A 57,671-nucleotide genomic window follows, 5' to 3' on the forward strand; every position below is an offset into this window, starting at 1 on the left:
CCGACCGCTCATGCCTTGCCTCCGGCTGCGCGCGACGTGCGCGAGGCGTGACCCGTGCGATCGCCGCGCGAATCCGAGGCCGGCAGATCGAGCCCGGCTTCGAGATGTTGCGCGTGTTCGTCGTACGCTTCGACGATGCGCGCGACCAGCGGGTGACGCACCACGTCCACGCTGGTGAAGCGCGTCATGGCGATGCCGCGAACGTTCTTCAGGATCACCTGCGCTTCCATCAGGCCGCTCTTTTGACCGCGCGGCAGGTCGACCTGCGTGGTATCGCCGGTCACCACGGCTTTGCTGCCGAAACCGATACGCGTGAGGAACATCTTCATCTGCTCGGGCGTGGTGTTCTGCGCCTCGTCGAGAATGATGAACGCGTGATTGAGCGTACGGCCGCGCATGTAAGCCAGCGGCGCGATCTCGATCATCTGCTTCTCGAAATACTTCTGCGTCTTGTCGAAGCCGAGCAGGTCATACAGCGCGTCGTACAGCGGGCGCAGATACGGATCGACCTTCTGTGCCAGATCGCCGGGCAGGAAGCCCAGGCGCTCGCCCGCTTCCACGGCCGGGCGCGTGAGCACGATGCGCTTGACGGCGTCGCGCTCCAGGGCGTCGACGGCGCAGGCCACGGCGAGATACGTCTTGCCGGTACCGGCCGGGCCGATACCGAACGTCACGTCGTGCGACAGGATCTGCTTGAGGTAATCGCGCTGGGCGGGCGTGCGGCCGTGCAGGTCGCTGCGACGCGTGTGCAGCACCGGCGAGCCGTCTTCCGTCTCACCAGCGGCGAACGGGTTGTCGTCGCCATGGCGCACGCTCGGCGCGAGGCCCTGACGCGTTTCCACGAGGCCGAGCTGAATGTCGTCGACGGAGAGCGCTTCGGTTGCGCGGTTGTAGAAACTCTCGAGCGCCTGCGTGGCGACGGCGGCACTCTTGCCGCGAATGGAGAAACGATGGCCGCGACGGGTGATCGAGACGTCGAGCGCCTGTTCGATCTGACGCAGATTCTCGTCGAGCGGGCCGCAGAGATTGGCCAGACGGCGATTGTCGTCGCGCGGAGCGGTGAATTCTTGGACGGGTGCTTTCAAGATGATCCGGTCGTTTGCCTGTTCAGGTCGTTCGATGGCTTGGCGGTGACGGGGGCAGCGATGCCACCTGTGGCTTGTGGTGCTCGATACGCCCCGCCGGTCCCATATTCAATGCGTGACGACCAGTTCGCCGCGCAGCGAGTGCGGATAGGCGAAGGTGATCACGACGTCGGTCATCTGGCCGATCAAGCCCGCGCGTTGTGCCTCGGGCGCCGGGAAGTTGACCACGCGGTTGTTTTCGGTGCGGCCTTGCAGCTCGTTCGGGTCTTTGCGCGAAACGCCTTCGACCAGAATACGCTGACGCGAGCCGACCATGCGCTGGCTGATGCGTGCCGCGTTCTCTTCGATCACGGCCTGCAAGTGCTGCAGACGGCGCAGCTTCACTTCGCGCGGCGTATCGTCTTGCAGGTTCGCGGCGGGCGTGCCGGGGCGCGGGCTGTAGATGAACGAGAAGCTGGTGTCGTAGCCGATGTCGTGGATCATCGCCATGAGCTTGTCGAAATCCTCTTCCGTCTCGCCGGGGAAGCCGACGATGAAGTCCGACGACATCGACATGTCCGGACGCACCTGACGCAGGCGACGGATGATCGACTTGTACTCCAGCACCGTGTAACCGCGCTTCATGGCCGAGAGCACACGGTCCGCGCCGTGCTGCACGGGCAGATGCAGATGGCTCACGAGCTTGGGCACCTTGGCGTAGGTGTCGATCAGACGCTGCGTGAATTCCTTCGGGTGGCTGGTCGTGTAGCGAATGCGCTCGATACCCGGCACTTCGGCCACGTATTCGATGAGCAGCGCGAAGTCGGCGATCTCGCCGTCGGCCATCAGACCGCGATAGGCGTTCACGTTCTGGCCCAGCAGCGTGATTTCACGCACGCCCTGTTCGGCCAGTCCGGCAATCTCGGTGAGCACGTCTTCGAACGGACGCGAGACTTCATCGCCGCGCGTGTAAGGCACCACGCAGTAGCTGCAATACTTCGAGCAACCTTCCATGATCGAGACGAACGCCGTGGCGCCTTCGACCTTGGCCGGCGGCAGGTGGTCGAACTTTTCGATTTCGGGGAAGGAGATGTCGACCTGCGAGCGGCCGGTCGAGCGGCGCGCTTCGAGCATCTGCGGCAGACGGTGCAGCGTTTGCGGGCCGAACACCACGTCCACGTAAGGGGCGCGTTGCACGATGGCCGCGCCTTCCTGACTGGCGACGCAGCCGCCGACGCCGATCACCAGATCCGGCTTGATTTCCTTGAGGGCGCGCATGCGGCCCAGATCCGAGAACACCTTTTCCTGCGCCTTTTCGCGCACGGAGCAGGTGTTGAACAGGATGACGTCGGCGTCTTCGGGGGTGTCGGTCTTTTCGAGGCCTTCAGCCGCGCCGAGCACGTCCGCCATCTTGTCGGAGTCGTACTCGTTCATCTGACAGCCGAACGTCTTGATGTAAATCTTTTTTGCCATGGAGTGTGCGCCGTTCGCAGTGGTTGACCTGGGGGCGTCGGTAATAATGAAATTCGAGCGAAATTCAAACGCAACCAAACGCAAAAGCCGGCATAGCCGGCCTGTCCGGACCTCCGTCGTGGGGCCGGTGTGTGGTGCACGCATTATACCGCGTGCACCGAAGGGGAGCGGGGGAGGGCGCGCCCGTCAGGGCTCAGCGGTTGTCCTTCATCGCCGTGGCGAGCGCCCGGATGTTGTACTGGAACAACTGGAGGTAGGTCGTCGCTTCCGGATTCTTCGACAGGGCGTCGGAGTACAGCTTGCCGTCGACCGTCACCTTGGCGTCGTGCGCAATGCGTTCGACCAGCCGCGGATTGGAGATGTTCTCCATGAATACCGCCTTGATGCCCGTCTTGCGGATCACGCGGATCAGGTTGGCGACGTCGCGGGCGCTGGCTTCGCTTTCCGTCGACACGCCTTCCGGGGCGAGGAACTTGATCTCGAAGGCCATGCCGAGGTAGCCGAAGGCATCGTGCGAAGTCAGCACCACACGGCGTGACGGCGGAATCGGCGCCAGTTGCTTCTTGGCCCAGGCGATCACCTCGTCGAGCGCGACACGGTAGTTTTGGGCGCGCGCGGCATAGTAGGTCGCGCCGGCCGGATCGGCTTGCGAGAGGGCGGCCGCGATGTTGTCCACCATGGTCTTCACGCGCTCGGGATCCTGAAACATGTGCGGATCCGTGATCGTCTTGCCGTCGTCGACCATCGTGCGGGGCTTGAGGCCCTTCGTGACCGTGACGAGCTGGCCGGTATAGTGGCTCGACTTCATCAGACGGGGCAGCCAGCCTTCGAAACCCAGGCCGTTCACGAAGAACAGCTTGGTGCCGGCAAGCTTGGCGACGTCCGCCGGGGTCGGCTCGTAGGTGTGGGTGTCCTGATCCGGGCCGACGAGTGTGGTGACGTCGATCCGGTCGCCGCCGACGGCTTTGACGATGTCCGACAGAATGCTGAAGCTCACGCCGACCGGCAGGCGCGTGTCCTGCGCCCGTGCCGGGCCGGCGAATGCCAGGGTCAGCGCGAACAGGGTGGCGAAGAGGCCTGCGCCGAACCACGATTTGCTACGGAGACTGCTGCTAACGCCGCTGGTGCGGCGGGTGCCGCTAAAGCGTTTGGCGCCCTTACCCAATCCAAACATGTTTCCCTCTCTCAAAGCGCCGGCGCTTTGGCAGTACTTGCACCGCCCGGCGAAACAAGCAGCGCGCCCAGATAGGCGACACCTGCCGTCAATACGATGGCCGGCCCGGATGGGCAAGCCAGGTAATACGAAATCAGCAGCCCGATCACGCTCGACGCGCTGGCCACCAGCCACGCGCTCAGCAACATGCCGGGCAGGGTTCGGGAGATGAGGCGGGCCGTGGCGGCCGGCAACATCATCAGCCCCACGGCCATGAGCGTGCCCATCGCCTGAAAGCCCGCAACGAGGTTCATTACCGTCAGCACCGTGAAGCCGAGGTGATAGCGCATCACGCCGCGCCCGTTGCTCTGGCCGAGGAAGGTCGGGTCGGCGCTGTCGAGCACGAGCCCGCGATAGTGCCAACCGAACCAGAGCAGCGTCACGGTCGTGATGGCGGCCACCAATATGAGTGACGGGTCGTCGACCGCCAGCACCGAACCGAACAGCAGGTTCATCAGATCGACGCTGTTGCCCCATTTGGAGACGATCACCACGCCGCCCGCGAGCGCCAGCAGGTAGAAGCCGGCGAACGACGCCCCTTCGTCCAGCCGTGTGCGACGGCTCGACAGCCCCGCGAGCAGTGCGACGAGCAGACCCGCCACCATGCCGCCACCGGCCATCCACGGCAGCGACAGACCGCCGATCAGATAGCCCACGGCGGCACCAGGCAACACGGCGTGCGAGAGCGAGTCGCCCATCAGGCTCATGCGGCGCAGCAGCAAAAACACGCCCACGGGCGTGCAACCGAGCGACAGCGCCAGACTCCCGACGAGGGCGTGCCGCATGAAGTCGAATTCCGCGAACGGTCCGACGATGAGGTTCAGCAAGGCGCTCACCGACGACCTCCCGGTGCAGAGAGGTTGGCGGACGCCGCCGGGCGCGCCTGCGCCCCTTGATTTGCAGCGAACGCGGTGTAACCGCCCGCGCCCGACAATCCGACGTGCGTGCCACCGCTGGTACCGCTGGCCGCGTCGGCCGACGGAAATCCGGCGTGCAGGCAGTCGGCCGGCGCGCCCGAGGCGACCAGCCGACCGGCCATCACGGCGACGTGCGCGAAACGCTCCAGCACGAGCGGCAGATCGTGGAGGACGGTCACGACGGTGCGTCCCTCGTTGCGCCATTGGTCCAGCAGGGCCAGCAACAGTTCCGCCGAGGGCACGTCGATGCCGGTGAGGGGTTCGTCCAGCAAAACGATCGGCGCGTCTTCCACGATCAGGCGCGCGAAGCGGGCACGCTGCCATTGCCCGCCGGACAAGGCTTCGAGCGCCTGCGCCCGCTTGTCGGCGAGGCCGACGCGGGCCAGTGCGTCCAGCGCACGCTCGAACTCGTCGCGTCCCAGGCGACGGGCGTCGCCGGTGCGGCGCCATGTGCCCGTCAGCACATATTCTTCTACGCACATCGGGAACCGATGGTCCGTTTCGGGCCGCTGCGACAGGTAGGCCACGGGGCCATCGCTGACGACGCTGCCGCGGGACGCCTTTTGCAGCCCCGCAAGCGCGCGCAGCAGGGTGGTCTTGCCGCCGCCGTTCGGGCCGACGACGGCCGAGAGCACGCCGGGCGCGAAGGTGGCGCTCACGCCTGTGAGCGCGACGTTCGGGCCGAACTGGACGGAGAGATCCTGGCAGCCGATCACGAGGCGACCCCTCTCAGCGCCCAGAAAACGAGCGCCCAAAGGGGGATGAGCACGAGCAGCGTAAGTGCCGTGCGCTCCCAGCCAGCGAGACGGTAGAGCCAAACGGAGAAGCGAATCATGGATAAGGGGATGGGCGAGGCCCGGACACAGTCTGCAACTGTGTATCAAATAGGACGCAAATGCAACAAAGTTGCATTATTGCATGAAACCGTCCGGGGCATGCGGACGCCCGTCGGCGGCGTTGCGGGACGCGCGCGAGGGCATCGCGGGCAGGATCACATCACGTTACATATCCGCGCAGCAGATTTCGGCGAACCGGCGTAACATGGTTTCAAACTCGGTCGTCTGGCACGTTGTTCGCTTCATTCCAGAGATCGGCGATTTGCAAGGAGGAGGTGAGCCCGCTCAGACATCCATCCGCTTTTGACTTTCCGCTTGCGACGAACATGCCGTTGCAGATGCATTGGCGCATGTCGATCGCACGACCGTCGCGACTTCGCGCAGCCGCGACGCTTCGACAGGAAAGCAGGCCTCTCGCGCCCACGTCTTCGGCTTCGTCGACGTCGATGGGCCACCCACTTTTTTTCCCGAAAGCATTGCACGTCAATCATCGTGTCGTAGTAAGAAATTCTATCGAATAAATAGGATTCCTTAATAAGTGACGAAGGTGCGCGATCATGATCGAATGCAGACAAACCCGAGTGCGCAATGCGTGGGTGAAGACGCGAAAAGTCGCTCGAATTTTGACCTATCCGGCGTGACGTGCGCAATGCGTAGAGGTCGTGGAAACCCTTGCTGCATGCGGGTTATCGAGAATGCTTAGCGCTGCGGAAAATATCTAGCGACAGTTTTTTTGTTTGTGCATATGATGAGTTAACGGTTGCAATTTTCAGTGACAAGTTTAAAGTCAACCTAAACCGATTTTGAGTCGTTCATGTGAGGGAGGGGACAGTGCGAAAGGTTTCGCGTAAGTCGCTCCGGCATGCAGTGAGCCAGGTCGAAACCATTGCGCAGTCATCCGGGTCTTAGGCAACAGAGCGGGCATCGCATCGCGATGTTTTCCGATGAAGCGGGGGGTGAGGCATATGGATATTTTCAGCCACTACACGACACGTTTCGAAGCACGCAGGGAAGAGGAATACAGCATCCAGGAATATCTGGAGATCTGTAAGAAGGACTCGACTGCGTATGCGACGGCAGCCGAGCGCATGTTGCGCGCCATCGGTGAGCCGGAGCTGATCGATACGCATCACGACCCGCGACTCTCGCGGCTGTTCTCCAACAAGATCATCAAGATCTATCCTGCCTTCCGTGACTTCTACGGCATGGAAGACACGATCGAGCAAATCGTCTCGTTCTTCAAACACGCGGCGCAAGGGCTCGAAGAACGCAAACAGATTCTGTATCTGCTCGGGCCCCCGGGCGGCGGCAAGTCGTCGCTGGCCGAGAAGCTCAAGGTATTGATGGAAGACGTCCCCATCTATTGCCTGAAGGGATCGCCAGTGCACGAGTCGCCTCTGGGCCTGTTCTCCTCAGAGGAAGACGGCAAGATTCTGGAAGAGGACTTCGGCATTCCGCTGCGATATCTCAATACGATTCCGTCGCCGTGGGCCACCAAGCGTCTTAACGAATTCAACGGCGACATCACGAAGTTCCGTGTGGTGAAGGTGCGCCCGTCGGTGCTCCAGCAGATCGCGATTGCCAAGACCGAACCGGGGGACGAAAACAACCAGGACATCTCGTCGCTGGTCGGCAAGGTCGACATCCGCAAGCTCGAGGAGTACCCGCAGGACGATCCGGACGCCTATTCCTACTCAGGCGGTTTGTGCCTGGCCAACCGTGGCCTGCTCGAATTCGTCGAAATGTTCAAGGCGCCGATCAAGGTGCTTCACCCGTTGCTGACTGCGACACAGGAAGGCAACTACAAGGGTACGGAAGGGTTCGGTGCGATTCCGTTCGACGGTATCGTGCTCGCCCACTCGAACGAAGCGGAATGGCAGAGCTTCAAGGGCAACCGCAACAACGAGGCTTTCCTCGATCGTATCTACATCGTGAAGGTGCCGTACTGCCTGCGCGTGACCGACGAGGTGAAGATCTACGAGAAGCTGGTGAAAAACAGTTCGCTCGCCAACGCCCCGCGCGCGCCGAACGTGCTCAAGATGCTCGCCCAGTTCGCGGTGCTCACTCGCCTGAAAGAGCCCGAGAATTCCAACATCTTCTCCAAGGTGCGTGTCTACGACGGTGAAAACCTCAAGGACATCGATCCCAAGGCCAAGTCGTATCAGGAGTATCGCGACTACGCCGGGGTGGACGAAGGGATGACGGGCATGTCCACGCGTTTCGCCTTCAAGGTGCTCTCGAAGGTCTTCAACTTCGATAACACCGAAGTCGCGGCCAACCCGGTGCACATGCTGTATGTGCTCGAACAGCAAATCGAGCGCGAGCAGTATGCGGGCGAAGTCGAGAAGCGCTATCTCTCCTACATCAAGGAGTACCTGACCGCGCCGTTCGTGGAGTTCATCGGCAAGGAGATTCAGACCGCTTATCTGGAATCGTATTCCGAGTACGGTCAGAACATCTTCGATCGCTATGTGAACTTTGCGGACCTGTGGATTCAGGATCAGGAATATCGCGACCCGAACACCGGGGAAATTCTCGACCGCACCGCGCTCAACGACGAACTGGAGAAAGTCGAAAAGCCGGCCGGGATCACCAACCCGAAGGACTTCCGCAACGAGATCGTCAACTTCGTACTGCGCGCACGCGCCAACAACGCGGGCAAGAATCCGCTCTGGACGAGTTACGAGAAGCTGCGGGCAGTCATCGAGAAGCGCATGTTCTCGACCACCGAGGATCTGCTGCCGGTGATTTCGTTCAATGCGAAGTCGTCCAAGGAGGATCAGGAAAAGCACGCCAACTTCGTCAACCGTATGGTGGAAAAGGGCTATACCCCGAAGCAGGTTCGCCTGCTTGTGGAATGGTATCTGCGCGTGCGCAAATCCTCGTAGCAACCAATCGGGGCCACTATGTCAGCAATCATCGACAGACGGCAAAACGGCAAGAACAAAAGCGCCATCAACCAGCAGCGCTTTATCAAACGCTACCGCGATCAGATTCGCCGCGCGGTAGCGAAGGCGGTGTCTGGGCGCAAGATCACCGATATCGATGGCAGCGGACAGGTCTCGATCCCGGTCAAGGACATTTCGGAACCGTTGTTCCACCACGGGCCCGGCGGGCGACGGGAGATGGTGCATCCCGGCAATCGCGAGTTCGTGGTGGGCGACAACTTCGAGCGTCCGCCATCGGGCGCAGGGGGCGGCGGCAGCCGCGCCAGCGACTCGGGAGAGGGCGAGGACGATTTCGTCTTCAATCTCTCGCGCGAGGAGTTCCTGAAATTCTTCTTCGAGGACATGGCGCTGCCGGACCTCGCGAAACGCCGGCTCGCGCAAATTCCGGAGTTCCGCAAGGTCCGTGCGGGCTATTCCATCGACGGCACGCCGTCGAACCTCAACGTCATTCGCACGATGCGCAGCTCGCTGGGCCGCCGCATCGCGCTTACCGCCCCGTATCGCAAGCAGTTGCGCGAGCTTGAGGCCGAGTACGCGGACATCGTCTCGCGCGAGGGCGACACGTCGCCCCGCGCTCTGGCGCTGGCCCACGAGATTACGCATCTGCGCACGCGGGTCGAGGCGATCCCGTACATCGAAAAGCTCGATCTGCGGTATTCGAACCGGATCATGCAGCCGCGTCCGCAAGCGCAGGCCGTCATGTTCTGCCTGATGGACGTCTCGGGCTCCATGGATCAGAGCCGCAAGGATCTGGCCAAGCGCTTCTTCATGCTGCTCTATCTGTTCCTGCGGCATAACTACGAGCGCATCGATCTGGTGCTCATCCGTCACCACACCACGGCCAAGGAAGTCAACGAAGACGACTTCTTCTACGCGCGGGAGTCGGGCGGCACGGTGGTCTCCAGCGCGCTCAAGCTGATGAACGAGATCATTGCGGACCGGTACTCGCCGAGCGACTGGAACATCTATGGCGCGCAGGTTTCCGACGGCGACAACTGGGACGGGGATTCGCCCATCTGCCGCGACATTCTGATGCAGTCGATCATGCCGGCCGTGCAGTACTTCGCCTACGTGGAGGTGGCGAGCGCGGAGCCGCAGAACCTGTGGAACGAATACCTGTCGGTCAAGCAGCAGCACCCGAATTTCGCGATGCAACGCATCATGGAAGCCGCTGAAATCTATCCGGTGCTGCACGACCTGTTCAAGAAGAAGGCGGCCTGAAAGCCGTCCCGCCGGTACTACAACGAGGACGCATCATGGCGTATATCTCCACCGGATCGGAATGGACGTTCGAACTGATTCAGCGATACGAGCATGAGATCGCGCGTATCGCGTCGAACTTCAAGCTCGACACGTATCCGAATCAAATCGAGATCATCACCGCCGAGCAGATGCTCGACGCCTACGCGACCGTCGGTCTGCCCATCGGCTATCACCACTGGTCGTACGGCAAGCACTTCCTGTCGTCCGAGCGCGGATACAAGCGCGGGCAGATGGGGCTCGCGTACGAGATCGTCATCAACTCGAATCCCTGCATCGCGTATCTGATGGAGGAGAACAGCATGACCATGCAGGCGCTGACCATCGCGCATGCCAGCTACGGTCATAACTCGTTCTTCAAGGGCAATTACCTTTTCCGCACGTGGACCAGTGCCGACGCCATCGTCGACTACCTGCTGTTCGCGCGCAACTACATTACCGAGTGCGAGCAACGCTACGGCGAGCAGTCCGTGGAGCTGCTGCTCGATTCCTGCCATGCGCTGATGAACTACGGCGTGGATCGCTACAAGCGACCCAAGCGGTTGTCGCTCGCGCAGGAACAGGCCCGGCAGAAGGAGCGCGAGAACTATTTGCAGATGCAGATCAACGATCTGTGGCGCACGCTGCCGAATCACGCGCTGCACGACGACGATGAAGATGACGGCCTCGATCCGACCGATTCCGACGAGCCGCCATTCCCGGGCGAACCGCAGGAGAACCTGCTGTACTTCTTCGAGAAGAACGCCCCGAAGCTCGCGCCGTGGCAGCGCGAGATCGTGCGCATCGTGCGCAAGCTCGCCCAATACTTCTATCCGCAGCGTCAGACGAAGGTCATGAACGAAGGCTGGGCGACGTTCTGGCACTACACGATTCTCCAGCAGCTCTACAAGGAGAAGCTCGTCAATGACGCCTTCATGATGGAGTTCCTGCACGCGCATACGAACGTGGTCTATCAACCGTCGTTCGATAGTCCGTACTACAGCGGTCTGAATCCGTATGCGCTGGGCTTCGCGATGTTCCAGGACATTCGCCGCATGTGCGAGGAACCGACGGAAGAGGATCGTCAATGGGCGCCGGATATCGCGGGCTCGGACTGGCTGAAGACGCTCGACTTTGCGATGCGCAACTTCAAGGACGAGAGCTTCATTCAGCAGTTCCTCTCGCCCAAGGTCATTCGCGACCTCAAGCTGTTCTCGGTTCTCGATGACGATCGCGACAGCCGGCTGCGCGTGACCGCCATCCACAACGATACCGGCTATCGCGAGATTCGCGAGATGCTCGCGCAGCAGTACAACCTCAGTCAGCTCGAACCGAACATTCAGGTCGCGCACGTCGATCTGCATGGGGACCGGTCGCTCACGCTGCGTCACGTGCAGAGCGAGCGCAAGCCACTGGACGACAGCTTCGAGGAGGTGCTCAAGCACGTGGCGCGTTTGTGGGGATTCACGGTGCGGCTGGAGACTGTCTTTGAGGACGGTCGCAACGAGATGACGCACGAGACCAAGGTCGAGAAGCGGCGGCGCTATGCGCTGAGTGCCTGACGCTCGAATGATGTCGTTGCGAGACAAGGGATGAAGATACCGTTCGTCGCCCTCGATCACGTGGTGCTGCGCACGGCCGACGTCGCCCGGCTCCAGCATTTCTACATCGACGTGCTCGGCTGCACGCTGGAGAAGGTGCAGGCCGATCTCGGGCTGGTGCAACTGCGGGCGGGCGATTCGCTGATCGACCTGGTGGATGTGGCCGGAACCATCGGTCGTCAGGGCGGTGCGGCGCCCGGTCCCGAAGGGCGTAATCTCGATCACTTCTGCTTGCGGGTCGAACCGTTCGACGACGACGCCATGCGCAAGGGGCTGGCATCTCACGGTGTGACGTTGGGCGAGGCGGTGCAGCGCTACGGCGCGCACGGCGAAGGGCCGTCGTGCTATCTCAATGACCCGGACGGCAATACCGTCGAGCTGAAAGGCCCGCCGTCTTCATCACGCTGAACCCTACGCGGCCATCTGCCCCAGCACGCTCTGGTCGCGCCCCTTGTGCTTCGCCTGATACAGCGCCTTGTCTGCACGGTCGAGCATGGCGCTGATGACGAGCGGCTCGCCCGGCTGCCATGACGCAATTCCCACACTGATCGTGATCGCCTCACCTTCGTCGCGCGCCGCTTGCGGCAGAAGATCGGAGCTCGCGCGTTTGACCGATTCGCGAATCCGGTCGGCCACGCGCAACGCCGCATGCTGATCGATTTCCGGCAGCACGACGGCGAACTCCTCGCCACCGAGACGCACGGCAAAGTCGCTCGGCAACCGGATGCAATGCTGGATCGTGGTGGCAATGCGCTGGAGCACGGCGTCGCCGAACGGATGACCGTAGCGGTCGTTCACCTGCTTGAAATAGTCGATGTCGATGAGCAGCACCGACAGCGGAATCGCGCGCTGCTGCACGCGCTCGGCCACAAGGCGGATGCGGTTGTCGAAGTAGCGGCGGTTATAGATGTGCGTGAGCGGATCGATGAACACCTTCTCGACCAGATCGGTGTTGGTGAGTGCGAGCGACTGGTACTGCCGCGTGATTTCCCAGACGAGTGCGAGCGTCGCGACACCGGGCGACGCCAGCGCAAGCAGCCGCGCCGCGTACCACTGATATGACGCTTCGCTCGGGGCGGTGAGCGAGAGCAGCAACTGACACAGCGAGATCGTGACGACGACCCACACGAGCAGGAACAGCTTGTGAGACAAACGCGTGACCGCTGCAATGCGCCACCACAGCGCAACGTAAGCGACGAACAGCGCGCCCAGCGCTAGCGTCTCGATGTCGACGCCCCCCGCGAGGTGCGGTGTGACGAGCGTGCGTCCTGCGCCGACGAGCGAGAGCGACACCGTCACCCAGATGATGAGCACGGTAGCGCCATAGCGTGCGGCTTCCGAATAGCCGGGACGTGTGTGCGGGTCCATGCGCGTGCGCGAATAACTGCGCACGCTCAGCATCACGTATGCCGCGAAGCTGGCCTCGGCCACCAGCCATAGCCAGAAGGGTGCGCGCGTGATGTGCGTCGAGATGCCGGCGAGCTGATTCGCGAGCAGCACCCCTTCGGTGAACATGAAGAGTCCGCGTAGCAAAAACGCACAGCCGAACTGCGCGAAGTAACGCTTACCGTTGTAGAGATACTGAACGCCGAGCAGGCACGCCGTCGATAGATTGAGAATGCCGCCTGCGGAGACGAGAAAGAAGGTGAGCAACGGATTCACTGCACCTTCGAAGGCGCGTGCAAGGAATCCTGCGAGCGTGAGCGCGGCGCACGCGGCCAAAATGGTGGTCGCGGCAACGCGATTGCCCTGTTCGGTACGGCTGATGGTACTTTTCATAGTTGTTATTCGCCATTCAACGACCTCGTGCCCGCGCACGATCGCTTTCATACCGTTCAATCATCGCGCCCGCAGATCGCCGCAAGGTCATGGCCTCGCGTTACGCTCGCGTTTCCCCGATTTTGCGCTAAATGATTGAAAACTAAGATAAACCTCCGAGAATACACGAGTTTTTCCGGGTTGGCATCCGTTTCCGGAGAAGGACTCTAATTTCCTTTTCGACGCTAGAAAACATGCGGATTCCGGCCCGCTGACGCACCGGATTTGCACCGGTTTGGGGCGGGGAAAATGCACGAACGGCGTCCCGGAAAATAAATCGATGCGGCACACCGATCCGCAGTGCGAAACACCGAAATGCAAGATTTCGGGACATCGCGATTCGGTCGGCCGATGCGCAATCACTGACGGCTGCAACGCCAGCGATGACGGGCGATTCCAGCGCGCGCAATTAATTAGTCATCCTATTGATATGAAGAATGTTGCGTGTAATTACGTGTAAATACACCGGATTCTTCACTAAAAACGTGCTACGGGTTGGCATCGACGCACTATCTGTACTAGAATAAAAAAAGCCAATCGCTGCGGTTGGCCCATAGAAACAAAAGCGTTGCCGGTGTTCCTCGTTGCGCCGGCGTCCTTACCATCACGCAATGAGTTTGTGCAGTAAAACTTTCGCGCGCTTTCAATAAGCGTGCACCGAGAGGCCCAGGCGCCCACGGCGTCGAAAGCTCGTCTCTCATGTCGCATTCCGCGACGCCTTGTTCGTCACCGTCGTCTTCCACAGACCTTCGGATCGAACACATCACAATTCGCAAGGCAGCTAACAGTTGTCATGCTTGATTGACCGCGTTGTCACGCGGGGCGATGGCTATTGCTATTGCCTCGCGCGCAGCGCTGCCAACCCATTCAAAGGGAGCATGAACGTGGCGAAGCAGTATCGCATTCTCTATCTGGCCGGCTTCGGACTGCTCGGTGTCGCCGCCGCAGTCACCGGTCTGGTGTATTGGCTGGGCGTTGATTCGCTCGTCAAATACCGGGGCGACCTGGTGTACTACACCCAACAGCATCTCAAGCTGGTGGCAGTTTCGATGACATTGGCCATTCTGGTCGGCGTGCCTGCGGGCGTACTGATCTCGCGTCCGATGTTCGAGAAGCACGCCGAGCGCGCGGTGCAAGTGTTCAACATCGGTAATACGCTGCCCTCGCTCGCCGTGCTGGCGCTGTCGATGGCAGTGCTCGGCATCGGCGACCGCCCGGCCATTCTGGCGCTGTGGCTTGCATCGCTGCTGCCGATCGTGCGCAACGCCTACGAAGGCTTGCGTCAGGTGCCGCCCGCGCTGCGGGAGTCGGCACGCGGCATGGGCATGACGCCGGCGCAGGTGCTGTTTCGCGTCGACCTGCCCAACGCCATGCCGGTCATCGTCGGCGGTATTCGTACAGCGCTCGCGATCAACGTCGGCACGGCGCCGCTCGCGTTTCTGATCGGCGCGGACAGTCTGGGGCAGTTGATCTTCCCCGGCATCTATCTCAACGATCCGACCAAGCTGCTGCTCGGGGCCGGTGGCACGGCGCTGCTCGCGCTCGTGCTCGACGGCATCGTCGCCGTCGCGAGCGGCCTCTGGTTCGCGCGTCACGGCGCCGCCGCGCGCTAAGACTTCAGGAGATCCACACGTATGCAAGTTTCATTTTCTCGCTTCGTTGCGTCCTGCGCACGCCTGCTGAGTGCCATGGCGCTCGCGCTGGGCATGATGGCGACGAGCGTCTCAGCACAGGCCGCCACGCTCACCATCGGCGGCAAGAACTTCACCGAACAACTGATCCTCTCCGAGATGACGGCGCAGTACCTGCGCAGCAAAGGGTATGACGTCGAACTCAAGAACGGGCTGGGCAGCGTGGTGATGCGCCAGGGCATGGAGAGCAATCAGCTCGATGTCGTCTGGGAGTACACGGGCACTTCGCTCATCGTCTACAACAAGGTCACGGAGAAGCTCGACCCGCAGCAGACCTATGACCGCGTGAAGGAACTCGACGGCAAAGTCGGCCTCGTCTGGCTGAATCCCGCCGCGTTGAACAACACGTACGCGTTCGCCATGCCGGGCAAGATCGCGCGTGAAGAGGGCATCGAGACGGTGTCGCAACTCATCGAGAAATTCCGCACGCAGCCCAAGATGCAGTTCGCGTTCGACATGGAGTTCGTCGGTCGTTCGGACGGTCTCGACCCGATGGAACAGCTCTACGACTTCCACCTTGAGCGCAGCAACATCAAGCAGATGGATCCGGGCCTCGTCTACACGGCGCTGCGCAACGAGCAGATCGATGCCGGTCTCGTCTACACGAGCGACGGCCGTAACAAGGGCTTCGATCTGAAGGTGCTGGCCGACGACAAGGGCTTTTTCCCGGCCTATGCGGCGACGCCTGTCGTTCGCAAGGAAGTCCTCGACGCCAACCCGAAACTCGCCGATGAACTCAACGCGCTGTCCGCGAAGATCAACGACGACAACATGCGTGACATGAACGCGAAGGTCGATATCGATCATCGCGCGGTGTCGCGCGTGGCAAGCGACTTCCTCAAGCAGGAAGGACTGGTGCAGTGACGGCGCGCGTTCGCTGTCGCACCCTGTTACTGATTGAGGAGTCCCATGATTGAATTTTTGACGCATAACTGGCATCGCATCCTGACCCTTACCGGTCAGCATGCGTGGCTGGTGGCCGCCTCGGTCGGGGCGGCCATCGTGGTCGGCGTGCCGCTGGGCGTGCTGGTCACGCGTTTTCGCTGGTTGTCGGGCGCCGTGCTGGGTCTGGCGACGGTCGTGCTCACGATTCCGTCGATTGCCCTGTTCGGCCTGATGATCCCGGCCCTGTCCGTCTATGGCATGGGCATTGGCCCTGCGCCTGCCGTGGCCGCCGTCTTCCTGTACTCGCTGCTGCCGATCATGCGCAACACGAGCCTCGCGTTGCAGCAGATCGACCCGAGCATCCGTGAAGCGGGCATCGGCATCGGCATGACGTTCTGGCAGCGATTGCGCCTCGTGGAACTGCCGCTGGCCGTGCCGGTGGTATTGGGCGGTGTGCGCACCGCTGTCGTGATGAATATTGGCGTGATGGCCATTGGCGCCATCGTCGGGGCCGGCGGTCTCGGGGTGTTGATCACCCAGGGGATCAGCCAGAGCGATACCCGACAGCTTGTCGTGGGTGCGGTCATGGTGAGTCTGCTCGCCATCGTCGCCGACACCCTGTTGCACCGCCTTCAGCGCGTGCTGACACCGAAAGGAATCCGAACCGTATGATCAAACTCGACAATCTCACCAAAAGCTTCGTCCAGAAGGACGGCACCCGCGTAACCGCCGTGAACTCGGTCAGCCTTGAAGTGCCGCCGGGCGAAATCTGCGTCTTCCTCGGTCCGTCGGGCTGCGGCAAGACGACCACGCTCAAGATGATCAACCGGCTGATCAAGCCGACGTCCGGGCACATTCTGCTCAACGGCGAAGACACCGGAAAGATCAATGAAATCGAACTGCGCCGCCACATCGGCTATGTAATCCAGCAGATCGGTCTGTTCCCGAACATGACCATCGAGGAAAACATCACCGTGGTGCCGCGTCTGTTGGGCTGGGACAAGAAGCGTTGCCGCGAGCGCGCGACGGAACTCATGGGCATGGTGGCGCTCGATCCGAAGCGCTATCTGTCGCGCTATCCGCGTGAGCTCTCCGGCGGTCAGCAACAACGTATCGGCGTGATTCGTGCGCTGGCGGCCGATCCGCCGGTGCTGCTGATGGACGAACCCTTCGGCGCCGTCGATCCGATCAACCGCGAATCGATCCAGAACGAATTCCTGCAAATGCAGCGTCAGTTGGGCAAGACCGTCATCATGGTCAGCCACGATATCGACGAGGCGATCAAGCTGGCGGACCGCATCGCGATCTTCCGTCAGGGCAGTTTGGTGCAGTACGCACAGCCGGACGCCTTGCTGGCCCGCCCGGTCGACGAATTCGTCGCGAGCTTCGTGGGACATGACCGAATTCTCAAGCGTCTGCTGCTGGTGCGAGCGGAAGATGCGGCGACCCCGCAACCGACCGTCAAACCGCAGACTTCGCTTGCGGAAGCCTACGGCATGATGGATGAGCTCGATACGCGTTCGCTGGTCGTCGTCGACGAAAACGCGCGCGCGTTGGGGTACATTGCACGTCGCGATACGCGTCACGCGCAAGGGAGTTGCGGCGAGCGGGTGCGGGACTTCAAGGCGTCGGCCGTCGCCGGCGACAACCTGCGGGTGCTGCTCTCGCGCATGTACGAGCACAATCTGGCGTCGTTGCCTGTGTTGGGGGACGACAATCAGTACCTCGGCGAGGTCACGCAGGATTCCATCGCCGACTACCTGAGTTCGGGCAAGTCGCGTGGCAATGGCGGTGGCACGATCATCGCGCCGTCGCTGCCGGGCACGCCGAGCGTCGTGGCGAGCGTGCCGTTCGGGGCGCCGGTGTAACCAGCACCCGTGGCACCCGCGCGGTCGGCGTCGATGCGTTCAGGGCGTGAGGGCGGGTGAGCGTCCCTGACAATGCGTGACGTCGTGTGAGTTTCAATGGCCGGATGGGAACGACGTCCGGTCGGCGGATCATAAGATGACGGCCCATCGTGGTCGTCATTTTTGCGTTTGTGGTTGAGATTTGGCGACGCTGGGTGCGGATGATCCTGCGGTGGCGTCGGTGGGGCACAAGTGAATCAAGGAGTGGCGGGATGACGTGGGAAGTGGTGACGGCGTGGTTCGATAACACGCCCTGGGCGCGAATGGCGGTAGCGTTGGCGATCTTGGTGGCGGCAGCGTTGCTGGTGCAGGCCCTGGCGCAGTTCGTGGTTGTCCGGGTGGTACGCATCGTGGTGCAGCGCACAGCCAATCGCTGGGACGATGCGTTGCTCGCTCATCGGGTCTTTCATCGGGCCGCGCGCATTCTGCCGTATCTGGTGGTGCAGTTCGGTATCGATCTGGTGCCGGATCTGCCGGCGAAGGTGTTGCTCGTCGTGAGCAATGTCGCACTCGCCACGACACTGCTTTATGCCACGCTTGCCATTGCGGGGATTCTGGACGCGGCGCAGACCGTCTACGCGATGTCCGAACATGCGCGCACGCGGTCGATCAAGGGCTACGTCCAGTTAGGGAAAATCGCGCTCTACGTGGTCGCGGCCATCGCCATCGTCGCCACCATCATCGACCGCTCGCCGTGGCTGCTGCTCTCCGGGCTGGGGGCGATGTCGGCGGTACTGTTGCTGGTGTTCAAGGACACGATCATGTCGTTCGTCGCAAGCGTGCAGTTGACGTCGAACGACATGCTGCGCGTGGGCGACTGGATCGAGATGCCGCAGGTCGGCGCCGATGGCGACGTGGTGGACATCGCGTTGCATACCGTGAAGGTTCAGAACTGGGACAAGACGATCACGACGATTCCGACGTGGCGTCTGATCTCCGAGAGTTTCCGCAACTGGCGCGGCATGCAGCAGTCGGGCGGACGTCGCATCAAGCGCACGCTGTGCATTGACGCGGGCAGCGTCGGCTTTCTCGACGAGGCGGAGATTGCCCGTCTGTCGAAGCTGCATTTGCTCGGGGATTATCTGTCCGAGAAGCAGCGTTCGCTGGCGGACGCGAATGCCGCATTGGGCCACGCGGCGGGCGTGCCGGCAAATACGCGGCGCCTGACGAACATCGGCACTTTCCGCGCGTATGCGCTGGCTTATCTGAAAGCGCATCCGAACATTCACGAAGGCATGACATGCATGGTGCGTTCGCTGCAACCGACGGCGACCGGCATTCCCGTGGAACTTTATTGCTTCACGAACACGACCGTATGGGCGGAATACGAACGCGTGCAGGGCGACGTCTTCGATCACTTGCTGGCCATCCTGCCGGAGTTCGGGTTGCGCATGTATCAGAACCCGGCAGGGGCGGATCTGGTGAGGTGGCAAGGCAAGGTCGCGGCGTGAGCATGTCAGACCAGCGTACGGGCGAAAGCCGTTAGCGAGATCGACGACGTATCATTTCTGTGTCGACCAGCCGGCGATGCGATCTCCATCGTACGCGGCTTCGCTGAAGGCATACCCGCCTCCCTTTTCGTAAATGCGAGTCATCGTTTGCTTGTGGTTGGGGCTCAGATAAGTGTTTGCGAAACCGCAGATGACAAAGAACATTGCCCACTGAGGGAAGTATTCCTTCTGCACCGTCGCCCAATAGGCCTCGCAGCTCTGGACTGCGTCTGTAAATTCCTTCCAGTACATCTGAAGCACAGGTTCTTCCGATGTCACGTTCTCGTATTCGATGTGACGGGCGCAAACTGACGCCAGCGCCGTTCGCATCCCATTGCGCTTTTCTTCCGGGATCGCGCGCATGAGAGACGCGAAATCCGTGACGGGGGCGTGTGCCGTTCGTAATGTTGAGGCTCGCGTCGAGATGGCGTGTGGAGTGGTGATGTTGTCCGGCGGCAAATGATGAGCACTCTCGAACGATCCTGCCCATTCACCCGTCTCGGCCGGTGAGGTTTCGTGACTCGTCGGAGTCAAAGATCTTGTGTTGACTGTGTGAGTGCGATCGATATCCATGATTTATCTCCATTGGTTGAAGGAGATTCCAATATGGAACTTATCGAGCGGTGGATTTTGCGTAACGTGCTGCTGCGTTCTGGTTTCCGACCGCAGATGGGACTTCTCGTGTGACGTCGGTGGGGTGTTGCCCCATGCGTCGAGTTCTTCTGTGATACGCAAATATCGCCTGACTGCTTCAGGAAAATTCCGGAATGCTTTCGGTTCTGTTTACTTCGATGCGTCGCGCTGCGAACATGTCTCGGAATCCACGGAAGAGGGAGGACGGGGTGACGTATTGGAGTACAGAATGAATGACTTGTGGACAGTGGATGTGGTGTGGTATCCCGACGGGGACGCATCGGCTCCGGACGTGTGTGTCAACGACACGGAGGAGGAAATGATTGAGTTATGGAGTTTCCCCAACGATGCTGACGAGGAGGAATGGACGTGGTGAAGCGAGGCGAAGTCTGGGTCGCATCCTTCGATCCCGCAATTGGGAGTGAAATCAGGAAAACGCGGCCATGCGTCATTGTTTCGCCTACGGCGATGCACAAGCATTTGCAGACGGTGATCGTGGCGCCGCTGACGTCGTCTGCCGCGTCCCGATACGGCGTGTCTACGACGTATGCCGGGCGTCAGGGTTCGATGCAATTGAGTCATCTGCGATCGATGGATCGGAGACGGTTGATTCGACGTTCGGGGAGATTGGATCGAGAGGTATTGCAAGACGCCATGGCGCGTTTGCGAGACGTTTTCTCGGAAGAGACGGATGAGGTGAGCGATTGATTCGGCGGCGGGAATCAAGCCCAGCGAGCAAATGTAGAAGGGCTCCCGCAGGAGCCCTTCCGAGGATTACGTCATCGCGAGGCGCATCAATTCGATGACATTTTCCGTGTCTGACGCCCCTGACACATCAGCGGCATCGTGCCGGACGGACGTTACGCCGCCGACTCGTCCAGCGTCGGGTAGTCGACGTAGCCGCGGGCATCGCCGCCGTACAGCGTGTCGCGGTCCAGTTCGTTGAACGGGCCGCCGCGCTTGAGGCGCTCCACCAGATCCGGGTTCGCGATGAACGGCTTGCCGAACGCAATCAGGTCCGCGAGGTTTTCTTTGCGAGCCTTGAGCGCCAGTGCGAGGTCATAGCCGTTGTTGGCCATGAACGTGCCCTTGAAGATCTTGCGCAGCTTCTGAAGATCGAAGCCGCCTTCCACTTCACGCGGGCCGCCCGTCGCGCCTTCGACCACGTGCAGATACACGAGACCGAAACGGTTCAGTTGCTCGACGGCATAAGTGAACACCGGTTCCGGGTTGCTGTCGCCGCAATCGTTGGCCGGGCTGATCGGCGACAAACGAATGCCCACGCGATCGGCACCCCAGACATCGACGACGGCTTGCGTTACTTCAAGTACCAGACGCACGCGATTTTCGATGCTGCCGCCGTACTGGTCCGTACGGTGGTTGGTCTTGTCGCGCATGAACTGGTCGAGCAGGTAGCCGTTCGCCGCATGGATTTCCACGCCGTCGAAACCGGCACGCTTCGCGCATTCGGCTGCGTGACGATACTGGTCGATGATGCCCGGAATCTCGGACGTTTCCAGCGCGCGCGGCACCGGATGCGGCTCGAAGCCGTGTTCCGTGAACGCCTGACCCGCGGGCTGGATCGCCGACGGCGCGACCGGCAGCGCACCGCCGGGTTGCAGCGACGGATGCGAGATGCGGCCTACGTGCCACAACTGGCAGAAAATCTTGCCGCCCTTGGCGTGGAGCGCGTCCGTGACCTGCTTCCAGCCGGCGACCTGTTCGTCGGTGTAGATGCCGGGCGTGAATGCGTAGCCTTTGCCTTGCTGCGAGATGTTGGTGGCTTCACTGATGATGAGCCCGGCCGATGCACGTTGCGCGTAGTACTCGGCGACCATCGGGCCCGGCACGTCGCCCTTGCCCGCGCGGCTGCGGGTCAGCGGTGCCATGACGATGCGGTTGCTCAGTTCGAGCGGGCCAAGCGCGTACGACGAAAACAGGTCGGTATCGAGCGTGGCCAGTTGGGAATGTTGCGAGTCCGTCATTGCTGAAGGTCCTGTGAAAGTGGGGGTTGCTGTGCTGCACAAAACTTGCACAGGTTACGGCAATTCTCATGGCCTTGCTGAGCACCGCGACGTCCTTCCGGCCATCGACGCTGGAAACGAAAACTCGCCGGACACCCTGCACCGGAACAGGGCGTCGCGACGAGTGATCGCGAAACGTAGCGGAAACTGGATTTATGACCGAATTCGCCTGGAAACCGGTCGAAATCCGTGATTTCAGGCGTTTGCAGCAATCGGACGCTTCGGCGCGTGCGGCGCAATACGCAGCACCATGATCGCGCCGATGATGCACACACCGCCCGAGAGCATCGAGGCCATCGTGTAATTGCCGAGCGTTGCACGCAGCGAACCGGCCACGAGCGCCGCCGTTGCCGCGCCAAGCTGGTGACCTGCCACGATCCAGCCGAACACGATCGGGGCCATCGTCTTGCCGAACACGTCCGTCGTCAGGCGCACCGTCGGCGGCACCGTCGCAATCCAGTCGAGCCCGTAGAACAGCGCGAAGAGCGGAAGGCCGAAGAAATCGAGGCCGAAGGCATACGGCAGATAGATGAGCGACAGCCCGCGCAGGCCGTAGTACCAGAACAGCAGCACACGGCTGTTGTAGCGGTCGGACAACCAGCCCGACGCCGTGGTGCCCACGAGATCGAGGATGCCCATCGCCGCCAGAATGCCCGCACCCTTGACTTCGGAGAGGCCGTAATCGCCGCACATCGCGATGAAGTGCGTGCCGATGTAGCCGTTGGTGCTCGCGCCGCAGATGAAGAAGCTGAAGAACAGCAGCCAGAAGTCGCGCTTGCCGGCTGCCATGCGCAAGGCCGACAGCGCGGCGGTGAGCGGATTGCCTTGCGTGAGCTGGACATCGGGGGCGTCTTCGGGCGCGCCGACAGGACGCAGACCGACCGAACCCGGCCGCTCCGGCACCAGCAATGCCACGAGCGGCAGCACGATCGCCGCGACGACCGCCACGATCAGCACCACCGGCCGCCAGCCATAGTTTTCCGTGATCGCTGCCATGAGCGGCAGGAACACCATCTGGCCCGTTGCCGAGCTGGCGGTGAGAATCCCCATCGCCAGGCCGCGATGCGTGTGGAACCAGCGGTTCGACACCGTGGCCGCGAGCGTCACGGCGGCCACGCCCGTGCCGCCACCGACCATCACGCCCCAGATCAGGACCATCTGCCAGGGCGCCGTCATGAGCGACGACAGGGCGGTCCCGGAGGCCAGCAGCAACAGCGCCACCATAACGGTCGGACGAATGCCGAAGCGCTGCATGGCGGCCGCCGCGAACGGGCCGGTCAGGCCGTACAGCGCCAGATTGACGGAGATCGCCAGCGAGATCGTCGCGCGGCTCCAGCCGAAGTCGTGTTCGAGCGGCACCATCATCACGCTCGGTGTCGCGCGAATGCCCGCCGAGGCGAGCAGGACCAGGAAAATGACGCCGACGACGATCCACCCGTAGTGGAAGCGTCCGTCGATGCGCTTGGCAAGTGCAGCCTTCATGGCGGAAATCCTTGCTGGGATTCGGTTTTCTTTGCCGAACCGGGAACGTTTGCGAGAACCGCGCAGTCTACCGGGATCGATAGCTTGTGACTGCTCGGTAACATGAGGTTGCCATGTTATGAACCGATCGGTAACATGTCAAGTATTCCTTTGTGACGGCAGGGCTTTACCCGTTACGCCGGTGTGCGCACCGGACACAGCGCTTCGATGAGGCGAGGGCAGAACCACCGTCCAGATTCAGTTTCAGGGAGGGCCGGAAATGGCCAAAGCGACAACGCCTGCCACGCGTGCGGGTAAGCCGACGCGGCACGTCACGCCCGCGCCGATCGCTCAACAGCATCTGCTCGATGCTGCCGTCGAGTTGTTTCATTCGGAGGGCGTGCGTGCGGTGGGTGTGGATGCGGTCGTCAAGCGCGCCGGCGTCAACAAGATGAGCCTGTATCGCCAGTATGCGTCGAAAGACGAACTGATTCTGGCGTACCTCGATTGCATGCAGACAGCGAGTCTGGGGCGCATCGACGAGAGCATCGCCAAACGGCCGGGCGAACCGCGTGCGCAGATGCTGCAAATCTTCGTGGATCTGGCCGAGCGGGCCAGCAAGCCCGGCTATCGCGGGTGCCCGTTTGTGAACGTCGCGGCGGAATTTCCTGACCCGACGCATGCCGCGCGGATCTCGGTGGTGAACTACAAAGCGGAAGTGGTGAAGCGCTTTACCGCGCTCGTCACAGCGGCGGGGCTGGCGGAGCCCGCGCCGCTGGTCGACGCACTGTGCCTGATTCTGGAAGGTGCCTACGCGGCGAGCCAGACCTTCGGGCCCGGCACGCCGCCGCTACGCATCCTGCCGACGGTCGCGCGTCAGATCATCGAAGCGGGCCTCGCGGGCGAATTGACAGCCGCGGCCTGAAGATTTCCGCTCAGGCTCGGCAGCTTGAATCAGCCGCATGCCTCGGCGGCATGAGTTGGCTGCGTAAGCGGGCCGCAAGAGTCCGTCGCTTGAGTCCGCCGCATGAGTTCGCCGTATGAGTCAGCGGCAGGAATCGATGCCTCGCGTCAGGCCGCCAGCCGCTGCAGTGCGACGGCAGCCGTCCCACGCGTAACCGGCGTCTCGGCCATCGTCCCATTCATCCGGAACGCCGCCACCGCCTGATCGAGCAAGCGTGCCTGATCTTCCATCGACGCCGCTGCGGCGGCAGCTTGCTCCACGAGCGCAGCGTTCTGCTGAGTGACTTCATCCATCTGCGTCACGGCCCGGCCGACTTGCTCGATGCCGTGGCTCTGCTCGCTCGATGCCGCCGAAATTTCGCCCATGATGTCGGTCACGCGTCGCACCGCCTGCACCACGTCGTGCATCGTCTGACCGGCTTGCGCGACGAGCACCGAACCGTCCTGCACCCGGCCGTTCGACGATTCGATCAGTTCCTTGATTTCCTTGGCCGCCGCCGCGCTGCGTTGCGCCAGCGTGCGGACCTCACCGGCGACGACCGCGAAGCCGCGTCCCTGCTCGCCGGCCCGCGCGGCTTCCACGGCGGCGTTGAGCGCAAGAATGTTGGTCTGGAACGCAATGCCGTCGATCACGGCGATGATGTCGACCACCTTGCCCGAGCTTTGCGAGATGCCTTCCATCGTCTCGACGACCTGATCCACCACTTGCCCGCCGCGAACCGCAATGGCCGAGGCGTTCTCGGCCAACTGGCTGGCCTGACGGGCGTTGTCCGCGTTCTGGCGGACCGTCGACGTCAGTTGCTCCATCGACGACGCCGTCTCTTCCAGCGCCGCTGCCTGCTGTTCGGTGCGCGCCGACAGATCGGTGTTGCCCTCGGCGATCTCGCGCGAGGCCAGCGTGATGGCGCCCGTGCCGCTGCGAATGCGTCCGATCATTTGCTGGAGGTTGCCCTGCATACGCTGCATCGCGAAAAGCAGGCTGGTGCTGTCGCCCTGGCGCAGACGTACCTGCGTGAGGAGGTCGCCGTCCGCAATACGCGTTGCAATGTCGGCCGCGTATTCGGGTTCACCGCCCAGACTCTGCTGGACGTTGCGAATGATGAGCAGCATGACGCCCGACACCGCAAGGCCGACCACGGCGAGCATTGCGCCCCAGCGCAGCAGCGCGCCGAGGAAGGCGGCGTTGATGTCGTCGACGTAGACGCCGGTCGTCAGGTACCAGTCCCACGGCGAGAACACGCCCACGCGGCTGATCTTTTCGACGGGCTTGTCCGAGCCGGGCTTCGGCCAGAGATACGTGACAAACGGATCGTTGGTGCGTGCTGCGGCCACGATGTCCGAAAACATGAGCTTGCCCGACGGGTCGCGGAACTGGCTCATGTCTTTGCCTTCGAGCTTCGGATTGACCGAGTTCAGCACGATGACGCGCTGTGAGTTCAAGATACCGAAATAGTTGTCGCCGTCGTACCGGATCGCGCCGATCTGCTCACGAGCGAGCTTTTGGGCGTCGGCTACGCTGATTTCGCCTCGTTCGGCGCGTGCCGCGTAGTGCTTGGCCAGACTCAGTCCTGATTCGACGACGTGGGTCAGACCCACGCGTCGCTCGGCCAGCATGGTGTCGCGCTGGGCCCAGGCACCCCAGATCGCCATCGCCAGCAGGCTCACCCACATCAGTGCGACCGCCGACCACAATTTCGCTTTCAGACTCAAACGCTGCATTCCTTCGTCATCCCCACTGATTCCGCGCTGGTGTTGCGCTGGCGGCCGCGCGTGACGTGGTGGCACGTCCGGGCGGTCCGGTTATTGATCGGCTATGGACCGGCTATGGGCCGGCTGTCCATGCCCTCGGTGAAGGCACAGACCGAACGTGTGGTAACGGCAGTTTGGAGAGGGACTTGAGCTTTGGCTGCGGTCCGGCCTGGCTTTGGCGGGATATCTCGGGCGTGGCGAGTGAACAAACAGGCAAGCGGACGAACGCGTGAACAAGTGCCCGACGACGGTGCGTCATCGGGCGCTGGCTGGCGCCAGCGAGCGACTTACCCGTGGATCACGACCATCAGCCCGCGCGCGACCGACTTGCCGGCATTGCGGATGGCGTGGGCGCGGTCCGCCGGATAGCGGGCCGTCTCACCCGATTTGGCGCGTCGCGCGATGTGATCGACTTCGACGTCGACCTGCCCGTCGAACACGGTGAAGTGCTCGCGGGTGCCCGGATCGTGAGGCTCGGAGACGAGGGCGGCCCCCGGTTGCAGCGTCAGTTCGTACCACTCGAACTTCCCGGCCAGCTCCATCGGTCCGAGGATTTTCAACTGATAAGCCTGCTCGGCACCGGCCAGCGTGGGGGTTTCGTGCTTGCCGAAGATCCGCACCGGCTCGGGATCGCCCGCCGGGGCACCCAACAACTGGTCGAGGCGCACGCCCAGTGCGTTGGCAAGCCGCCACGCCACGGCGATGGTCGGATTGGCCTTGTCGCGTTCGATCTGCGAGAGCATCGACTTCGAGACGCCGGACGCGCGAGAGAGCGTCTCCAGCGTCATGCCGCGCTCCTTGCGCAACTGCTGAATCATGTCGCCGACCGGCGGCGGCGCGACGGGCGTCACCGCGGAAGTTGCGGGAGTACTTGCCATATGAATTCCGGGATATTAGAATTTTTCAATATATTGAAACTAGTTCAATATAAAGTATAGTTTCCGATAAGCTGTATGCCGTGATGGTAGCAGAGCGTGCTCGCGGGCATGCGGGGTTCCGGCCCATACCTCACGATTTCCACGATATCGAACCCGGCCGGCGCCCGAAAGCGCCGGCGGCATTCCCGGGCGGCGCCTCACGATGGTGCCGCTCGACGTATGAATGGCATAAATGAGGAGATGCGCCCGATGACCGCACATACCCCGGAGGCCCGCGAGGGCTTCTACCGTCAACTGACCGAACGACTTGAAGACACGCGCCGTCAGGGCCTTTTCAAGCAGGAACGCGTGCTCATGTCGCGGCAGGGACCGGAGGTCATGTGCGACGACGGACAAACGCGCATCAACCTGTGCGCCAACAACTACCTCGGCCTGTCCGGCAGCGAGTCGCTCGTCAAGGCGGGGCAGAAGGCGTTGGAAGACTTCGGCTTCGGTCTGTCGTCAGTGCGTTTCATCTGCGGCACGCAAGGCCCGCATAAGGAACTCGAAGCCCGCATCGCGGCGTTTCTCGGCACGGAAGACGCCATCCTGTACGCCGCCGCGTTCGACGCCAACGGCGGTGTGTTCGAGCCGCTGTTCGACGAGCAGGACGCCATCATCTCCGACGCGCTGAACCACGCCTCGATCATCGACGGCGTACGGCTGTGCAAGGCGCAACGTCTGCGCTACGCCCACAACGACATGGAAGACCTGGAGCGCCAGTTGCAGGCGGCGGCCGGGGCGCGTCATCGCATCATCGTGACCGACGGCGTGTTTTCGATGGACGGCACGATCGCTCAGCTCGACCGCATCGTGGCGCTCGCCGAGCAATACGGTGCGTTGATCATGATCGACGAATGTCACGCGTCCGGCTTCATGGGCCCGACGGGGCGCGGTACCCACGAACATCACGGTGTGCTCGGCAAGATCGACATCATCACGGGCACGCTGGGCAAGGCGCTTGGCGGGGCGATGGGCGGCTTCACGGCAGGGCGTCGCGAAGTGATCGAAACGCTGCGTCAGCGCTCGCGTCCGTATCTGTTCTCGAACAGCCTGGCACCGGCCATCGTGGGCACGTCGCTGGCCGTGTTCGACGAACTCGAACATTCGTCGGCGCGACGCGAGCAGCTCCATGCGAACACCGCGTTCTTCCGTCAGGAAGTGGCGGCGCTCGGCTTCACGATCAAACCGGGCACGCACCCGATCGTGCCGGTCATGTTGTTCGACGCCACGCTCGCCCAGCGCTTCGCGCAGCGGCTCTACGAACTCGGCGTGATCGCCACCGGCTTCTTCTATCCCGTGGTCCCGCAAGGTCAGGCGCGCGTGCGCGTGCAACTCTCGGCGGCGCATACCCGCGAACATCTCACCCGTGCGCTGGCCGCGTTTGCCCAGGCCGGTAACGAACTCGGCATTCTCAAGCAAGGTTGATCATGGAACGAATTCTCATCATCGGCGCCAACGGGCAGATCGGCAGCGAACTCGTCGAAGCGCTCGCGGCGCAATACGGCAACGAGAATGTCGTCGCCACGGACATCGCGCCGGGGCCGTCGCGTCACGCGGTGCATTACGAGACGCTGGACGTGCTCGATGCGGCGCGTCTGGCCGCACTGGTCGAGCGCTTCGGCATCACGCAGATTTTCCATCTGGCGGCGCTGCTCTCGGCCACGGGCGAGACCCGTCCGCTGCAAGCGTGGACGCTCAACATGAACGGCCTGCTCAACGTGCTCGAACTGGCACGCGAGCATCAGGGCAAGGGGCGTGGGCTGCGTGTGTTCTGGCCGTCGTCGATTGCCGCGTTCGGACCGCATACCCCGGCCGTCGAGACACCGCAGCTCGCCATCATGGACCCCACCACGATGTACGGCATCAGCAAGCAGGCGGGTGAGCGGCTGTGCGAGTACTACTTCACGAAGTTCGGTGTGGACGTGCGCAGCCTGCGCTATCCGGGCGTGATCAGCTTCAAGACGCCGCCCGGCGGCGGCACCACGGACTACGCGATCGAGATTTTCCAGGCAGCGCGTCGCGGCGAGATCTACACGTGCTTCCTGAAGGACGACGCCACGCTGCCGATGATCCACATGCCCGATGCCGTGCGCGCCACGCTCGAACTGATGAATGCCGATGCCGCGAAGCTGCGCGTGCGTTCGTCGTACAACGTGGCCGGTGTGAGTTTCGATCCGAAGACGCTGGCCGAGGCGATTGCCCGCCGGGTGCCGGGCTTCACCGTCAAGTACGCGCCGGACTTCCGTCAGGCGATCGCCGAGACGTGGCCGCATACGCTCGACGACACGCATGCCCGCTACGACTGGGGTTGGAAGCCCGCGTTCGATCTGGACGCAATGGTGGACGACATGCTCGCCAACGTACCGCTGGACTGGCATGCGCCCGTGCTGGGAAACGCGGCCTGAAAGACTGGGGAGGCCGCGGGGACCGCAGAGACTGAAGTTTTGCGCTGACGCTTACTTCGGGTGGTGGACCGCGTAGTAAGCCAGCGCGGCCACGACCGCACATGTGACGGCGAATGCCCGACGGCGCCAACGGTAGGCCGGCGTGAGGCTGATGGCGCGTGCGCGGCCTTCCTCTTTCGAATGGTAGTAGCTCATATTGCACCTTCCGGATCTGGTACACGGTCTTCGCCGCGGAAAGAACCTGCTGACGTTTCTGCCGATGCGCCCCCCGGCACATGGCAGATCCCCGAACGGCTTCGGTTTGCGGCAGGTTCTGAGTCGATTATGCGACCGCACAAAAACGACCGCTAATCAGTATCTATACCGATAGGTGTCGCCTTTTTGACACGCTCCCTCAACGGGCGAATCGTTTCGACGAACGCCTCGAAAGCGGCCTGCCGTCTCCCACCCCACCTTGCTCGCCCGTTGCCACGGCCCGTGCGCGGGCGTTCCCCATTTCGGTGCCTCGCCGCGCAGAAATCTCGATCGTCGAGGCATGCGAAGAATCCACATTTCTCCGCTTGCGCGGCGTCGTACGCACTGAAACAATGCCTGAAAACGGTGGCCACGCCGATGGTCGCTGCCAAGTCGTCGTTGAGATCACGCCTGGGGAGGGACGTGCCATGACGCCCGATACACGCCGCACCATCGCTTGCGGCCATCGCGGAACTGCCTTCGGGCGCACCGCGCGACTCGCTATCGCTACCGTCGTCACCGTCGGCCTGTGTGGGCTATCGACGGCCCATGCGCAGGAAGCCATGCTGCGCGCCAACAATCAGGTCTGGCTCGGTGTCGGTGCCCAGCAGTTGAACTACTGGGAGACGATCGGACCGGGCAAGAGCGATTCCGAGAGCGGCACCACGGCGGCGTTCGCGCTGACCGCGTCCACGCAACGCCAGTTGTTCGGCATCTCCAATCTCTATTTCAGTGGTTCGGTGCGCGTGGCGCATGGCAACGTGAACTATGGCGGCTATTTGCAGGACACCGCCGGTCGCGTGATCCAGTCCGACTATCAGATGTCGACGCGCTCCACGGCCACGGACGTCACGCTCAAGGCCGGTAAAGCCATTCCGTTCCACCTCGGCACTTGGAATGCGCAGGTGATTCCGTATATCAGCTACAGCTATCGCGACTGGATTCGCGACAGCAGCCGGGATCCCTATGGCTTCTACGAGCGATACCGCCACCACGTGGTCGGTGGCGGGTTGATGGGGCAACTGGAACTCACTTCGAAGCTTGTAGCGACGGCCGACATTCGTGCCGGTGCCATGCTCGGCGCATCGATGACGCTGGCGGGCTCGCAGAACAACTTCAGCCTCGGTAACAAACCGGTCGTCGTGGCGGGCTTCGGGCTCGACTATGCGATCGCCCGCAACTTCCACATCAACGCTACGTATGAGTGGTCGCGGTTCCAGTACGGCCGTTCGGCGGCCACGCAGGTCGGCCCCGGCGTGAGCGCCTACGAGCCCGACTCGAAGACCATCAATCAGACGTGGATGATCGGCGCGGGATACGCCTTCTAGTCTTCCATGGGGGAGGGCGACGAAGCCGACCGCGACGCCTTCGCTCAACCGATCCACAAACGACAACGCCGCGCGGCCGGATGGCTCGCGCGGCGTTGCTCTTTCAGCCGGCGCTCATGCGTTCGTACTGACGCGCATCAGGTCGCGCCTTCCACGTCTTCCAGACTGAACGTCTCCGTGTGGTCGTTGTACGAGAAGATCTCGGCGTAACGTCCCCAGTTGATGGCAGTGTCGAGCGTTTCCTGTGCGAGATCATCCGACATCGAATCTTCCAGCTCCTGTTCGAAACGCACGCGCGGCGCGCGTTGCCCGCGACGCTCCTGCAAGACGGCCCGGATCTTCGCGGCCAGCGGCACGTGACGCAGCAGATGCTCGGCGAACAGCACCTTGCGCTCCTGCGTGCTGACGTCCACGAAGCGCTTGCCCGCAGCGGTCAGCAGAATGTCGCCTTCCTTGAGTTCCGCGAAGCCCAACTGATCGAGAATTTCGGCCACGGGGAAGAGGTCGTCGACCTCAAGCAGCAGCGTTTGCGCGATGTCAGGCAAGTCGGCGCGCCCGTTGTAAGGCGGCACGGCGAGCGCTTCGAGCAGACCGGCCATCAGGTTGGTCGACACTTCGTGCAGCGGACTGGAGAGTTCCAGCGGCATCTTCTGCGTGGTGTGGGCGTTGCGGCGCGAGGTCATCAGCGCGTAGATATCGTCGACCATCTTGCGGAAGGCCGGGTCGAGACGGTTGCGGCGATGCGCGAACGGCACCTTGATTTCGGCGACCACGCGGCCCGGATTCGACGACAGCACGAGAATCCGGTCGCACATGAACACGGCTTCCTCGATGTTGTGCGTGACGATCAGGATCGACTTGATCGGCAACTGACGCTGGCTCCACAAATCGAGCAGGTCAGTACGGAGCGTTTCGGCCGTAAGCACGTCGAGTGCGGAGAACGGCTCGTCCATGAGCAGCAACGTCGGGTTCACGACGAGCGCGCGGGCGAACCCCACCCGTTGCCGCATGCCGCCCGAGAGTTCGCGCGGATAGGCGTTCTCGAAGCCGTCCAGACCGATCAGGTCGATCGCGGCGAGCGCGCGCTTGCGGCGCTCCTTCGGCTCGACGCCGAGGGCTTCGAGCCCGGCTTCCACGTTCTGCAACACGGTCAGCCACGGGAACAGCGCGAACGTCTGGAAGACCATCGCCACGCCTTCGGGCGGCCCTTCGAGCGGCTGGCCCATGTAGCGGATGTCGCCCGAGCTTGGCTGAATCAGCCCGGCGATGATGCGCAGCAGCGTCGACTTGCCCGAGCCCGAGCGGCCCAGCAGACCGACGATCTCGCCTTCATGCAGTTGCAGGTTCACCCCGTCGAGCACCTGACGCTCGTCGCTGCCCTTGCGAAAGCCACGGCTGACGTTGGCAAGCGAGAAGATCTCTTTTCCGGCGATCGGTTGGCCAGCGTAAGTATCGTTCGGCATCACGGTCCCTTCAATTCAGACGAAGCTTGTTTTCAGCGATGGCGTACATGGGGCGCCACAGCAAACGGTTGAACAGTACGACGAACAGCGCCATCACCGCGATGCCGAGCAGAATGCGCGGATAGTCGCCGGCGGCCGTCATTTGCGCGATGTAGGCGCCCAGCCCGTGCGCAGCGACCTTGTCGTCGCCCCATTGCACGTATTCCGAGACGATGGACGCGTTCCACGCGCCACCGGACGCCGTGATCGCTCCCGTCACGTAATAGGGGAAGATGCCCGGCAGCATGACCTGACGCCACCATTGCCAGCCGCGAATGCGGAAGTTGGTGGCGGCTTCCTTGAAATCGTTCGGGAAGGCCGTGGCTCCGGCAATCACGTTGAACAGGATGTACCACTGCGTGCCCAGCACGATCAGCGGCGAGAGCCAGATGTCCGCGTTGAGGCGGAAGTGGACGATCAGCACCACGAAGATCGGGAACAGCAGGTTGGCCGGGAAGGCGGCGAGGAACTGCGCCAGCGGCTGGATGCGCTCGGCGAGCTTCGGCCGCAGCCCGATCAACACGCCCAGCGGTATCCAGATGACCGAGGCAATGGCGATCAGCACGATCACGCGAACCAGCGTGATCAGACCGAGGCCGAACACGCGCAGGATCTCGGGGCCACCGACTTCGGCCAGCACGAACGAGCAGATCTTCCACGCGGCGAACACGCCCAGCACCACGAGCACTGCGGCCCACAGCCAGTCGATCACGCGCGAGAGCGGCGATTTCGACTCGGAGTGGATGGCGGCAGGCAGCGAGACCGGCATGCGCATGCGCGCGATCGTGCGCAGCAGCTTGCCCAGCGGACGCAGCAGCAACTGGATCGCGCGCGTACGCTGAATGACGTTAAGCACCCACGACTCCGGCGCGGCCTGCGAGACCGTGTCTTCCAGCCGGAACTTGTCCGACCACGCGACCATCGGGCGGAACAGGAACTGGTCGTAAATGACGATGACGACGACCATCGCCAGAATCACCCAGCCCACGGCGCCCAGATCGCGCTGGAGGATGGCGGTGGCGAGGTAAGCGCCGATGCCCGGCAGCGTCACAGTCTTGTCGCCCACGGTGATCGCCTCGGAGGCCACCACGAAGAACCAGCCGCCCGACATGCTCATCATCATGTTCCAGATGAGGCCCGGCATCGAGTAGGGCACGTCGAGCTTCCAGAACCGCTGCCACGGCGAGAGGCGCAGGTTCACGGCGACCTCGGAGAGGTCGCGCGGCTGGGTGCGCATCGACTGGTAGAACGAGAACGTCATGTTCCACGCCTGACTCGTGAAGATCGCGAAGATGGCGGCGCATTCGGCGCCGAGCACGCGACCCGGGAACAGGGCGAGGAAGAACGTGACGGTAAACGAGATGTAGCCCAGCACCGGCACCGACTGGAGGATGTCCAGCATCGGCACCAGCAGCTTTTCGGCGCGACGGCTCTTGGCGGCAAGCGTGCCGTAGACCAGCGTGAAGATCAGCGACGCCACCATCGCGGCCAGCATGCGCAGCGTAGTGCGTAACGCGTACTCAGGCAGGTTGGCCGGGTCCAGCGAGATGACTTCGGTATGCAGGTCGGCCAGCGGGGCCCAGGTCTGGCGAATGCCCATCGAGCTGACCATCAGGAAACCGATGATGATCGGAAACGCAATGAAGTCCCAGCGGTTGGGCAGCAGGCGTCGCGCGGTGGCGGGGATGAACGGACGGGCTACGCGCGTCATCAAGACCTCGTTTGGATGAGGGTTCGGACGGACAACAGGACTGAAACGTCGGTGTGCGGCACGGCAGCACGGCAGCAACAAGCGACCAGCGACGTGATGCACGTGCAGCGACGGCAGCGGATGCTACCAGATTGCCCCGTAAAAAGATGTTAAAGCCGGTGTCATACGTTGGCAAACCTCGCCGCCGACAGGCGACTGTGGTTTTTATGCTGCACTGCGGGAAGAGGTGGTTTCATCGAGCGATACCGAATCGGCGATCTGGACCCTATGGGCGATACCGAGGATATGGGCGACGTGGGCTATTCGTGCCCGTGCTTCCGGAAAACGCTTCGAACAATGCCGCTTTCCCGCTCGGGTAACGCGGGGGAAATTCGCGGTTCCGGACACCCGTAAATGGAACGTTGACGATGTGAACTTTATTAGCGTTGCACGGACCAATTCCCGCGGCTTGCTTCGCGCCGTGCGGTCGTGTAGTGTGCACCGCTTGCTCGGGCTACGGCGCCTGTTGCCGAGGGGGATCACGCCCCGGCGTTCGAATGGCTTGCCGGCCCGTCTCCCTCCAATTCCCAGACAAGCAAGGATGCGCCGCATGACGACGCCATTAGACGCGCGTTGCGAGCGTGCACGACAACTGAGTGCCGCCGGCCGGCTCGACGAGGCGATCGCCGAGTTACGTCAAGTTCTGAAGCAATCCCCCGAATTTCTGCCCGCGCTCGAAGGGCTCGCCTATGTCTCGCTGCGCATGAGCGCCTTCGAGTCGGCGGCAGACGCCTTCGATCGGCTGCTGGCACTCGTGCCGCGTCCCGGAGCGCAGGCCACGTTCGACGCTGCCATGGCCAGCCTCCAGGCCGGTCGCCCGATGCGAGCCGAGGCGCTGTTCGAAGCCACGGTGCAGCAATCGCCGGACGTCATCGGCACGCTGCACACCATCGGCCTGACGTGGGCGCAGGCGGGCGACAACGCCCGTGCGCTCGTCTGGTTCGAGCGCACGGCGGCCAAGGCGCCTGCCCTGTGGCAAGCGCATTTCAACCGTGGCCGGGCGCTGGGCGCGCTGGGTCGCTTCGACGAAGAAATCGCCGCCTACCGGCTCGCCAATGCCATCGCGCCGGCGCAGCCCGATCCGCTGGTCAATCTCGGCGTGGCGCTGCGCGAGCAGCATGCGTTCGACGACGCCCTGCAATGCCTGCATCAGGCCGTGAAGCTCGCCCCCGATCATGCTGGCGCGCGCACCAACCGCGCACAGACGAATCTCCTGCTGGGCGAGTTCGAACACGGCTGGCACGATTACGAATGGCGCTGGCAGGATGGCGCTCAGCAACGGCGTTTCAACGACCGTTTGTGGGACGGCAAGGCGCCGCTGGCCGGCAAGACCCTGTTCGTCTATAGCGAACAGGGGTTCGGCGATACGTTGCAGTTCGTGCGTTTCGTGCCGCGTCTGGTCGCGATGGGGGCGACGGTCGTGCTGTCGGTGCAGGCGCCGCTGGTGACGCTGCTGGGTGGCTTCGCGCGCGGCGTGACGGTGCTCGGCGAGCATATGCCGGTGCCGTCGTTCGACTGGCAGATGCCACTGCTCAGCCTGCCGCACCTGCTCAAGGTGGGGGGCAACGTGGCAGCGCATTCGCCTGCGCATGCATCCCCGCACGCGTCTTATCTGCGCGCCAGCGCCGGGCGCGAGATGATCTGGCGCTCGATGCTCGGTCACAAGCCGGAAGGCGCATTGCGCATCGGTTTCGTGTGGCGTACGCGCCCGTTCCCGCCGGGCCGCGATATTCCCCTCAAGCACTGGGCGCCGTTGTTCGCAACGAATGCGCAGTGGTATTCGTTGCAGGTCGACGCCACGGACGAGGAGCGCGCCGAACTGGCGAGCTATCGCAATGCCCGCGCCAACGTGCATGACATCGGCGCGAAGCTCAGCGACTTTGCCGAGACGGCGGCCGTCATTGCGCAGATGGATCTGGTGATCACGGCCGATACCGCCGTGGCGCATCTGGCTGGCGCGCTGGGCAAGCCGGTGTGGGTGCTGTTGAATTTCACGCCGGACTGGCGCTGGCAACTGTCGCGGCGCGACAGCGACTGGTATCCGTCCGTCTCGCTCTATCGTCAGCCGGCGCGCGGCGATTGGGATGCGGTGATGGCGCAGGTCGGTCAGGACGTCGCCGCGATTGCCTCGCGGGAGTCCGACGTGGTTGCCGCGCCGTAAGGGAATCTCGCAAGGCTGACATCAGCCGGAAACGACGGCGCGGTTCGATCCCGAACGGCGTCGTCCAGTTTCAGGCCCGATGCAGCCAGTGAGGTATGACGTCGACTCAACCCGCGTCGGCGCCGTCGTCGTCATCTCGCAGTCGTGTGTAGATGTTCCAGCTGGCGATGAACAGGGCGGCGATGAGCGGTCCGATCACGAAGCCGGTCAGGCCGATGAGCGACATGCCGCCGAGGGTGGAGATCAGTACGACCCAGTCGGGCAGCTTGGTGTCCTTGCCCACGAGAATCGGGCGCAGCACGTTGTCCACCAGACTCACGATGGTGCCGCAGAAGGCGAACAGAATGACTGCCTTCCAGATCTCTCCCGAGACCAGCAGCCAGATGCCCACGGGCACCCAGACCACTGCCGCGCCCACGGCGGGCAGCAGCGACAGAAAGGCCATCACGACGGCTGCCAGCACGAAGCCCTGAATGCCGAGCACCGCGAAGATGAAGCCACCGAGCACCCCTTGCGCCACGGCCACGGCGATGTTGCCCTTGACCGTCGCGCGCACGACCGTGGTGAACTGGCGGATCAACTGACTCTTGTGACGCTCGTCGAGCGGTAGTGCGCGACGCACCATCGCGCCGAGTGCGGTGCCGTCTCGCAACAGGAAAAACAGCAGATAGAGCATCACGCCGAAGCTCACGAGCAACTGCGCCGTATTCTGGCCGATGCTCACGAGGTAGACGGCGACGAGGCGTCCGATCTGCGCGGCGCCGTCGGCGAGCTTCTGCTGAATCGCGTTGACGTCCTGTACGCCGGCCAGGTCCATGATCCGGTGAACGCCGGCGGGCAGGCGGTCGAGCAATTGCTGGAAGTCGACCGTCAGTTGCGGCAGATCGGTGCGAAAGCGCAAGAGTGCGGTGCTGATTTCCTGCGTCATCATGCCCACGACCAGCGTGAGCGGCAGAATCACGATCACCAGAATCAGGGCAAGCGTGGTGAGTGCGGCGAGGTTGGGGCGTCCGCGCATGCGCGCCAGCATGCGGCGCTGCACCGGCTGGAACAGCACGGCGAGGATCGTCCCCCAGAAGACGGCGCCGAACAGGGGAAACAGAATCCAGCCGAACGCGACTGTCACGACGAACAACATCAGGTGGAAAAACTTGCGTTGGTCGCTACGACTCGACATGAGGCTTCCTTGCAGATGACGACGGCCCGGGTGGCACGTCACTCGTTCCTATAGCAGAACCGGACGTCGGTTCCCCGACGGTGCCCTGAGCGTGATGGATGATGCGCGCCACGAGCGGGTGGCCTTCGCCACGTCGCGAGCGAATGGCGTGGATGTCTTCGTGTACGCCGTCGGGGCGTCCCAGCCAGCGCAGCCCGCGCAGCACCGAGACATCTCCCGCACCGGCTTCACTGAGTGGAAACACGCCCAGACCGCGGGTGGCGAACACGGCCATCAACGCGCTGTCTTCGAATTCGCCGACGATATTCGGGCGAATGCCCTGCACCTCGAACCACTGATCGAGCCGGGCGCGCAGGGCGGAGTGTCCCGTCGGCAATAATACGGGCAGGGCCGTCAGGCATTGCGGAAAGGTGTCGCGCGAGGTGTTGCGCACGATCGACGCCGGCCCATACCAGTCGACGGGCGAATCAACCAGCCGTTCGCTCGCCAGTCGCAGGGTCGGGTTGTATGGCGCCGGCTGGCTCGCCAGGACGAGGTCGAGTTTGTGCAGAGCGAGTTCGGCGAGTAGTTGCTCGTGCTCGCCTTCGTGGCAAACGAGTCGCAGCGAGGGCGTGTCGAGCACCGGTGCGAGAATGGCGTGAGCGGCGAGTTTCGAGATGCCGTCGGCGAGACCTACCGACAGGCGCGCCACCCGGCCGCTTGCCGCTTCGCGGACTTCGTCGGGAATCGACTGACCGAGACGGAAGATTTCTTCGGCGCGGCGAAAGGCCGCTTGACCGGGCTCGGTCATGGTCACACCGCGTCCGAGGGGCTTGAGCAGTTGGTGGCCGAGCGACTTTTCCAGTTCGCGGACTTGCGCGCTGATCGTCTGTACGGCCATGTCGAGGCGCTCGGCGGCGCGGGCGAAGCCGCCTTCCTTGACGACCACCCAGAAGTAGTAAAGATGGCGGTAATTGAGCATAGTTGGGGTGCTTCGGAAAAACCGAACTAAAGCGAAGTATATAGCTGGTTTTTGCGAAGCATGAGTTCGACGATGATGCTGTCCTGAGCCCGCACCCTGGATGCACGTCAGTGCGGGATAGGAAGGGAGATCCGCAGCCCGACGAGTGGCGAGGCTGGCGGATGCACCAATAACCATACGGAAAACTCTGGCGCATATATGGACTATCTACTTGCTTTGGCGGCTGACCCGGCGGTGTGGGCGGCGCTTGTCACGCTGGTGGTCATGGAGGTCGTGCTCGGCATCGACAACCTGATCTTCATCTCGATCCTCACGAACAAACTGCCGTTGTCGATGCGTGCGCGCACGCAGAAGATGGGGATTGCGCTGGCATTGATCATGCGACTGGCTCTGCTGGGCACGGTGGCCTGGATCGCCAAGCTCACGGCGCCGCTGTTCGAGATGTTCGGGCACGGATTCTCGTGGCGCGACCTCATCCTGATCGCGGGCGGCCTATTCCTTGTCTGGAAAGCGACGAAGGAGATGCATCACCACGTGGCGCTGGGCAGCGGCGACGACGACGCACATGCCGAGGGCGGCTCGGGGGCGGGAACGCTCGCTACGATCACGGCGCGTGCGGCCGTGCTGCAAATCATCATGCTGGATATCGTGTTCTCGATCGACAGTATCGTGACGGCCGTGGGCATGACCGAACACATCCCGATCATGTTCATTGCGGTGATTGCGGCAGTCACAGCGATGCTGTTCATGGCGGGTCCGCTCTCTCGCTTCATCGCGGCGAACCCGACGGTGGTCATGCTCGCGCTAGGCTTCCTGCTGGTGATCGGTATGACGCTGATCGCAGAAGGCTTCGGCTCGCACATCCCGAAGGGTTACATCTATGCGGCCATGGCGTTCTCGGCCTTCGTCGAAGGACTGAACATGCTTACGCGTCGGGCCAAGGCACGTCGCGACGCGGAGAAGGCGCGGGTGGTGCACTAACTCATGAGCCAAGTCCGGTGCCTCCGGGCACCGGATCGCAGTTCGCCGTCGATGGGGTGCAGTCAGTGAATGATCGGGCAGGGAATCAGCGGTGCCGGCAAACGTCGGCACCGCTTTTTTACGTCTAGAGAAAAGACGCGCTCAGTGCCACACTCGCGGCATTCGGGAGGTTTGTGCACGCACGTTGTGCGCCCGGTCTCACGCCAGCAACGGCGCAGCCGGCGCATGTCGTCCGATAGAAGGAAGTTCGAAATTCTCGAAGTTAAGTGAATGAAAATACAGGTTTTTCCGTTGCCACGTGCCCGATACATTGAAGGCGTTGTCTTTTACGTGACGGAGCAAAACGATGAAATGTCCTGTGTGCGGTACCCCGGATCTGCTGATGACGGAGCGTCAGGGAGTGGAGATCGATTACTGTCCGAGCTGTCGCGGCGTGTGGCTGGATCGGGGTGAGCTGGACAAGTTGATCGAGCGCACGGATGGCGGGGCGGGAGCATCGGCCCAGGCGGTGCGCGGTGCGCATGACCGGAGCCGCCGCGAGTCCGACGGGCGTTCGAACGGCCATGCGAGCGCGCAGGAGTATCGCGATGACGATCGCGAGTATCGGGAGAGTCGCGACAATCGCGAACGTCAACATGGCTACGACGACCGCCGTCGCTATCACGACCGCCCACGCAAAAAGAAATCGCTGTTCGAGATGTTCGACTTCGATTGATCGGTCGACGACTTCAACGAAGAACGGCTTCCGATGCGCGAAGCCGTAAGCGCCAAAGGCGGGACGAAAAAAAACGGCTTCCATTGCTGGAAGCCGTTCTTAAATTTGGTGGCGAATCAGGGACTCGAACCCCGGACCTGCGGATTATGATTCCGTCGCATAGACCAGCATTGGTCCTGCGTTTTCATGCAAATCAAAGGCTTGCAGTGCCGTCTTCCCGCATTGGCCCCGCAGTCTACCGCAATGCCGTTGACACTTCGTCGACGATCAGATTGCCTAAGTCGTCCTCAAAAAATGCGCTGACGAACGGCAAACCCATTCCTCGCAACGCAACAATCAAGAACTGTCCTGCGAGAGATCCCTATATGCTACTGGATAGGAAGATGTGGTGGACAAGTCACAATGATTTGACCGGATCGCGCATCGGCCATAGTGCACAGAAGATTTTGCCGAGACTACGAGAATGATTACAAATCTACCGACGTCGACGGACTACTACACCTCGGGGAAAGAACTTTTCAATTTCGCGTGGGAAACAACCGCGAGTCTCCTTGTCGAGATAGACGAATCCTATTGCGGCGATGACGAACAACTGAAATCCGAAATATCCGAGGCATATTGGGCAGCCGCCAAGCGCACGTTGACCACGGCTTTGACCGTTATGCAACAGGGCGTGGAGTTGATCATCAAAGGGCGCATCGCTGAAGTATCACCATACCTTCTAATATCTGACGCTCCGTCGCAATGGCCATCACCATACAGTGGTCCGATTGATTTCGAGCGTTTCAGGACTATTGACGCGCAAGACCTTATAAGAGTGCACGACACTTTTTCGGAAACGAAATTTGGAGCCAAGTTCGTCGAAAAATTTCACGATTTGCGAGTGCAACGAAACACAGTTCTACACTCGGCTGCAAAGAGTGTTTCGGTGACGGTGGCGGAGGTCATAGACAGCGTGCTTTACATGCACAAATCGCTATTCCCTGATGAGAGCTGGTTCAAGGTTCGTCGAGAATTTCTGCGCAATGCGCCGAGTGCTCAACTGGGGTCCGATGAATTCGTAACGAACACAACCTGCTGGGAAGCGTCGTTTGCCTTGAAACTACTCGGGCGCTCGCAGGTCGAGTCGTACCTTCGCGTCGACAAAAAGCAGCACCTGTACCTTTGCCCAGAATGCCTTTCTGATGCCAACATGGACGGCGGCTTCGAGCATAAGTTAGCTGCATTGCAGCCAAAGGGGCCCCAAACGACCAGCCTATACTGCCCCGTATGCGATAAATCGCATAGCGTGACACGGAAGGACTGCGTTGATCCCGAGTGCCTTGGGAACGTGGTCACATCTGATGGAAATCAATGCCTGACGTGCGCGGCGTGGCAGCCCTACGATGAGGAGTAGGTGACCAGGGAATCGGTCCACTGATGAGAGCGTGCTTGGTGACTCGTGTGTTCGATCTGCACTAGGTAGTCGCCCCAGTGAGGAAGTTCTCGCATGCGAGATCGTCGCATTAACAGGTTAGGCTATCCAAATCAGGCCGCAAATACTCGATGCAGTATCCAATCGCCTCTCTTATCGCAGGATGATGGGCGTGATCGGACGCCATCAGCGCCTCCATCATTTCCTTGACGCTTTCGCGCGTGGGCCAATTCTCCGGCGACGAGAAGCCCCATATGCACATGTCCACTACGTCACGAACCGTTTCAGGCGTTGCGTCCTCAATGTCCATGAACCTCATTGGGAAACTCCTTGCGCGAATGGCCGGAAAATCTTATCTCGACCCAATTCAGAGTGTACCTACCGCAACCAATACGGAATACCGATTCTCGCATGCGAGAATACGTGCGCTGCCCACCGCAATGTGAATACGCTCATTGGATTTTAACGACCTGCAGCACGAGAACGAGATCTGACCGCGCGGACGTTGCTGACCGACTATTGAGGAAGGAAGGCAGGAACGAGAGCCCGCTCTCAACCTCACTGCCTTTGGTCTGGCCCAGTCCTCCCATAACGACCACATCCCCATCACTCAGGGACGTTGCAGTTTCAAATTTCCTGGTGTTCTTCGTCGGCGTGTTGTTTACGCCGGTGCTTGTCTTCTGAAAGTCTGAGATCTCGACGGTCACCTCGATGTCCGTCACCGCGCCGCGCACTGTCGGTAGTACATCGAAGATGACACCGGCGTCTTGATACGCGACGGATTGAACAGGCGCTGCCGTTGAGCTGGGGTAAGACACAGAAGAAATCACCGGAACCGATTGACCTACGTTCATCCGTCCATGTTTCCCCGAGTATGCGCGCATGTTTGGTGAAGTCACAACTCGGAACCGAGAGTCTGAATCAAGCGCGGCAATGGCAACATCCAAACTTCCAGAACTCAATCTCAACGCGTTCGCATTCGGATCGATTGTGCCTGCCCCAATCGAAAGCTTGCTATTGAGAACGTTGAGCGCAATGGAGAAGCCACTAGACCGATCATTCCCGGATGAGACTTCATAAACCCAGGCTCGTATCGAGACCTCTCCCTGACGAAGATCGACTTGCGGTAGCACCTTCTTCAACAGTTCGATTTCTTTTGCGCTCCCCATAAAGACCATCGTGTCGGACGATTGATCGACTCGGCCAGCAGCCGATGTAATCGGCGCATTGGTTTGGGTACGTGATTCGGGAGGTGCGTGAATAGTCCGGTTGGTCGTGAAACTCCCGGAGAAAAGCGGTGCCACAAGGCTTGAGAGATAGTCGGCGCTCCGATACTTGGGCGAGTAAACGAACACATCCTTGTCCGTGCTTCCCTGATTACCGGCACCTCGCTTGAACACGTAATCAACACCCTGCTTTGTCAAAACGCCAAAGCCAAGGGAATCGAGGAAGTTGGCTAACGTCGTTCGAATATCTCCTGCTCCACGGTCTAACCTAAACGACACCGTTCTCGTATCCGCGACTACCTCCGGGGCAAGGACATAGGGCGTTTGAAGCATCTCCGCGTAGATCAGATCGATTACTTGGCCCACGCTGACGAGTCGAATATCGATGCGCTTCGCTTGACCGATGTTCTTAAGCGTCAACGGTTCAGGAGGTGGTGCAGGCCTTTGTTGAATAGCCGGTACGCGAACGTCTTCCAGGAGATTCGGGTTGATCTCAGGAGGTGTGAGCGTAGTGTTTGCCGCGACATGTGACGATATGGCCAAAGAGGCCATGACGATTGCGAGCCTTGTCATTTTGCCGATCCCCCGAGAATGCTCCCGGTCGATGCTGAGTTCGCACCGGACCATGTTGTCACTCTCTCTCCATCCACGGAGCCTATGCGAGCTATTCCATCGTTTTGGAATACGGACGGACTTTCAAGGCGCAAACGTCCGCCACTGTCACTTAGAACGACCCATTGACTCCCGTTGGACTGGAAGCCGCCCACGATGCGCCACTGATTAGACACAATCTGATCGACCTGAGCCTTTACACGAGAAGGCAGTGTTACTTGCTTCGAAGCGGGTTCAGGGGGCGCCGCGGCGAGTTGAGCGTCTGCCGTCTTCTGTTTTGGATGAAAGAACGCCCACAGAGATCGTATTGCTATAGACGTGCTGATGAGCAGCAGAAGAGCGACTGCCCACAACGTCTTGTTAGCAAGGACGTTTTGACGCTTATCGACTGTAACTTCTTTGCCAGCAGCGCCGGAGTAGCTCTTGTAGAGTTCGAAAATCTCCGACCGGTAGAAGCGATTGAACTGCCCAGTACGATGGAGCTTAGTCTGCTTGTACGTGTCGTACATCTCAACGCGGTAGCCAGAACGGAGGCCGATCGCCTTGAGTTTTATCATCTTGAACGACAGTTCGATGACGTAACGCAGATCTTTGTGGAGCCCACTAATATCCTGCGTCATGAGAACAACATCGCAAGCAACGCCGGTCGTGCTGTGGACGTAGTGACGATGCATGCGAAAGAACTGCATGTGCTCATCCGAGAGCTTTCCTTGGCTCGTTCCCCATATACGCCAAGCCTCGTCAACAGCTACCAAATCCCCTGGCTGAACGACCGTGTCCCAATGCCCCTTTTCCTCGTCCGGGAAAAACATCGGCTGCCTAATTCGTTCGTTCGTCACCAGCGTGATCGACCCGAGGTCGCCGAGTTCGATTGGCTCAGCTTTACGCTTCCAAAAGCTCCTGCGACTAGACGACCGGTTCACGATGAACGCTCGAATCTTCTCTTCGTTCACGCCGTCGATATTGGTTACGACACGTCGTCCGGCGCGTATTGCTTCGACGATAGGGCCTCCGACGACCTCGTAAGACTTCCCTGATCCTTGTAGACCGGTGTAGCAATTGATAGCCATGTCTTCACCCTATCCGATGACGGGCAGTCGTCGGATGATGAACCGCGTAACAAATGCCGACACTATGAGAGGTGCTCCGACGCTGAACCCACACAAATCCAAGAAGTACCAGACGCCTTCCCCTATTCCGCCAAACGCATTCGACAGTGAGGCTGACGTCGGAAAGATGCCCGATTGTTGTAGGTATGAAACGGATTCGGTGACAAAGAAGTAGAGGGCAAAATACAAGAAGAACTTCGCGACGACCGACCGAACTAGAAAGCCGAGAAGCAAATTAACACCGGAGGCGATGATTCCCCACATACATCCCCCTACGCAGCAAGAACGATAAACAGTGCGGCAAGGATGAATGCCGCGCTAAATACAGCATGAATTGCATCGCGATGGGACTCCACAAGCGTGCAATGAGACTGAAAGGTGAACGTGTCGCCCCAGATCGAGAACGACGGCTCTGGACATTTGGTGTTGTGGGCTGGCACGGTCCAAGAGCGCAGATCCGGCATTAGGTTCACTAGCGGCGAAAGAATCATCTGAATGGTTGGCACACTTTCCGTCGTCGGTGTCGGCAAGTTTGGGTTCGTGCCGAAGTCGACGGCGACCTTGTTGACGACGTTGACGTTCGGAGTGTTGACCACATTTACGTTGCTAGACGTCCCGCCGACCGGAGGGGTTATGACAGGGCCAGAGGGGGATATTGGATCAGGTGATATCGGAACATTGCTGGATCCGGGCTGAGTTGGCGTTCCCTGGATAAGATCTTTCCACGTTGGCGAGATCGACGGATCGCTAGCCACGCCGGTCTGCACGTCACTGGCCGTTATCGGGTCGGTCACTGAATACGGCGCACCGTTGTATCCCGGCGCGTTTGCGGCGTTCTGCCACAGGCGATTCGCAACCTGAGCGACGAAATATGGAGGGAGTGGTTCGTTGAGCATCTGAGGGGTAATCTCAGGCACCAGCGAATTCAGATTGCCGGAGACCGACTGCAACGGTCGCACATATGAAGGGTTGGACATCGCGCCTACCTGCACGGCTCTAAAGTTCGTACTTCCGTCACCGAGTGACCAATCGACGCGCACTGTATAGCCTGCGGGCTCGACGCTGCTGCCTGTCAGCACGTACGTCGCCTGACAATTCGAGAGTCCGGTGCCTGTTCCACAATCGAAGTTCTTAATCATTGTGCCTAGCTGCTGAGCGAGATCCAATCCGCTAACACCGGCGATTACGGCATAGTTTTGACCTCCGAATCCACCGTCCGACGCGTAATAAGGAAGGTTCGAAGGAATTGCGGCGAGGGATGGGCACGTCATAACCGCTGGGTTGCACATCGGGCTCAAATAAAGTGTGTAACTTCCCGGCGCTGCGGGTGATGGGGGCGGTGACGTAGACGGCGAAGCAGGGGCTAGAGAAAGCGCCAAGGGAGTGGGGGATCCATTCGGGTTCGTTTCAGGACCGCTTGACTGAGATAGTTTGTAAAGTCCCCAGGAAACAGCCCCCACGGCTGCTAAAGCACCCACTCCAAGTGCCACCGTAAGCCATACAGGTGCTCCCGCCAGTGTGGCGACGGTAGTAACAGCAGCGCTGGCATAGGAAGCGTCATTGGCAGCCTTCCCGACGAAAGCCATGGTGTTCGCAAAGACGGCATCATTGGCTGCAACGGATATGCCCCTACGAGCCAAATTGGTTGCGATAGCTTTTCCGACCACTCGATTTACGACTCCGGTAAATAGGGGCGCTACCGGAAGCGCCTGCGCCTGTGCCTGTTGTTGTACCAGCACGGCACATAAGCAAAAGATGACGAAGAGCTTTCTAAGCACAGGATCTCCAATGTCGACGGCGTCACGAAATGCTCCGGTCGGCAATCAAATGCTTCGTATGCGAATTTCTATGATTGGAAGACTTTCCTGATCACAATTCCCACAAGATCGCGACGAGAGGTGCAATAAGGAGCGCAATCAGTGCAACAAGCGCGATGTACCCAAAAATGAACGTGTAGACCAACAATTCAGCCTCCTTCGAATCCGCAAATGACGGCCCAAGCACTCAGCATGCCGAAGGCGAACATCATCAGATACCACCCGGTGTTTGCGTCCAACGTGTCGCTCCTGAATCGAAACGGGGCCGCGAGGCCCCGCTTGTCAGTCAACGTAGCTTTGCTTAGGCGCCACGGACCATTCCGATGACCCATTTCGCACCGCGCATCGCGATGTACACGGTGATCACCGTCGAAGCGACCGAAATGATTCCGGTGATGACACTCGAAAAATCAATGCCGGTCGTCAGGCTCGAAAAGTCCGGCCCCGTGCCAGCGGCATTGGCCGAGATGGCTGTGCACACACCTGCCGCTGCAACGATTGCGCTCAGAGCTTGCTTCTTGAACTGCATCAATTTCATTTTCATAATCGATGTTTCCAATAGCGGTTTCCCGCGTTTAATTTCAGGCGCGTCGAACAAAATTGACGACGGCACCCGCACCTTTGGCTGTAAGCCACAGTGAAATCACCGTGGTAAACGCCACTCCCCAAAAACCAGCCGCACTTGCGTAATCAAACGGCTGGGCAATCGAGTCGATGTACTGCGCACTGCTCGGCGCGAGCAAATACGCTTGCTGTGTCTCCAAATGAAAATACTGTCCGCCGACTGGCGGGCAGATTTGCACGTCAATCCCGTTCGCCTGAGATGTAGACGCAACGGGAGAGCAAATGAGAACTACCCTCTCGAAGCCGCTGCTCATGGCTGATACTGCGCAATAAATGAGAAGATGACGAAGCCCTCGCTGCAATGACTCGCTGCGGTTTCGATGGCTTCCTCTTCGCTGTCGAACGCCCCGGCTGAGGTGACCCAAGGTGTGAACCCAACGTCGCCGGCATCAGGACATAGGAAGTGCGCGCTCTCCCTGTCCTGGACAATGAAGACGCGCCCGTACATGGTCAGGCCACCTTCGCTTGCTTAGCCATCTCCACAGGCTTCAGTTCGACGAGCTGTGTTTTCTGCGCCTTACCGGTCGTCACGATTTCGACCGTAGCGTCGGCCAAGAACGGAAACGGCAGATGCTTGTACTTTGAGAACTCTTCACTGAGACCAAGCGTGTATTCCGCAACTGCGAATCCCTTGGCGTTTCCTTTCGAATCGTCAAGAGCGGTCTCGACGTAGACTTTCGTGCTGTCATAGCCCTGTCCGTTGTCCATCGTTCCCTTGTTTGCCTTCATGCCGAGCACCTTGACCTGCGTGTTGAACTTCATCGTTGACCTCACTGGAGTTGGCAGCCGTATGTACCGAGACCGCCCGTGCTGCCGCATGCGGGCGCGGTGAGAATTTCTTTCGAAATATCGAACTCGTTGGCCGATTGAGATTTCGGCTGACGGTGTATCGGCATATCGGACCATCGGTAGTCCGCAACCTTGAGCCGCTTCGGCCAATCATTGGAATCAGCTTCCACTCGTGCGAGTAGATCGGAGTCGCCGAAAAGGCCTCGCAGCACCTTCAGGTGCTTTCCGTAGGTTCGTTTGATATGGTCTACGCAGGCTTGAACGTTGATCTCAGCGGCCTTTGTCTTGCATGCAATCCGCTCTGGTGAGCGTTCATGCGATAGCAATTGGAGGCACGGATAGGCACCCACGAAATAGGCGGAGGGATCTAACAGAACGTCGAGTGGAATTACGCGATCAGTGTTTCGAAATTCAACTTCAACGCGTACCCACTTGCTTTCGGCATCTCCTTGCTCGCAGCCTTTCTCATAGACGCGGCAAACCTTGCCGTTCTTACGTTTGCCTATGTAGATCGTGCGACCTTTGCCATCGGGGTTCTTCCAATTGCCCCGATACTCGTGTGACGGAGCACGGAAAGAGCAGTTAAAGCCACCTTCGTCGTACCAGCGGTCGGCAGTTTCCACATTGACGTGGTCACCGTCGAACTCGTCATGAGCCAAGTCCACGCGAGTCAGAGCAGGACGTTTTGCTTTGCTGTGAAGGAAGCCATGCAACCGGTATTCCCACCGATCTTTTGCTGCGAGGCACCCGGCACCGTGTAGAACAACGAGCATCGTTCCGCGTTGGCTTAGTCCGCCGAAGCAGACAAGGCCGAATCCATCGCCCAGTTCCCAGGAGTCGAGATAGAAATCGCGAGGTTTCTTGAGATGCTTCGTGACTCCGAAGCCGAAAATCTTCTCCAGTTGGAAGGACGCTTCTCGTACATAGTCTTCGTCGCTTACGAGAGTGATGCCCGCCGTGCTAGACCAAGTTTCTTCTCCGATAGTGAAGCGCACGCAGTCGATGAATGCACACTGCTCGTTAGCTGGGCGACGAACCATGACCTGCTTAATTTCCCCGGTATCAGTGAGTACTAGAGAAACCGTTTCGCGTTCAGCAATGTTTCGGAAGACTTCATGCTTGTCGGCATCGTCTCTTCCCGTTCCCCCCGTGTTACTAGAGGGGGGGCTTCCGATCCGGCTGGTGCCGCCGCCGCGCGCACGCCGAACGTCCTCGTCGCTGCGGGCGATCGGCGTGCGCGCGGCGAGCGACGTGGAGACTTCACCAAAAAGAAGACCTTTCACGCGACTCATACCGAGAACTCCCGTTCGAGCGCGCGTTTTCGCACAAGCTCAACGTTGATAAAGACGCGCTTCCCGACTCGGACTTCGGGCCAGTAACCGCGCTCGGCTTGTGCGACGAGAATTGAAAGAGGGAGTCCTATAGCTGCGGCAAACGCCTCGCGGGTCATAAGAGGCACGTTCGCGTATGCATGAAGATCGGCTATAGTAGGCACGGCACTCATCCAGTATCGTAAATACACTTGGCTAGTGCTGAAATAGCACTGAATGCGAGCTAGAATAGCACTGCAAGATTGCGCTTGCAAGCGCATGGGGGATCTTTTTATGGAACAAATTGGCGACCGTCTGAAGCTGCTGATATCCGCGCGCACAGACGACCGATTGAGATACGTTCAACTCGAAACGGTCACGGGAATCTCGGCAGATCGATGGAAGAACTTCTGGTTTGGACGTAAGAGGGCCGACGCAGAGATGATTGAGGCAGCTAGCAAGGCTTGGCCCGAAACTGCGTTTTGGTTGGCCTGTGGTGCTACTGATGTGCAGTTCGGGCACATCGCCGGCAACTCGGAAAATACGTTTCCTGAAGCTCCGCTAAAGCAGTCGATGCCTGCGACGGCCGAGTACCTTCGAGCATCTGTGCGTGCTAGAGACTGCGCTCAATCGCTAGTCAATCGCATCAACGATGAAAGAGGAGGCACCGCACCGGCGCTGTCTCTTGGCAATGTGCCTCGTGTGGCGCTTTCTAGTTGGACGGACGGGGAATTGTTCCCCGATGCGGTCGAGGACCTAAAAGCCCGATTGCAGGAATTGCAAGATCGCCGGAGAGCGCGGAAGCAGGAGGTGGGATTGAGGCCGGAACTCGAGTCGATAGTGAGCACAATCGAATACGACTACGACGAGGCCAAGCTTATACGGCAGGTTGGCGAATACCGTAAAAAGATCGCTCAAGAATTAATCTGAGGGCTGGATGGCCATAAAGAAGACAGCGTCAGGCTGGTTGGTGGATTCTCAGCCTGGAGGTAGAGGAGCAAAGCGATTCCGCAAGACGTTTAAGACACAAGCGGAGGCGAAGGCTTACGACGCATGGCTGCACACGCAGCTTCTTGCAAAGCCAGAATGGCAACCAGCCAAACGTGACGTTCGCAAACTTTCTGAGGTTATGGATCTTTGGTTTGCGCATCATGGTTCAGGCCTTCGCGCAGGAGCAGACACGCGCCGCAGATTACTTGCTGTAGCGCACGCGCTCGGCGATCCACAGGTTAGTCAGTTCACGGTTGATATGTTTGCGCAGTATCGAACAAGACGACTCGCGCAGGGGGTTACCGCCAATAATTTGAATCGTGAACACTCGTACATGCGAGCAGCGTTTAACGAATTGAAGCGACTAGGTTTGTGGGATGGTGCGAACCCGCTGGGCGAACTTCGCCAGTACAGAATTCAAGAGAATGAGCTCACTTATCTCACCCACGCACAAATTCGGTTGCTCCTTGGTGCACTATCTACGGCACGAAATCCGCATGTGCTTTTGATTACCAAAGTTTGCCTCTCGACGGGTGCGCGGTGGAGTGAAGCTGAGGAACTCCAGCTATCGCAGGTGGGAGCCGGAATTGTTCAGTTTGCACGAACAAAATCAGGCAAGGTGCGGGCCGTACCAATCTCCCAGGAGCTCGAAAGTGAGTTACGAGCACACCATAGGAGAAATGCTACAACCGAGAGGATATTCGGATACGCTTGGTCTGCGTTTCGAGAGGGGGTTGAGAGGGCGGGAATTGCATTGCCTGATGGCCAAATGACCCATGCGCTGAGGCACACATTTGCTAGTCATTTCATGATGAATGGCGGAAACATACTGACATTGCAGCGCATATTGGGGCATCAAAGTCTCACGATGACCATGCGATACGCGCACTTAGCGCCGGAGCATCTCGCGGAGGCCCTGCGATTGAATCCCCTTGCTCATGACACCGTGAGATACGCTGAAACGGAACCCAATGCTTGCTGAGTTTTCGAATGTCGATTGCGAATCTTGGGCCGAGCCGAACCGCTCAAACGACATTCCCAACGCGCGTCACAGCTTCGCGTACTTTCCATCCAAGAAGGAGACAAGTGCAACAGCCTCGTTCGAAATTTCTAAGTAACGCTGATGAGTGAGGTCCAGCGGTTGCCTGGAGGCCGACTCAAAATCACCCCCAGTCACGGCTGCGCGGAACGAGATCAACTGCTGCTCTGAATGAAACTCACTTTTGAAGTTTGTCAGCGCTGCCATTCTCGCTGCCAAGCGACGAGTAAGTGACTTGATTTCCAACGCTAGCGCTTTCGCATCGGAATCAGTTCCGGCGAGCTGGTAGTATTTACGCGCAGCTACCTCGACTTCCAATACCAAGTCTTCAATGGTGTCGATTGCTGCGCGAATTTCTTTTCTGCGCTCACGTCGGTTGGTTTGCGAGTTGACGACTAGCCAGCCGCATACCACAAGAAGCCAATTTCCGGCAAAAGCGTAGCCAGACAAAACAGTAGCAATTTCGTCCAAGCACCAGCTCCCGGCGGTCAATGCTTCTCGATGTAGAAGAGAATCTCTGCGGGCAACGACGGATCTTCTAAGGAAACGATTTTCAATCTTTCCTTGAGTTGCTGGCGCGTATATTTGCCAAGCCGAGCCAGGCCGCCGAAAGCCTCTTCCAAAAACGACGAACCGTAACCGCGCGCGCCGTCGAGCTGAACCTCAACAATCTCTGCACGCGCTAACGCCGGGACTAGCACATCATCCCTAAATACCTCTCCAGAGTATGGCCCATCCCCGCGGTAACGCCCCGCCGGCCACTTGCTGAAGTCATTGGCAACGTTAATGGTGGTCATGTGTTTCACTTTGATTCACCGAGGTAATCGGTACATTCCATAGGATCAGTGTACCCAAGACGGAGTCTCGATAGTCATTGATTATCTCTATCGAGCGCTTCGACGGATCATACTGATAGCAGCCTTTGTTGCTATGAATCGTTAGGTGCCCGCTTCCAGCAACATCGATCACATCCTTAAGTTGTTGCAGTCCGCGGCCCCTGTAAGGAAGATCGGTCCGAGTACGTCCAATCTCAATGGCAGCCTTGATCATCACACAGTCTGTGGAAATTTGCCCCTGTGTGACTATCCCTGTGAGAAAAGCCCGTATGCTGTCTGACGTCCAATCCTTCATTCGAGTTTTGGGAAGCGACGCAGGGATGCCAACCCCGAGATCGCATAAAGCCACAATAAGCGATCCATCTCGCTCCTGGGAGAACATCCACCAGCGAGGCTCTACGCCTTTCAAGGATAGGCCATCCGGGCGCGTGTCGATGTAGGCGTGGTTCGAGGAATTGGTCATGGCCTCGGTGACCCCTTTGTACATCGATTGTTCGAGCCGTTTCTCGATGATTCCTTCGTAGTTCTCGAGCACCGGCTCAAACAACTCGCCGATCGCTTTGGTGCCGGTCGCGTACTTCCAAAACTTTACGCTTGCATCCAGATCGTCGACATTTTCTCGACACGGTTTGCCGATCATGTCGAACACTCCCACCTGCTGGAGTACCTGTTCGACGATTTTGTCACGCGGATAGTTGCATCTAATTATCGGGCGCTCGCCCAGGTATCGATACAACCTATTCAGTTCCGCGACAAATAACAACGTTCCGTCCGCGAACATGCGCTGCGTTTTCGCGAAGTTCAGGTACACATGCTCGCCCTGGGTCACTCTCGCACGAATTTCGGCTAGGAACTCCAGAATATGCGACCGCGAGATTGGGTCGTTGAGAACGAAACGCTCAGGGGCGAAAATTGGCGTGCCCCACCGACCTTCTCTGCGGAGGCGAGCATGCCGACGAGCCACCGATCTTTTTCGGGACGATGACTGCCAGCGCTTGCGTGCCAGCTTGGCAAATTTTCGTTTTGCTAGGCGATCCAGCCATGCCAGCTCAAGTCTGGACAGTCGTTTCACTCAATCCCCGGGATTTGTCTGATTTTTTCTCAGTGTAAAGAAACCAGGGGTAAAAGCAAAGCGTCGACACTTCGTTGACAGTCGCTGTAAACGACAAAGGGTTAGCCGAAGCTAACCCTTTGTTTTATTTGGTGGCGAATCAGGGACTCGAACCCCGGACCTGCGGATTATGATTCCGTCGCTCTAACCGACTGAGCTAATTCGCCGTAGAAGAAAGATTATAGGTAGACCCCTATAGGCTGTCAACAGGTATTTTGCGAAATCATGAAAATAGTACGGTCGACGTCGGACAGGGGCTGGATGGTCGATCGAAAGTCACCTCACAAACGACAACGCCGGGACCCGAAAGCCCCGGCGTTGTGATTCATGTTGACCGGCCTCCCGTAACGAGGCCAGTCACGCCTGCGTCAGTCGTTGGCGTAGATGTCGACGTCCTTCGTCTCCTTGATGAAGAGCATACCGATCACGAAGGTAATCAGCGCGATCACGATCGGGTACCAGAGGCCGGAGTAGATATCGCCCTTGGCTGCCACGATGGCGAAGGCCGTGGCCGGCAGGAAGCCGCCGAACCAGCCGTTACCGATGTGATACGGCAGCGACATCGAGGTGTAGCGGATGCGGGTCGGGAACATCTCCACCAGCATGGCCGCGATCGGACCGTACACCATCGTCACGAAGATCACGAGGATCGCCAGCAGGATCACGACCATCGGCTTGTTCATCTGCGCCGGGTCGGCCTTCGGCGGGTAACCGTCTGCCTTGAGCGTGGCCGACATATCCGCTTCGAATGCCTTGGTCTTGTCCTTCGCGTCCGCTGCCTTGCCGTCGACCGACTGGATCACCTTGTCGCCGATCTTCACCGTCGCCATCGTGCCCGCCGGTGCCGCTTCGTTCTGATAGTTCAGACCGGCGCGCGACAGGAAGCTCTTCGCGATATCGCACGAGCTGGTGAACTTCGACGTACCCACCGGGTTGAACTGGAACGAGCACTCGTTCGGATCGGCGATGACCGTGATCGGCGAACGCGCCGTTGCCGCTTCCAGCGCCGGGTTGGCGTAGTGCGTCAGTGCCTTGAAGATCGGGAAGTACAGCAGCGCGGCCAGCAGGCAACCCGCCATGATGATCGGCTTGCGACCGATCTTGTCCGACAGGGCACCGAAGAACACGAAGAACGGGCTGCCGATCAACAGACCCAGCGCCACCATGATGTTGGCGGTGTTGCCGTCGACCTTGAGCACCTGTGTCATGAAGAACAGCGAATAGAACTGACCCGTGTACCACACGACAGCCTGACCTGCCGTGAGACCGACCAGCGCCAGAATCACGATCTTCAGGTTCTTCCACTCACCGAACGATTCCTTGAGCGGTGCCTTCGAGCCCTTGCCTTCCGCCTTCATGCGCTGGAATGCCGGCGATTCGCTCAGTTGCAGACGAATCCACAGCGAGATCAGCAGCAGCACGATCGACAGCACGAACGGAATGCGCCAGCCCCACTCACCGAACGCCTCTTCACCCATCACCATGCGGGTGCCGAGAATCACGAGCAGCGAGAGGAAGAGACCCAGCGTGGCGGTCGTCTGAATCCACGACGTGTAGAAACCGCGACGGCCGTGCGGTGCGTGCTCGGCCACGTACGTGGCTGCACCCCCGTATTCGCCGCCCAGCGCCAGACCCTGAAGCAGACGCATGGCGATGAAGATCACCGGTGCCGCGATACCCCACGACGCGTAGCCGGGCAACAGACCGACAACCAGCGTGGACAGACCCATCAGCGTGATGGTCACGAGGAACGTGTACTTACGACCGACGAGGTCGCCGATACGACCGAACACGATGGCGCCGAACGGACGCACCGCGAAGCCGGCCGCGAACGACAGCAGTGTGAAGATGAAGGCTGCCGTCGGATTGATCCCCGAGAAGAAGTGACGGCTGATGAAAGCGGCCAACGAACCGGCCAGGTAAAAGTCGTACCACTCGAACACCGTGCCCAGCGACGACGCGAAGATGACCTTCCGCTCTTCCTTGGTCATCGGTGCATGGGTGGTGGCTGTCGTTGCAGTAGCCATGCGGTTGTCTCCTGTAATGTAAGCACGCCCCTGGGACGCACCCGGGCCGTTGCAACTGATTATTGGAGGACAACCTTACCGCCGTCTGACGCCAAACTGACTCGAACCTTACGTTGCTAGGGACTTACCCTCGACTTTGGCCCGAAATTGGCCGTATTTCGCGCGTTTCCGTCACGCATGAGGGTTTTCGATAGGCAACTCGGCGAGCGGGAACGTGACCCGAATCAACGTGCCGGTTGCTTCGGGATGCTGTGCATCGACATGGTCGAGCACGCTGACGTCGCCGCGATGAATCTGCACGATCTCGCGAACGATGGCGAGGCCCAGACCGCTGCCGTCACTGTCGCTGCCGAGAATGCGGTAGAAGCGCTCGAACACGCGCGGCCGCTCCGACGCGGGAATGCCCGGCCCGGTGTCTTCGACTTCGAGATGCACGAAGCCATCCGACGCTTCATGACGCAGCCGCACCGTGACTTTGCCGCCGGCCGGCGTGTAACGGATTGCGTTGTCGATGAGGTTGTTTAGCAACTCGCGCAGCATCACCGGCTGACCGGACAGATGCACAGGAAACGGCGGCTCCTCGAAGCCTAGATCGATTCGCTTGGCGAACGCGGCCTGGAACCAGTCCTGCATGGCGCTGCGCGCGAGCAGGCTGAGGTTGACGGGGGTGAATGCGGCAGCGTCGTTCGCACTGTTCTCGGCGCGCGCCAACGCGAGTAACTGGTTGACGAGGCGTGCAGCCTGCTCGGAGCTGACCGCGATCTGCGAGAGCGAACGCCGCAATTCGTCGGGGGATGTCTGACGCAAAGCGAGCTCGGCCTGCATACGCAATCCGGCGAGCGGTGTCTTGAGTTGATGGGCGGCGTCTGCAATGAAGCGTTGCTGAAGTTTCATGTTCTGTTCGAGGCGTCCGAGCAGATCGTTCAGCGAGTTGACGAGCGGCGCGATCTCAGGCGGCGCCTGACGCGCTTCGAGTGGCGACAGATCGTCCGGTCGACGCGCGCGAATGTGTTCCTGCAACGCATGCAGCGGTGCGAGGCCACGCGACAACCCGAACCAGACGAGCACGATGGCCAGCGGCAGAATCACGAACTGCGGCAGGATCACGCCCTTGATGATCTCGTTGGCCAGTTGGCTGCGTTTGTCGAGTGTCTCGGCGACCTGCACGAGCGCCATGCTGCCGGGCGGTTCCATACGCGGCAGATCGACGTAAGTAAATGCGACGCGAATGTCGTTGCCGCCGACCGTTTCGTCCCGGAACTGGACGACGCCGGGCTGCGGCCGGTCGTCTTCATGGGGCAGGGGCAACTCGGCCGTGCCGCCGACGAGTTCCCCCTTCGCGCCGAGGACCTGGAAGTAGATGTTGTCGGTGGCGTCGGCGCGCAGCAGATCGCGTGCGGGCATCGGCAGGGTGAGCGTGACCTGTCCGCGATCCGAATGGACTTGCTGGGCGAGCACGTAAGTATTGGTTTCCAGCGCCCGGTCGAACGGGCCGTTGGCAATCGACTTCGCAACGAGGTACGTCACGGCAATGCTCATCGGCCAGAGCAGGAGCAGCGGCGCGAGCATCCAGTCGAGAATCTCGCCGAACAGCGAGCGCGGCGGCGGCTCGGCCTCGCGCTCCAGCGGCGCGCCGAAGCCCGGGCGCACGAAAGGATCGGCGTAGGGATCGAACGGATCGGTGGCGTCTGCGGCGTGCGGGGACGGCCCGGCATGTCCTGCGTGGTGAGCCGCGTCCGGATCCGCAGGCTTGGCGCGATGGGGGTGACGAAAGCTCAGACGCATCGGGCGGATAGGCAAAAGAGGCTGAGGCGGCGGGCATGCCGGGTCGATTGGGCGTGCCCGGCATCACGCGTCGGTTTGGGCGTGACCAGCTTCACGCATCGGTGAAGACCGCAAGAGCGGCCGGCCTCGCGTGTGTGCCCGACGTCCTTTTGTCAGGCAGCGTTCGCAGGTGTTGCCGCAGGCTTTTCCAGACAATACCCCAGTCCGCGAATCGTGGCGATGCGCACGCCGCTCGGCTCGATCTTCTTGCGCAGCCGGTGCATGTAAACCTCGATGGCGTTGTTGCTGACTTCTTCGCCCCAGCCGCACAGATGGTCGACGAGTTGTTCCTTGGAGACGAGGCGCCCGGTGCGCAGGAGCAGCACTTCGAGCAATTCGAGTTCGCGGGCGGACAGGTCGAGCATCTGCTCATGAATATAGGCGGTGCGCCCGACCTGATCGAAGCTGAGCGGGCCGTGACGGATGACCGTCGAGCCGCCGCCGGCGCCGCGCCGGGTCAGGGCCCGCACGCGCGCTTCGAGTTCGGCGAGCGCAAAAGGCTTGGCCATGTAGTCGTCTGCACCGAGATCGAGGCCCTTCACGCGGGCGTCGACGCTGTCGGATGCCGTCAGAATCAGCACGGGCAGATGGGAATTGCGGGCGCGCAACCGGCGCAGGACTTCGTGGCCGGGCAGGCGGGGCAGACCGAGATCGAGAATCAGCAGGTCGAACGTCTGGGCGGAGAGCGCGGAGTCTGCTTCGAGCCCCGTCTTGACGTGATCGACGGCGTAGCCCCCCTGACGCAACGAGCGGGTCAGGGCGTCGGCCAGAATGCTGTCATCCTCTGCGATGAGAATTCGCATGGGCGTGATAGGCTTGTGTAGGCACCGTCGCCTGACGGCAGCGGTGTGTCTCCTGTGATGTTGCGGCGCGTGGTTCGCGGCTTTTTTTGTCGTT

The 57,671-nt window shown here is 60.7% G+C and carries 50 protein-coding genes and 1 tRNA gene; 21 read left to right on the forward strand and 30 right to left on the reverse strand.

Annotation, left to right across the window (positions count from 1 at the left end; all coding sequences use genetic code 11):
* Positions 1-8: 8 nt before the first annotated feature.
* The 5 genes from A9762_RS29190 to A9762_RS13135 all read right to left on the reverse strand — a co-directional run bounded on the left by A9762_RS29190 (position 9) and on the right by A9762_RS13135 (position 5,383).
* Complete coding sequence (locus A9762_RS29190; protein ID WP_069342462.1) at positions 9-1,085, reverse strand: PhoH family protein; 1,077 nt, start codon at positions 1,083-1,085, stop codon at positions 9-11.
* A gap of 108 nt (positions 1,086-1,193) precedes the next feature.
* Complete coding sequence (gene miaB, locus A9762_RS13120; RefSeq protein WP_069342463.1) at positions 1,194-2,537, reverse strand: tRNA (N6-isopentenyl adenosine(37)-C2)-methylthiotransferase MiaB; 1,344 nt, start codon at positions 2,535-2,537, stop codon at positions 1,194-1,196.
* A 193-nt stretch (positions 2,538-2,730) separates the two neighbouring features.
* Positions 2,731-3,711 carry a metal ABC transporter solute-binding protein, Zn/Mn family gene (locus A9762_RS13125; RefSeq protein ID WP_083253894.1) on the reverse strand — a complete coding sequence of 327 codons (981 nt, stop codon included), beginning with the start codon at positions 3,709-3,711 and terminating at the stop codon, positions 2,731-2,733.
* 11 nt (positions 3,712-3,722) lie between these two features.
* Entirely contained in the window at positions 3,723-4,586 is an 864-nt protein-coding gene (locus tag A9762_RS13130; RefSeq protein ID WP_069342464.1) for a metal ABC transporter permease, read from the reverse strand.
* Entirely contained in the window at positions 4,583-5,383 is an 801-nt protein-coding gene (locus tag A9762_RS13135) for a metal ABC transporter ATP-binding protein (protein WP_069342465.1), read from the reverse strand. Before A9762_RS13135 ends, A9762_RS13130 begins: the two co-directional genes overlap by 4 nt.
* Positions 5,384-6,468: 1,085 nt before the next feature.
* Between A9762_RS13135 and A9762_RS13140 the strand changes: the two genes are divergently transcribed.
* From A9762_RS13140 to A9762_RS13155, 4 genes are read left to right on the forward strand one after another with little or no spacing between them, the layout of a single operon-like run.
* Positions 6,469-8,391, forward strand: a complete 1,923-nt coding sequence (locus A9762_RS13140; RefSeq protein WP_069342466.1) for a PrkA family serine protein kinase — start codon at positions 6,469-6,471, stop codon at positions 8,389-8,391.
* Between the two features lie 18 nt (positions 8,392-8,409).
* Complete coding sequence (locus A9762_RS13145; RefSeq protein WP_069342467.1) at positions 8,410-9,672, forward strand: YeaH/YhbH family protein; 1,263 nt, start codon at positions 8,410-8,412, stop codon at positions 9,670-9,672.
* 35 nt (positions 9,673-9,707) lie between these two features.
* Positions 9,708-11,252: a SpoVR family protein gene (locus A9762_RS13150; protein WP_069342468.1), complete on the forward strand. Its 1,545-nt coding sequence runs from the start codon at positions 9,708-9,710 to the stop codon at positions 11,250-11,252.
* A gap of 30 nt (positions 11,253-11,282) precedes the next feature.
* Positions 11,283-11,699 carry a VOC family protein gene (locus A9762_RS13155; RefSeq protein ID WP_069342469.1) on the forward strand — a complete coding sequence of 139 codons (417 nt, stop codon included), beginning with the start codon at positions 11,283-11,285 and terminating at the stop codon, positions 11,697-11,699.
* Between the two features lie 3 nt (positions 11,700-11,702).
* Here A9762_RS13155 and A9762_RS13160 read toward each other — a convergent pair whose 3' ends face one another.
* On the reverse strand, positions 11,703-13,070 hold the full coding sequence (locus A9762_RS13160; RefSeq protein WP_069342470.1) for a diguanylate cyclase: 1,368 nt from the start codon (positions 13,068-13,070) through the stop codon (positions 11,703-11,705).
* Between the two features lie 917 nt (positions 13,071-13,987).
* Here A9762_RS13160 and A9762_RS13165 point away from each other — a divergent pair.
* The 5 genes from A9762_RS13165 (at position 13,988) to A9762_RS13185 (ending at position 19,043) form a co-directional block, all read left to right on the forward strand.
* Positions 13,988-14,722, forward strand: coding sequence for an ABC transporter permease (locus A9762_RS13165; protein ID WP_069342471.1), 735 nt, complete (start codon positions 13,988-13,990; stop codon positions 14,720-14,722).
* 21 nt (positions 14,723-14,743) lie between these two features.
* Positions 14,744-15,664: a glycine betaine ABC transporter substrate-binding protein gene (locus tag A9762_RS13170; protein WP_069342472.1), complete on the forward strand. Its 921-nt coding sequence runs from the start codon at positions 14,744-14,746 to the stop codon at positions 15,662-15,664.
* A gap of 45 nt (positions 15,665-15,709) precedes the next feature.
* Entirely contained in the window at positions 15,710-16,357 is a 648-nt protein-coding gene (locus tag A9762_RS13175; protein WP_069342473.1) for an ABC transporter permease, read from the forward strand.
* A complete protein-coding gene (locus A9762_RS13180) occupies positions 16,354-17,553 on the forward strand; it encodes a betaine/proline/choline family ABC transporter ATP-binding protein (RefSeq protein WP_069342474.1) in 1,200 nt (399 codons plus the stop codon). The genes A9762_RS13175 and A9762_RS13180 overlap by 4 nt, the downstream gene beginning before the upstream one ends.
* Positions 17,554-17,804: 251 nt before the next feature.
* Positions 17,805-19,043, forward strand: a complete 1,239-nt coding sequence (locus A9762_RS13185; protein WP_083253897.1) for a mechanosensitive ion channel family protein — start codon at positions 17,805-17,807, stop codon at positions 19,041-19,043.
* A 51-nt stretch (positions 19,044-19,094) separates the two neighbouring features.
* Here the strand turns inward: A9762_RS13185 and A9762_RS28535 are convergent, their stop codons facing one another.
* Complete coding sequence (locus A9762_RS28535; RefSeq protein WP_139133205.1) at positions 19,095-19,655, reverse strand: hypothetical protein; 561 nt, start codon at positions 19,653-19,655, stop codon at positions 19,095-19,097.
* 423 nt (positions 19,656-20,078) lie between these two features.
* On the opposite strand from A9762_RS28535, the gene A9762_RS29445 reads away from it, so the two are divergent.
* Positions 20,079-20,423: a type II toxin-antitoxin system PemK/MazF family toxin gene (locus tag A9762_RS29445; protein WP_083253898.1), complete on the forward strand. Its 345-nt coding sequence runs from the start codon at positions 20,079-20,081 to the stop codon at positions 20,421-20,423.
* 152 nt (positions 20,424-20,575) lie between these two features.
* Here A9762_RS29445 and A9762_RS13200 read toward each other — a convergent pair whose 3' ends face one another.
* Together A9762_RS13200 and A9762_RS13205 are read right to left on the reverse strand one after the other, a co-directional pair.
* On the reverse strand, positions 20,576-21,700 hold the full coding sequence (locus tag A9762_RS13200; RefSeq protein ID WP_069342476.1) for an alkene reductase: 1,125 nt from the start codon (positions 21,698-21,700) through the stop codon (positions 20,576-20,578).
* A gap of 234 nt (positions 21,701-21,934) precedes the next feature.
* The gene (locus A9762_RS13205) at positions 21,935-23,221 is read right to left on the reverse strand and encodes an MFS transporter (protein ID WP_069342477.1); all 1,287 of its coding nucleotides are present in this window, start codon (positions 23,219-23,221) and stop codon (positions 21,935-21,937) included.
* Positions 23,222-23,480: 259 nt separating this feature from the next.
* Here A9762_RS13205 and A9762_RS13210 point away from each other — a divergent pair, with 259 nt between their 5' ends.
* Entirely contained in the window at positions 23,481-24,125 is a 645-nt protein-coding gene (locus A9762_RS13210) for a TetR/AcrR family transcriptional regulator (protein ID WP_069342478.1), read from the forward strand.
* Positions 24,126-24,271: 146 nt separating this feature from the next.
* Here the strand turns inward: A9762_RS13210 and A9762_RS13215 are convergent, their stop codons facing one another.
* Together A9762_RS13215 and A9762_RS13220 are read right to left on the reverse strand one after the other, a co-directional pair.
* Positions 24,272-25,882 (reverse strand): methyl-accepting chemotaxis protein, encoded by a 1,611-nt coding sequence (locus A9762_RS13215; RefSeq protein ID WP_069342479.1) that lies wholly within the window; start codon positions 25,880-25,882, stop codon positions 24,272-24,274.
* 317 nt (positions 25,883-26,199) lie between these two features.
* The gene (locus A9762_RS13220; protein ID WP_069342480.1) at positions 26,200-26,790 is read right to left on the reverse strand and encodes a helix-turn-helix domain-containing protein; all 591 of its coding nucleotides are present in this window, start codon (positions 26,788-26,790) and stop codon (positions 26,200-26,202) included.
* 249 nt (positions 26,791-27,039) lie between these two features.
* Between A9762_RS13220 and kbl the strand changes: the two genes are divergently transcribed.
* Positions 27,040-28,257 carry a glycine C-acetyltransferase gene (gene kbl, locus A9762_RS13225; RefSeq protein WP_069342481.1) on the forward strand — a complete coding sequence of 406 codons (1,218 nt, stop codon included), beginning with the start codon at positions 27,040-27,042 and terminating at the stop codon, positions 28,255-28,257.
* Between the two features lie 2 nt (positions 28,258-28,259).
* On the forward strand, positions 28,260-29,237 hold the full coding sequence (locus tag A9762_RS13230) for an NAD-dependent epimerase/dehydratase family protein (RefSeq protein ID WP_069342482.1): 978 nt from the start codon (positions 28,260-28,262) through the stop codon (positions 29,235-29,237).
* 51 nt (positions 29,238-29,288) lie between these two features.
* Here A9762_RS13230 and A9762_RS28905 read toward each other — a convergent pair whose 3' ends face one another.
* A complete protein-coding gene (locus A9762_RS28905) occupies positions 29,289-29,432 on the reverse strand; it encodes a hypothetical protein (RefSeq protein WP_170836233.1) in 144 nt (47 codons plus the stop codon).
* 467 nt (positions 29,433-29,899) lie between these two features.
* Between A9762_RS28905 and A9762_RS13240 the strand changes: the two genes are divergently transcribed.
* Positions 29,900-30,799: a hypothetical protein gene (locus A9762_RS13240; protein ID WP_139133206.1), complete on the forward strand. Its 900-nt coding sequence runs from the start codon at positions 29,900-29,902 to the stop codon at positions 30,797-30,799.
* 137 nt (positions 30,800-30,936) lie between these two features.
* Here A9762_RS13240 and A9762_RS13245 read toward each other — a convergent pair whose 3' ends face one another.
* Together A9762_RS13245 and A9762_RS13250 are read right to left on the reverse strand one after the other, a co-directional pair.
* Positions 30,937-32,262: an AAA-associated domain-containing protein gene (locus tag A9762_RS13245; protein WP_069342485.1), complete on the reverse strand. Its 1,326-nt coding sequence runs from the start codon at positions 32,260-32,262 to the stop codon at positions 30,937-30,939.
* Positions 32,263-32,272: 10 nt separating this feature from the next.
* Positions 32,273-34,012 carry an ABC transporter permease subunit gene (locus A9762_RS13250; protein WP_069342486.1) on the reverse strand — a complete coding sequence of 580 codons (1,740 nt, stop codon included), beginning with the start codon at positions 34,010-34,012 and terminating at the stop codon, positions 32,273-32,275.
* Between the two features lie 589 nt (positions 34,013-34,601).
* Between A9762_RS13250 and A9762_RS13255 the strand changes: the two genes are divergently transcribed.
* Positions 34,602-36,212: a tetratricopeptide repeat protein gene (locus A9762_RS13255; protein ID WP_069342487.1), complete on the forward strand. Its 1,611-nt coding sequence runs from the start codon at positions 34,602-34,604 to the stop codon at positions 36,210-36,212.
* A 106-nt stretch (positions 36,213-36,318) separates the two neighbouring features.
* Here the strand turns inward: A9762_RS13255 and A9762_RS13260 are convergent, their stop codons facing one another.
* Both A9762_RS13260 and A9762_RS13265 read right to left on the reverse strand, forming a co-directional pair.
* Positions 36,319-37,389: an AI-2E family transporter gene (locus A9762_RS13260; protein ID WP_069342488.1), complete on the reverse strand. Its 1,071-nt coding sequence runs from the start codon at positions 37,387-37,389 to the stop codon at positions 36,319-36,321.
* Entirely contained in the window at positions 37,376-38,350 is a 975-nt protein-coding gene (locus tag A9762_RS13265) for a LysR family transcriptional regulator (protein WP_069342489.1), read from the reverse strand. Before A9762_RS13265 ends, A9762_RS13260 begins: the two co-directional genes overlap by 14 nt.
* A 198-nt stretch (positions 38,351-38,548) precedes the next feature.
* Between A9762_RS13265 and A9762_RS13270 the strand changes: the two genes are divergently transcribed.
* The 3 genes from A9762_RS13270 to A9762_RS13285 all read left to right on the forward strand — a co-directional run bounded on the left by A9762_RS13270 (position 38,549) and on the right by A9762_RS13285 (position 41,442).
* Positions 38,549-39,331: a TerC family protein gene (locus A9762_RS13270; RefSeq protein ID WP_069342490.1), complete on the forward strand. Its 783-nt coding sequence runs from the start codon at positions 38,549-38,551 to the stop codon at positions 39,329-39,331.
* A 346-nt stretch (positions 39,332-39,677) separates the two neighbouring features.
* On the forward strand, positions 39,678-40,046 hold the full coding sequence (locus tag A9762_RS13275) for a zf-TFIIB domain-containing protein (protein WP_069342491.1): 369 nt from the start codon (positions 39,678-39,680) through the stop codon (positions 40,044-40,046).
* A 463-nt stretch (positions 40,047-40,509) separates the two neighbouring features.
* Positions 40,510-41,442, forward strand: a complete 933-nt coding sequence (locus A9762_RS13285) for a hypothetical protein (protein WP_069342492.1) — start codon at positions 40,510-40,512, stop codon at positions 41,440-41,442.
* A gap of 109 nt (positions 41,443-41,551) precedes the next feature.
* Here A9762_RS13285 and A9762_RS13290 read toward each other — a convergent pair whose 3' ends face one another.
* The 5 genes from A9762_RS13290 to A9762_RS28540 all read right to left on the reverse strand — a co-directional run bounded on the left by A9762_RS13290 (position 41,552) and on the right by A9762_RS28540 (position 45,546).
* Entirely contained in the window at positions 41,552-41,779 is a 228-nt protein-coding gene (locus A9762_RS13290) for a hypothetical protein (protein ID WP_069342493.1), read from the reverse strand.
* Positions 41,780-41,912: 133 nt separating this feature from the next.
* On the reverse strand, positions 41,913-43,259 hold the full coding sequence (locus tag A9762_RS13295; protein WP_069342494.1) for a type II secretion system protein GspD: 1,347 nt from the start codon (positions 43,257-43,259) through the stop codon (positions 41,913-41,915).
* Entirely contained in the window at positions 43,256-44,368 is a 1,113-nt protein-coding gene (locus A9762_RS13300) for a zonular occludens toxin domain-containing protein (protein WP_069342495.1), read from the reverse strand. Before A9762_RS13300 ends, A9762_RS13295 begins: the two co-directional genes overlap by 4 nt.
* Before the next feature lie 9 nt (positions 44,369-44,377).
* Positions 44,378-44,671 carry a DUF2523 family protein gene (locus A9762_RS13305; protein WP_069342496.1) on the reverse strand — a complete coding sequence of 98 codons (294 nt, stop codon included), beginning with the start codon at positions 44,669-44,671 and terminating at the stop codon, positions 44,378-44,380.
* Between the two features lie 8 nt (positions 44,672-44,679).
* Entirely contained in the window at positions 44,680-45,546 is an 867-nt protein-coding gene (locus A9762_RS28540) for a hypothetical protein (RefSeq protein ID WP_139133207.1), read from the reverse strand.
* A gap of 1,001 nt (positions 45,547-46,547) precedes the next feature.
* On the opposite strand from A9762_RS28540, the gene A9762_RS29450 reads away from it, so the two are divergent.
* Positions 46,548-46,865: a hypothetical protein gene (locus A9762_RS29450; protein WP_206093579.1), complete on the forward strand. Its 318-nt coding sequence runs from the start codon at positions 46,548-46,550 to the stop codon at positions 46,863-46,865.
* Between the two features lie 433 nt (positions 46,866-47,298).
* On the opposite strand, the gene A9762_RS13325 is transcribed toward A9762_RS29450, so the two are convergent.
* Complete coding sequence (locus A9762_RS13325; RefSeq protein ID WP_069342500.1) at positions 47,299-47,610, reverse strand: hypothetical protein; 312 nt, start codon at positions 47,608-47,610, stop codon at positions 47,299-47,301.
* Positions 47,611-47,618: 8 nt separating this feature from the next.
* Entirely contained in the window at positions 47,619-48,929 is a 1,311-nt protein-coding gene (locus A9762_RS13330; protein ID WP_240493549.1) for a replication initiation factor domain-containing protein, read from the reverse strand.
* A 312-nt stretch (positions 48,930-49,241) separates the two neighbouring features.
* Here A9762_RS13330 and A9762_RS13340 point away from each other — a divergent pair, with 312 nt between their 5' ends.
* Positions 49,242-49,877: a hypothetical protein gene (locus tag A9762_RS13340; RefSeq protein WP_139133208.1), complete on the forward strand. Its 636-nt coding sequence runs from the start codon at positions 49,242-49,244 to the stop codon at positions 49,875-49,877.
* 7 nt (positions 49,878-49,884) lie between these two features.
* Positions 49,885-50,919: a tyrosine-type recombinase/integrase gene (locus tag A9762_RS28125; protein ID WP_083253900.1), complete on the forward strand. Its 1,035-nt coding sequence runs from the start codon at positions 49,885-49,887 to the stop codon at positions 50,917-50,919.
* Positions 50,920-50,985: 66 nt separating this feature from the next.
* Here the strand turns inward: A9762_RS28125 and A9762_RS13345 are convergent, their stop codons facing one another.
* The 7 genes from A9762_RS13345 to A9762_RS13375 all read right to left on the reverse strand — a co-directional run bounded on the left by A9762_RS13345 (position 50,986) and on the right by A9762_RS13375 (position 57,577).
* Positions 50,986-51,447 carry a hypothetical protein gene (locus A9762_RS13345; protein ID WP_139133209.1) on the reverse strand — a complete coding sequence of 154 codons (462 nt, stop codon included), beginning with the start codon at positions 51,445-51,447 and terminating at the stop codon, positions 50,986-50,988.
* A gap of 17 nt (positions 51,448-51,464) precedes the next feature.
* Positions 51,465-51,773, reverse strand: a complete 309-nt coding sequence (locus A9762_RS13350; RefSeq protein ID WP_069342504.1) for an STAS-like domain-containing protein — start codon at positions 51,771-51,773, stop codon at positions 51,465-51,467.
* Positions 51,760-52,884: a hypothetical protein gene (locus tag A9762_RS13355; RefSeq protein WP_139133210.1), complete on the reverse strand. Its 1,125-nt coding sequence runs from the start codon at positions 52,882-52,884 to the stop codon at positions 51,760-51,762. The genes A9762_RS13350 and A9762_RS13355 overlap by 14 nt, the downstream gene beginning before the upstream one ends.
* 129 nt (positions 52,885-53,013) lie before the next feature.
* A tRNA-Met gene (locus A9762_RS13360) sits at positions 53,014-53,090 on the reverse strand.
* A gap of 201 nt (positions 53,091-53,291) precedes the next feature.
* Positions 53,292-54,950, reverse strand: coding sequence for an MFS transporter (locus A9762_RS13365; protein WP_069342506.1), 1,659 nt, complete (start codon positions 54,948-54,950; stop codon positions 53,292-53,294).
* Between the two features lie 171 nt (positions 54,951-55,121).
* Complete coding sequence (locus A9762_RS13370; protein ID WP_069342507.1) at positions 55,122-56,735, reverse strand: sensor histidine kinase; 1,614 nt, start codon at positions 56,733-56,735, stop codon at positions 55,122-55,124.
* 152 nt (positions 56,736-56,887) lie between these two features.
* Positions 56,888-57,577, reverse strand: a complete 690-nt coding sequence (locus A9762_RS13375) for a response regulator transcription factor (protein WP_044457047.1) — start codon at positions 57,575-57,577, stop codon at positions 56,888-56,890.
* Between the last annotated feature and the right edge of the window lie 94 nt (positions 57,578-57,671).

The organism is Pandoraea sp. ISTKB (assembly GCF_001721285.1).
GTDB lineage: Bacteria > Pseudomonadota > Gammaproteobacteria > Burkholderiales > Burkholderiaceae > Pandoraea > Pandoraea capi.

What these genes read in the sequence shown, in the direction of transcription:
- miaB (WP_069342463.1), bottom strand. Translation starts at nt 2,537, where the DNA reads ATGGCAAAAAAGATTTACATCAAGACGTTCGGCTGTCAGATGAACGAG.
- A9762_RS13125 (WP_083253894.1), bottom strand. Translation starts at nt 3,711, where the DNA reads ATGTTTGGATTGGGTAAGGGCGCCAAACGCTTTAGCGGCACCCGCCGC.
- A9762_RS13140 (WP_069342466.1), top strand. Translation starts at nt 6,469, where the DNA reads ATGGATATTTTCAGCCACTACACGACACGTTTCGAAGCACGCAGGGAA.
- A9762_RS13145 (WP_069342467.1), top strand. Translation starts at nt 8,410, where the DNA reads ATGTCAGCAATCATCGACAGACGGCAAAACGGCAAGAACAAAAGCGCC.
- A9762_RS13150 (WP_069342468.1), top strand. Translation starts at nt 9,708, where the DNA reads ATGGCGTATATCTCCACCGGATCGGAATGGACGTTCGAACTGATTCAG.
- A9762_RS13155 (WP_069342469.1), top strand. Translation starts at nt 11,283, where the DNA reads ATGAAGATACCGTTCGTCGCCCTCGATCACGTGGTGCTGCGCACGGCC.
- A9762_RS13160 (WP_069342470.1), bottom strand. Translation starts at nt 13,070, where the DNA reads ATGAAAAGTACCATCAGCCGTACCGAACAGGGCAATCGCGTTGCCGCG.
- A9762_RS13165 (WP_069342471.1), top strand. Translation starts at nt 13,988, where the DNA reads ATGAACGTGGCGAAGCAGTATCGCATTCTCTATCTGGCCGGCTTCGGA.
- A9762_RS13170 (WP_069342472.1), top strand. Translation starts at nt 14,744, where the DNA reads ATGCAAGTTTCATTTTCTCGCTTCGTTGCGTCCTGCGCACGCCTGCTG.
- A9762_RS13175 (WP_069342473.1), top strand. Translation starts at nt 15,710, where the DNA reads ATGATTGAATTTTTGACGCATAACTGGCATCGCATCCTGACCCTTACC.
- A9762_RS13180 (WP_069342474.1), top strand. Translation starts at nt 16,354, where the DNA reads ATGATCAAACTCGACAATCTCACCAAAAGCTTCGTCCAGAAGGACGGC.
- A9762_RS13185 (WP_083253897.1), top strand. Translation starts at nt 17,805, where the DNA reads ATGACGTGGGAAGTGGTGACGGCGTGGTTCGATAACACGCCCTGGGCG.
- A9762_RS28535 (WP_139133205.1), bottom strand. Translation starts at nt 19,655, where the DNA reads ATGGATATCGATCGCACTCACACAGTCAACACAAGATCTTTGACTCCG.
- A9762_RS29445 (WP_083253898.1), top strand. Translation starts at nt 20,079, where the DNA reads ATGGACGTGGTGAAGCGAGGCGAAGTCTGGGTCGCATCCTTCGATCCC.
- A9762_RS13200 (WP_069342476.1), bottom strand. Translation starts at nt 21,700, where the DNA reads ATGACGGACTCGCAACATTCCCAACTGGCCACGCTCGATACCGACCTG.
- A9762_RS13205 (WP_069342477.1), bottom strand. Translation starts at nt 23,221, where the DNA reads ATGAAGGCTGCACTTGCCAAGCGCATCGACGGACGCTTCCACTACGGG.
- A9762_RS13210 (WP_069342478.1), top strand. Translation starts at nt 23,481, where the DNA reads ATGGCCAAAGCGACAACGCCTGCCACGCGTGCGGGTAAGCCGACGCGG.
- A9762_RS13215 (WP_069342479.1), bottom strand. Translation starts at nt 25,882, where the DNA reads ATGCAGCGTTTGAGTCTGAAAGCGAAATTGTGGTCGGCGGTCGCACTG.
- A9762_RS13220 (WP_069342480.1), bottom strand. Translation starts at nt 26,790, where the DNA reads ATGGCAAGTACTCCCGCAACTTCCGCGGTGACGCCCGTCGCGCCGCCG.
- kbl (WP_069342481.1), top strand. Translation starts at nt 27,040, where the DNA reads ATGACCGCACATACCCCGGAGGCCCGCGAGGGCTTCTACCGTCAACTG.
- A9762_RS13230 (WP_069342482.1), top strand. Translation starts at nt 28,260, where the DNA reads ATGGAACGAATTCTCATCATCGGCGCCAACGGGCAGATCGGCAGCGAA.
- A9762_RS28905 (WP_170836233.1), bottom strand. Translation starts at nt 29,432, where the DNA reads ATGAGCTACTACCATTCGAAAGAGGAAGGCCGCGCACGCGCCATCAGC.
- A9762_RS13240 (WP_139133206.1), top strand. Translation starts at nt 29,900, where the DNA reads ATGACGCCCGATACACGCCGCACCATCGCTTGCGGCCATCGCGGAACT.
- A9762_RS13245 (WP_069342485.1), bottom strand. Translation starts at nt 32,262, where the DNA reads ATGCCGAACGATACTTACGCTGGCCAACCGATCGCCGGAAAAGAGATC.
- A9762_RS13250 (WP_069342486.1), bottom strand. Translation starts at nt 34,012, where the DNA reads ATGACGCGCGTAGCCCGTCCGTTCATCCCCGCCACCGCGCGACGCCTG.
- A9762_RS13255 (WP_069342487.1), top strand. Translation starts at nt 34,602, where the DNA reads ATGACGACGCCATTAGACGCGCGTTGCGAGCGTGCACGACAACTGAGT.
- A9762_RS13260 (WP_069342488.1), bottom strand. Translation starts at nt 37,389, where the DNA reads ATGTCGAGTCGTAGCGACCAACGCAAGTTTTTCCACCTGATGTTGTTC.
- A9762_RS13265 (WP_069342489.1), bottom strand. Translation starts at nt 38,350, where the DNA reads ATGCTCAATTACCGCCATCTTTACTACTTCTGGGTGGTCGTCAAGGAA.
- A9762_RS13270 (WP_069342490.1), top strand. Translation starts at nt 38,549, where the DNA reads ATGGACTATCTACTTGCTTTGGCGGCTGACCCGGCGGTGTGGGCGGCG.
- A9762_RS13275 (WP_069342491.1), top strand. Translation starts at nt 39,678, where the DNA reads ATGAAATGTCCTGTGTGCGGTACCCCGGATCTGCTGATGACGGAGCGT.
- A9762_RS13285 (WP_069342492.1), top strand. Translation starts at nt 40,510, where the DNA reads ATGATTACAAATCTACCGACGTCGACGGACTACTACACCTCGGGGAAA.
- A9762_RS13290 (WP_069342493.1), bottom strand. Translation starts at nt 41,779, where the DNA reads ATGAGGTTCATGGACATTGAGGACGCAACGCCTGAAACGGTTCGTGAC.
- A9762_RS13295 (WP_069342494.1), bottom strand. Translation starts at nt 43,259, where the DNA reads ATGACAAGGCTCGCAATCGTCATGGCCTCTTTGGCCATATCGTCACAT.
- A9762_RS13300 (WP_069342495.1), bottom strand. Translation starts at nt 44,368, where the DNA reads ATGGCTATCAATTGCTACACCGGTCTACAAGGATCAGGGAAGTCTTAC.
- A9762_RS13305 (WP_069342496.1), bottom strand. Translation starts at nt 44,671, where the DNA reads ATGTGGGGAATCATCGCCTCCGGTGTTAATTTGCTTCTCGGCTTTCTA.
- A9762_RS28540 (WP_139133207.1), bottom strand. Translation starts at nt 45,546, where the DNA reads ATGATTAAGAACTTCGATTGTGGAACAGGCACCGGACTCTCGAATTGT.
- A9762_RS29450 (WP_206093579.1), top strand. Translation starts at nt 46,548, where the DNA reads ATGACCCATTTCGCACCGCGCATCGCGATGTACACGGTGATCACCGTC.
- A9762_RS13325 (WP_069342500.1), bottom strand. Translation starts at nt 47,610, where the DNA reads ATGAAGTTCAACACGCAGGTCAAGGTGCTCGGCATGAAGGCAAACAAG.
- A9762_RS13330 (WP_240493549.1), bottom strand. Translation starts at nt 48,929, where the DNA reads ATGAGTCGCGTGAAAGGTCTTCTTTTTGGTGAAGTCTCCACGTCGCTC.
- A9762_RS13340 (WP_139133208.1), top strand. Translation starts at nt 49,242, where the DNA reads ATGGAACAAATTGGCGACCGTCTGAAGCTGCTGATATCCGCGCGCACA.
- A9762_RS28125 (WP_083253900.1), top strand. Translation starts at nt 49,885, where the DNA reads ATGGCCATAAAGAAGACAGCGTCAGGCTGGTTGGTGGATTCTCAGCCT.
- A9762_RS13350 (WP_069342504.1), bottom strand. Translation starts at nt 51,773, where the DNA reads ATGACCACCATTAACGTTGCCAATGACTTCAGCAAGTGGCCGGCGGGG.
- A9762_RS13365 (WP_069342506.1), bottom strand. Translation starts at nt 54,950, where the DNA reads ATGGCTACTGCAACGACAGCCACCACCCATGCACCGATGACCAAGGAA.
- A9762_RS13370 (WP_069342507.1), bottom strand. Translation starts at nt 56,735, where the DNA reads ATGCGTCTGAGCTTTCGTCACCCCCATCGCGCCAAGCCTGCGGATCCG.
- A9762_RS13375 (WP_044457047.1), bottom strand. Translation starts at nt 57,577, where the DNA reads ATGCGAATTCTCATCGCAGAGGATGACAGCATTCTGGCCGACGCCCTG.